The 56,036-nt window shown below is 68.7% G+C and carries 57 protein-coding genes (1 of these 57 only partly in view); 36 read left to right on the forward strand and 21 right to left on the reverse strand.

Translation table 11 applies throughout. From position 1 onward, the window contains the following. Positions 1-639, forward strand: the 3' portion of a protein-coding gene (locus tag ABEU20_RS09580) for an alpha/beta fold hydrolase (RefSeq protein ID WP_420164184.1). It extends 336 nt beyond the left edge of the window; only the last 639 of its 975 coding nucleotides appear in the window; the start codon falls outside the window, past its left edge; the stop codon is at positions 637-639. A gap of 16 nt (positions 640-655) precedes the next feature. Here the strand turns inward: ABEU20_RS09580 and ABEU20_RS09585 are convergent, their stop codons facing one another. Next, positions 656-1,564: a hypothetical protein gene (locus tag ABEU20_RS09585; protein ID WP_420164185.1), complete on the reverse strand. Its 909-nt coding sequence runs from the start codon at positions 1,562-1,564 to the stop codon at positions 656-658. Between the two features lie 95 nt (positions 1,565-1,659). Here ABEU20_RS09585 and ABEU20_RS09590 point away from each other — a divergent pair, with 95 nt between their 5' ends. Beyond that, on the forward strand, positions 1,660-2,259 hold the full coding sequence (locus ABEU20_RS09590) for a hypothetical protein (RefSeq protein ID WP_420164186.1): 600 nt from the start codon (positions 1,660-1,662) through the stop codon (positions 2,257-2,259). Beyond that, the gene (locus ABEU20_RS09595) at positions 2,252-2,566 is read left to right on the forward strand and encodes a transcriptional regulator (protein WP_420164187.1); all 315 of its coding nucleotides are present in this window, start codon (positions 2,252-2,254) and stop codon (positions 2,564-2,566) included. The genes ABEU20_RS09590 and ABEU20_RS09595 overlap by 8 nt, the downstream gene beginning before the upstream one ends. Before the next feature lie 17 nt (positions 2,567-2,583). On the opposite strand, the gene ABEU20_RS09600 is transcribed toward ABEU20_RS09595, so the two are convergent. Next, positions 2,584-3,162 (reverse strand): hypothetical protein, encoded by a 579-nt coding sequence (locus tag ABEU20_RS09600; protein WP_420164188.1) that lies wholly within the window; start codon positions 3,160-3,162, stop codon positions 2,584-2,586. Positions 3,163-3,239: 77 nt separating this feature from the next. Here ABEU20_RS09600 and ABEU20_RS09605 point away from each other — a divergent pair, with 77 nt between their 5' ends. Next, positions 3,240-4,652, forward strand: a complete 1,413-nt coding sequence (locus ABEU20_RS09605; RefSeq protein WP_420164189.1) for a cellulase family glycosylhydrolase — start codon at positions 3,240-3,242, stop codon at positions 4,650-4,652. Positions 4,653-4,655: 3 nt separating this feature from the next. On the opposite strand, the gene ABEU20_RS09610 is transcribed toward ABEU20_RS09605, so the two are convergent. The 7 genes from ABEU20_RS09610 to ABEU20_RS09640 all read right to left on the reverse strand — a co-directional run bounded on the left by ABEU20_RS09610 (position 4,656) and on the right by ABEU20_RS09640 (position 11,555). Next, complete coding sequence (locus ABEU20_RS09610) at positions 4,656-5,837, reverse strand: CaiB/BaiF CoA transferase family protein (protein WP_420164190.1); 1,182 nt, start codon at positions 5,835-5,837, stop codon at positions 4,656-4,658. After that, entirely contained in the window at positions 5,834-6,286 is a 453-nt protein-coding gene (locus tag ABEU20_RS09615) for a thiamine pyrophosphate-dependent enzyme (protein ID WP_420164191.1), read from the reverse strand. Before ABEU20_RS09615 ends, ABEU20_RS09610 begins: the two co-directional genes overlap by 4 nt. Positions 6,287-6,428: 142 nt before the next feature. Continuing rightward, the gene (locus ABEU20_RS09620; RefSeq protein WP_420164192.1) at positions 6,429-7,910 is read right to left on the reverse strand and encodes an FAD-dependent oxidoreductase; all 1,482 of its coding nucleotides are present in this window, start codon (positions 7,908-7,910) and stop codon (positions 6,429-6,431) included. A gap of 86 nt (positions 7,911-7,996) precedes the next feature. Further along, the gene (locus tag ABEU20_RS09625; protein WP_420164193.1) at positions 7,997-8,413 is read right to left on the reverse strand and encodes a carboxymuconolactone decarboxylase family protein; all 417 of its coding nucleotides are present in this window, start codon (positions 8,411-8,413) and stop codon (positions 7,997-7,999) included. Next, positions 8,410-9,264, reverse strand: a complete 855-nt coding sequence (locus ABEU20_RS09630; protein WP_420164564.1) for an NAD(P)-dependent oxidoreductase — start codon at positions 9,262-9,264, stop codon at positions 8,410-8,412. Before ABEU20_RS09630 ends, ABEU20_RS09625 begins: the two co-directional genes overlap by 4 nt. Before the next feature lie 41 nt (positions 9,265-9,305). Continuing rightward, the gene (locus tag ABEU20_RS09635; protein WP_420164194.1) at positions 9,306-10,055 is read right to left on the reverse strand and encodes an SDR family oxidoreductase; all 750 of its coding nucleotides are present in this window, start codon (positions 10,053-10,055) and stop codon (positions 9,306-9,308) included. Positions 10,056-10,082: 27 nt separating this feature from the next. After that, positions 10,083-11,555 (reverse strand): aldehyde dehydrogenase, encoded by a 1,473-nt coding sequence (locus ABEU20_RS09640; protein WP_420164195.1) that lies wholly within the window; start codon positions 11,553-11,555, stop codon positions 10,083-10,085. A 120-nt stretch (positions 11,556-11,675) separates the two neighbouring features. Here ABEU20_RS09640 and ABEU20_RS09645 point away from each other — a divergent pair, with 120 nt between their 5' ends. From ABEU20_RS09645 to ABEU20_RS09700, 12 genes are all read left to right on the forward strand, one after another. Further along, entirely contained in the window at positions 11,676-12,533 is an 858-nt protein-coding gene (locus ABEU20_RS09645; protein ID WP_420164196.1) for a mycofactocin-coupled SDR family oxidoreductase, read from the forward strand. Between the two features lie 50 nt (positions 12,534-12,583). After that, complete coding sequence (locus tag ABEU20_RS09650) at positions 12,584-13,144, forward strand: TetR/AcrR family transcriptional regulator (RefSeq protein ID WP_420164197.1); 561 nt, start codon at positions 12,584-12,586, stop codon at positions 13,142-13,144. A gap of 4 nt (positions 13,145-13,148) precedes the next feature. Beyond that, complete coding sequence (locus tag ABEU20_RS09655) at positions 13,149-14,354, forward strand: cytochrome P450 (protein ID WP_420164198.1); 1,206 nt, start codon at positions 13,149-13,151, stop codon at positions 14,352-14,354. Then, positions 14,354-15,154, forward strand: coding sequence for an SDR family oxidoreductase (locus ABEU20_RS09660; RefSeq protein ID WP_420164199.1), 801 nt, complete (start codon positions 14,354-14,356; stop codon positions 15,152-15,154). The genes ABEU20_RS09655 and ABEU20_RS09660 overlap by 1 nt, the downstream gene beginning before the upstream one ends. Continuing rightward, positions 15,151-16,578 (forward strand): cytochrome P450, encoded by a 1,428-nt coding sequence (locus ABEU20_RS09665; RefSeq protein ID WP_420164200.1) that lies wholly within the window; start codon positions 15,151-15,153, stop codon positions 16,576-16,578. Before ABEU20_RS09660 ends, ABEU20_RS09665 begins: the two co-directional genes overlap by 4 nt. Positions 16,579-16,580: 2 nt before the next feature. Beyond that, positions 16,581-16,775, forward strand: coding sequence for a ferredoxin (locus tag ABEU20_RS09670; RefSeq protein WP_420164201.1), 195 nt, complete (start codon positions 16,581-16,583; stop codon positions 16,773-16,775). 49 nt (positions 16,776-16,824) lie between these two features. Then, the gene (locus tag ABEU20_RS09675) at positions 16,825-17,376 is read left to right on the forward strand and encodes a Cif family virulence factor (RefSeq protein ID WP_420164202.1); all 552 of its coding nucleotides are present in this window, start codon (positions 16,825-16,827) and stop codon (positions 17,374-17,376) included. Continuing rightward, the gene (locus ABEU20_RS09680) at positions 17,370-18,632 is read left to right on the forward strand and encodes a hypothetical protein (protein WP_420164203.1); all 1,263 of its coding nucleotides are present in this window, start codon (positions 17,370-17,372) and stop codon (positions 18,630-18,632) included. The genes ABEU20_RS09675 and ABEU20_RS09680 overlap by 7 nt, the downstream gene beginning before the upstream one ends. Positions 18,633-18,660: 28 nt before the next feature. Beyond that, complete coding sequence (locus ABEU20_RS09685) at positions 18,661-20,286, forward strand: acyl-CoA synthetase (protein WP_420164204.1); 1,626 nt, start codon at positions 18,661-18,663, stop codon at positions 20,284-20,286. 106 nt (positions 20,287-20,392) lie between these two features. Then, positions 20,393-21,052 (forward strand): SDR family NAD(P)-dependent oxidoreductase, encoded by a 660-nt coding sequence (locus ABEU20_RS09690; RefSeq protein ID WP_420164565.1) that lies wholly within the window; start codon positions 20,393-20,395, stop codon positions 21,050-21,052. A gap of 350 nt (positions 21,053-21,402) precedes the next feature. Continuing rightward, the gene (locus ABEU20_RS09695; RefSeq protein ID WP_420164205.1) at positions 21,403-25,248 is read left to right on the forward strand and encodes a beta strand repeat-containing protein; all 3,846 of its coding nucleotides are present in this window, start codon (positions 21,403-21,405) and stop codon (positions 25,246-25,248) included. A gap of 186 nt (positions 25,249-25,434) precedes the next feature. Then, entirely contained in the window at positions 25,435-25,917 is a 483-nt protein-coding gene (locus tag ABEU20_RS09700; protein WP_420164206.1) for a class F sortase, read from the forward strand. On the opposite strand, the gene ABEU20_RS09705 is transcribed toward ABEU20_RS09700, so the two are convergent. Beyond that, the gene (locus ABEU20_RS09705; protein ID WP_420164207.1) at positions 25,918-26,139 is read right to left on the reverse strand and encodes a PLDc N-terminal domain-containing protein; all 222 of its coding nucleotides are present in this window, start codon (positions 26,137-26,139) and stop codon (positions 25,918-25,920) included. It abuts the gene before it with no gap. Between the two features lie 185 nt (positions 26,140-26,324). Between ABEU20_RS09705 and ABEU20_RS09710 the strand changes: the two genes are divergently transcribed. After that, positions 26,325-27,941 carry an amidohydrolase gene (locus ABEU20_RS09710; RefSeq protein WP_420164208.1) on the forward strand — a complete coding sequence of 539 codons (1,617 nt, stop codon included), beginning with the start codon at positions 26,325-26,327 and terminating at the stop codon, positions 27,939-27,941. Between the two features lie 64 nt (positions 27,942-28,005). Here ABEU20_RS09710 and ABEU20_RS09715 read toward each other — a convergent pair whose 3' ends face one another. After that, positions 28,006-29,106 carry a hypothetical protein gene (locus ABEU20_RS09715; protein ID WP_420164209.1) on the reverse strand — a complete coding sequence of 367 codons (1,101 nt, stop codon included), beginning with the start codon at positions 29,104-29,106 and terminating at the stop codon, positions 28,006-28,008. A 142-nt stretch (positions 29,107-29,248) separates the two neighbouring features. On the opposite strand from ABEU20_RS09715, the gene ABEU20_RS09720 reads away from it, so the two are divergent. The 5 genes from ABEU20_RS09720 to ABEU20_RS09740 all read left to right on the forward strand — a co-directional run bounded on the left by ABEU20_RS09720 (position 29,249) and on the right by ABEU20_RS09740 (position 33,819). Next, the gene (locus ABEU20_RS09720; RefSeq protein ID WP_420164210.1) at positions 29,249-29,833 is read left to right on the forward strand and encodes a TetR/AcrR family transcriptional regulator; all 585 of its coding nucleotides are present in this window, start codon (positions 29,249-29,251) and stop codon (positions 29,831-29,833) included. Positions 29,834-29,956: 123 nt separating this feature from the next. Continuing rightward, positions 29,957-31,393: an FAD-dependent oxidoreductase gene (locus ABEU20_RS09725; protein ID WP_420164211.1), complete on the forward strand. Its 1,437-nt coding sequence runs from the start codon at positions 29,957-29,959 to the stop codon at positions 31,391-31,393. 122 nt (positions 31,394-31,515) lie between these two features. Then, the gene (locus ABEU20_RS09730; protein ID WP_420164212.1) at positions 31,516-32,484 is read left to right on the forward strand and encodes a restriction endonuclease; all 969 of its coding nucleotides are present in this window, start codon (positions 31,516-31,518) and stop codon (positions 32,482-32,484) included. A 129-nt stretch (positions 32,485-32,613) separates the two neighbouring features. Then, a complete protein-coding gene (locus ABEU20_RS09735) occupies positions 32,614-33,363 on the forward strand; it encodes a DUF1906 domain-containing protein (protein WP_420164213.1) in 750 nt (249 codons plus the stop codon). A gap of 93 nt (positions 33,364-33,456) precedes the next feature. After that, complete coding sequence (locus tag ABEU20_RS09740; protein ID WP_420164214.1) at positions 33,457-33,819, forward strand: hypothetical protein; 363 nt, start codon at positions 33,457-33,459, stop codon at positions 33,817-33,819. 72 nt (positions 33,820-33,891) lie between these two features. Here ABEU20_RS09740 and ABEU20_RS09745 read toward each other — a convergent pair whose 3' ends face one another. After that, positions 33,892-34,392, reverse strand: coding sequence for a nuclear transport factor 2 family protein (locus tag ABEU20_RS09745; protein WP_420164215.1), 501 nt, complete (start codon positions 34,390-34,392; stop codon positions 33,892-33,894). A gap of 119 nt (positions 34,393-34,511) precedes the next feature. Continuing rightward, positions 34,512-34,754 carry a maltose regulon activator MalT gene (locus ABEU20_RS09750; protein ID WP_420164216.1) on the reverse strand — a complete coding sequence of 81 codons (243 nt, stop codon included), beginning with the start codon at positions 34,752-34,754 and terminating at the stop codon, positions 34,512-34,514. An 89-nt stretch (positions 34,755-34,843) separates the two neighbouring features. Between ABEU20_RS09750 and ABEU20_RS09755 the strand changes: the two genes are divergently transcribed. Beyond that, positions 34,844-35,011 (forward strand): hypothetical protein, encoded by a 168-nt coding sequence (locus tag ABEU20_RS09755; RefSeq protein ID WP_420164217.1) that lies wholly within the window; start codon positions 34,844-34,846, stop codon positions 35,009-35,011. A 71-nt stretch (positions 35,012-35,082) separates the two neighbouring features. Here ABEU20_RS09755 and ABEU20_RS09760 read toward each other — a convergent pair whose 3' ends face one another. After that, entirely contained in the window at positions 35,083-36,495 is a 1,413-nt protein-coding gene (locus tag ABEU20_RS09760) for an MFS transporter (RefSeq protein ID WP_420164566.1), read from the reverse strand. Positions 36,496-36,639: 144 nt separating this feature from the next. Between ABEU20_RS09760 and ABEU20_RS09765 the strand changes: the two genes are divergently transcribed. Further along, the gene (locus tag ABEU20_RS09765; RefSeq protein ID WP_420164218.1) at positions 36,640-37,104 is read left to right on the forward strand and encodes a MarR family winged helix-turn-helix transcriptional regulator; all 465 of its coding nucleotides are present in this window, start codon (positions 36,640-36,642) and stop codon (positions 37,102-37,104) included. On the opposite strand, the gene ABEU20_RS09770 is transcribed toward ABEU20_RS09765, so the two are convergent. Both ABEU20_RS09770 and ABEU20_RS09775 read right to left on the reverse strand, forming a co-directional pair. After that, on the reverse strand, positions 37,101-37,439 hold the full coding sequence (locus ABEU20_RS09770) for a hypothetical protein (protein ID WP_420164219.1): 339 nt from the start codon (positions 37,437-37,439) through the stop codon (positions 37,101-37,103). The genes ABEU20_RS09765 and ABEU20_RS09770 overlap by 4 nt on opposite strands. 83 nt (positions 37,440-37,522) lie before the next feature. Then, on the reverse strand, positions 37,523-38,260 hold the full coding sequence (locus tag ABEU20_RS09775; protein ID WP_420164220.1) for an Rv1157c family protein: 738 nt from the start codon (positions 38,258-38,260) through the stop codon (positions 37,523-37,525). A 401-nt stretch (positions 38,261-38,661) separates the two neighbouring features. On the opposite strand from ABEU20_RS09775, the gene ABEU20_RS09780 reads away from it, so the two are divergent. Beyond that, complete coding sequence (locus ABEU20_RS09780; RefSeq protein ID WP_420164221.1) at positions 38,662-39,930, forward strand: mannosyltransferase; 1,269 nt, start codon at positions 38,662-38,664, stop codon at positions 39,928-39,930. Here the strand turns inward: ABEU20_RS09780 and ABEU20_RS09785 are convergent. Beyond that, complete coding sequence (locus tag ABEU20_RS09785) at positions 39,872-40,162, reverse strand: 4a-hydroxytetrahydrobiopterin dehydratase (RefSeq protein WP_420164222.1); 291 nt, start codon at positions 40,160-40,162, stop codon at positions 39,872-39,874. The genes ABEU20_RS09780 and ABEU20_RS09785 overlap by 59 nt on opposite strands. 33 nt (positions 40,163-40,195) lie before the next feature. Between ABEU20_RS09785 and ABEU20_RS09790 the strand changes: the two genes are divergently transcribed. Then, a complete protein-coding gene (locus ABEU20_RS09790) occupies positions 40,196-40,588 on the forward strand; it encodes a (deoxy)nucleoside triphosphate pyrophosphohydrolase (RefSeq protein ID WP_420164223.1) in 393 nt (130 codons plus the stop codon). Between the two features lie 8 nt (positions 40,589-40,596). Here ABEU20_RS09790 and ABEU20_RS09795 read toward each other — a convergent pair whose 3' ends face one another. Then, on the reverse strand, positions 40,597-40,779 hold the full coding sequence (locus tag ABEU20_RS09795; protein ID WP_005514508.1) for a hypothetical protein: 183 nt from the start codon (positions 40,777-40,779) through the stop codon (positions 40,597-40,599). A 386-nt stretch (positions 40,780-41,165) separates the two neighbouring features. Here ABEU20_RS09795 and typA point away from each other — a divergent pair, with 386 nt between their 5' ends. The 5 genes from typA to ABEU20_RS09820 all read left to right on the forward strand — a co-directional run bounded on the left by typA (position 41,166) and on the right by ABEU20_RS09820 (position 46,574). Further along, positions 41,166-43,061 (forward strand): translational GTPase TypA, encoded by a 1,896-nt coding sequence (gene typA / locus ABEU20_RS09800; RefSeq protein ID WP_420164224.1) that lies wholly within the window; start codon positions 41,166-41,168, stop codon positions 43,059-43,061. Positions 43,062-43,153: 92 nt separating this feature from the next. Further along, entirely contained in the window at positions 43,154-44,980 is a 1,827-nt protein-coding gene (locus tag ABEU20_RS09805; RefSeq protein ID WP_420164225.1) for an ABC transporter family substrate-binding protein, read from the forward strand. Positions 44,981-44,993: 13 nt separating this feature from the next. Continuing rightward, positions 44,994-45,869 (forward strand): N-acetyl-1-D-myo-inositol-2-amino-2-deoxy-alpha-D-glucopyranoside deacetylase, encoded by an 876-nt coding sequence (gene mshB / locus ABEU20_RS09810; protein WP_420164567.1) that lies wholly within the window; start codon positions 44,994-44,996, stop codon positions 45,867-45,869. A gap of 86 nt (positions 45,870-45,955) precedes the next feature. After that, complete coding sequence (locus ABEU20_RS09815; RefSeq protein ID WP_005514503.1) at positions 45,956-46,114, forward strand: hypothetical protein; 159 nt, start codon at positions 45,956-45,958, stop codon at positions 46,112-46,114. Positions 46,115-46,163: 49 nt separating this feature from the next. Beyond that, complete coding sequence (locus ABEU20_RS09820; RefSeq protein ID WP_420164226.1) at positions 46,164-46,574, forward strand: hypothetical protein; 411 nt, start codon at positions 46,164-46,166, stop codon at positions 46,572-46,574. Here ABEU20_RS09820 and ABEU20_RS09825 read toward each other — a convergent pair. Both ABEU20_RS09825 and ABEU20_RS09830 read right to left on the reverse strand, forming a co-directional pair. Next, positions 46,565-48,106 (reverse strand): PH domain-containing protein, encoded by a 1,542-nt coding sequence (locus ABEU20_RS09825; RefSeq protein ID WP_420164227.1) that lies wholly within the window; start codon positions 48,104-48,106, stop codon positions 46,565-46,567. The genes ABEU20_RS09820 and ABEU20_RS09825 overlap by 10 nt on opposite strands. Continuing rightward, positions 48,103-48,582: a PH domain-containing protein gene (locus tag ABEU20_RS09830; protein ID WP_420164568.1), complete on the reverse strand. Its 480-nt coding sequence runs from the start codon at positions 48,580-48,582 to the stop codon at positions 48,103-48,105. The genes ABEU20_RS09825 and ABEU20_RS09830 overlap by 4 nt, the downstream gene beginning before the upstream one ends. Before the next feature lie 133 nt (positions 48,583-48,715). On the opposite strand from ABEU20_RS09830, the gene ABEU20_RS09835 reads away from it, so the two are divergent. The 3 genes from ABEU20_RS09835 (at position 48,716) to ABEU20_RS09845 (ending at position 52,441) form a co-directional block, all read left to right on the forward strand. Continuing rightward, positions 48,716-48,925 (forward strand): hypothetical protein, encoded by a 210-nt coding sequence (locus ABEU20_RS09835; RefSeq protein WP_420164228.1) that lies wholly within the window; start codon positions 48,716-48,718, stop codon positions 48,923-48,925. A 39-nt stretch (positions 48,926-48,964) separates the two neighbouring features. Next, the gene (locus ABEU20_RS09840) at positions 48,965-51,571 is read left to right on the forward strand and encodes a bifunctional FO biosynthesis protein CofGH (protein ID WP_420164229.1); all 2,607 of its coding nucleotides are present in this window, start codon (positions 48,965-48,967) and stop codon (positions 51,569-51,571) included. Positions 51,572-51,634: 63 nt separating this feature from the next. Continuing rightward, positions 51,635-52,441, forward strand: a complete 807-nt coding sequence (locus tag ABEU20_RS09845) for an MBL fold metallo-hydrolase (protein ID WP_420164230.1) — start codon at positions 51,635-51,637, stop codon at positions 52,439-52,441. 22 nt (positions 52,442-52,463) lie between these two features. On the opposite strand, the gene ABEU20_RS09850 is transcribed toward ABEU20_RS09845, so the two are convergent. Next, positions 52,464-54,257 carry a thiamine pyrophosphate-requiring protein gene (locus ABEU20_RS09850; protein WP_420164231.1) on the reverse strand — a complete coding sequence of 598 codons (1,794 nt, stop codon included), beginning with the start codon at positions 54,255-54,257 and terminating at the stop codon, positions 52,464-52,466. Positions 54,258-54,493: 236 nt separating this feature from the next. Between ABEU20_RS09850 and fdxA the strand changes: the two genes are divergently transcribed. Together fdxA and dapC are read left to right on the forward strand one after the other, a co-directional pair. Further along, the gene (fdxA, locus tag ABEU20_RS09855; protein ID WP_225015513.1) at positions 54,494-54,817 is read left to right on the forward strand and encodes a ferredoxin; all 324 of its coding nucleotides are present in this window, start codon (positions 54,494-54,496) and stop codon (positions 54,815-54,817) included. Between the two features lie 15 nt (positions 54,818-54,832). Further along, on the forward strand, positions 54,833-55,933 hold the full coding sequence (dapC, locus tag ABEU20_RS09860) for a succinyldiaminopimelate transaminase (RefSeq protein WP_420164232.1): 1,101 nt from the start codon (positions 54,833-54,835) through the stop codon (positions 55,931-55,933). Positions 55,934-56,036 lie beyond the last annotated feature (103 nt).

Consider the following 56,036-nt stretch of genomic DNA (forward strand, 5'->3'; position numbering starts at 1 on the left):
ATGATGCCCTACCTGCAGCCCGACTCCGTGGCGGGTGTCATCACGCTCAACACGCCGTTCGGGTACTCGCGGGAGAACCCCATCGAGAAGTACGAACAGGCGTACGGTCCGCGGAACTACGTGGCGCACTTCCAGACCCCCGAGTGCGAGGAACTCCTCGACAAGGACGCCGGGCGCACCTTCCGCTTCTTCATGCGACGCGACACCGGATCCGGCACCAACCTGTCCCGCTCGGGGCGGCACGACCCCGAGTCGATGAGCTACATCCACTGGCTCGCCGACGACGAGTCCAGCTGGCCCGGTGAGGTCGTCCTCGACGCCGACGAGATGCGGTACTACGCAGACACCTACGCACGCACCGGCTTCGGCGGCGGACTGAGCTGGTACCACAGCATCGTCCGGAACTGGGAGGTGCACACCGAACTGTTCCCGGACGGCGTCGTGCCCAAGGTGGGGGTTCCCGCACTGCTCGTCGCGGCGCGCCACGACCCCATCTGCCATCCGATGCTCACCGACAACCTGCTGCAGTACTTCGAGACGTTCGAGCGCCGCATGATCGACACCGGGCACTGGACGCAGCTCGAGGACCCGCAGGGCACCAACGAGATTCTCGTCGACTGGCTGACGCGGCACTTCTGACGGCGGCGGCTGCCTCTCACTCGATCTCGGCTGCCGCGCGGGCGGCAGTCGAGATCGGGTGCACCACGGAGACGGGAACCAGGCGGTAGTGCAGGCGAACCGCCGTGGCACCCCACATCTTCAGGACGTGGTCGGTCCGGGCGACGCCCTCGTCGTCGACGTAGAGCCGGAACTCCTCGTGGACCGGTACGCGAGCGGCGTACGTCCGGCCACCGTCGATCACGGTGACGTACGCACCGTCGTCGCCGAAGGACCCCGGCGGCGACGACAGCGTCATCGAACCGTCGGGTCCGTTGGACGGGCGAAGGTACACCTGGACGTTGCCCTGCTCGAGCGGGAAGCTGACGTGGACGCTGGGCTGATCATGTCCCGGGAGTCGTCCGGTGCGGTAGTAGCCGCTGAACATGTAGTCGCCCGTCCGGCGCAGCGTTCGCAGCCACGCCGAGCCGGCGTGAGCGCCGTCCGCTCCGACGATCCGCACGATCTCGCTGTCGACGCCGTGCGCGACGGCCAGTGCATCGACGGGTAGCGCGAGTTGCTGCAGGCGCTTGCCGTACAGCGACTCGATCACAGCTCCCGGCCCGGCGAATCCGCGGGACCACTTGGTCCAGGCGTCCATCCGCCACGACGACGTGTGCTCGTAGAAGCTGCGCAGGGACGGATGCACCGATGTCGGATCGAATCCCGGACCCGCCAGCGCGTCCAGGCTCGGGAGCAGTCCGGACCGAGGGTCGGGATCGCGGTCGAGCCGACCGCCGATGCGTGCAGCCTCGGTGGGAAGCCAACTGTCCGCGACAGTTCCGCGTCCCGAGACGGGCGCGGTCAGCCACGCGTGCTCGCGGTCGAGGTCGATCCGCCTGCCGACCGTCCGCCACCACAGGCGCGTTCCACGGTCGAGCATCGGCCAGCTACTGGTTCTCCCCATGGATGCGACATTTCCATATCGCGGTGCGACCAGGCGTGGCGGCACCGACCGACCTCGTCATTGACAACAGTTACTCTGCGTTACAGAGTGAGTGTATGACCGCCCACAGTGAGGAACGCTGCGCGATCCCGTCGATTGCGAGGGCAGAGGATGCGGCCCGGACCGGCCGGCTGCGCCGTCGGGTCGCATCGACGGATCTGCTGTTCTTCGGTGGTGCCGCCGCCCTGATCGGATTGGGCTGGATGCTCGGTGGATCGGACTCGGCCATCGGTCTCACCGGGCTCCTGGTTCCGGCTTCGTTCACCGCGCTGGCAGTAGTAATGACCCTGCGCAGCAACCGGATCGGGGTCAGGAGGCGCCAGGTCGGATACGTCCCGCTCGCAGTGGCGTCGATCGTGACGATCCCATGGGTCTTCCTGGCGTCGTATGTTGTCGGCGCACTCACCGTGCTCGCCGCGGGGTTCGTGGTGTTGGGGTGGCGTGAGCGGTGCCGACCTCTGTGGGTGACAGCCGCTCTCGGGTCGCTGCTCGGGCTGGCCACCGCCGCGGAGCCGATCCGTTCGAGGCTGTGGTCCGACGCGGCCACGGGGGCCGTGACCACGGGCGTCGTGACTGCTTCGTTCGGGGTCGTCGTGATCGCGCTGGCAGTCCTCTCCTACCTCGCCGAGTCGGAAGAGCTGGCGGAGATTGGATAGCGTTCAGCGTCGAGTACTGGGGCTGGACGACACCGTTCACCAGAAGACCAGGCTCGCGGTCCTGGCGATGCTGAGCGAATCGGACGAGGTCAGTTTCGTGTTCCTGCGCGACGGGCTGGGCCTCACCGACGGAAATCTCGGGCGGCACCTCGATATCTTGCTCGGCGCGCAATGTATCGACGTGCGGCGGGAATACACGGGGCGACGGACCCGCTCGTGGATCCGGATCACGGAACTCGGCTCCCGCATGCTGCGTGACGAGGCGGAGGTGCTTCGCGCGCTGCTCCACGCCCTGGACCGGCGGTGACCTTGCGCCGCCCCGGCTCAGCGAGAACCGGCCTTGGCGCGTGGCCGGGCGGGTTCGGCCTCGGGAGCCGGTTCGGCGGGCGGTCGGAGTCGGTGGTCGAGTAGCTGGACCAGTCCGACGAAGACGCCGAGAACGGTGCCCCACAACGCCGCTACCACGAGGCCGAGAAGCACCGCGAGCGCGTACGTGCCGAGGCCCTGATGGGTCTCGAAGCTCAGGTACACGATGCGGACGAGGTTGCCGGTCGCTACGCCGAGCACGGTGGCGAGCAGGCCGGTGAGGAACGGCCGGCGTCGGCTCCCGGACAGCTGAGTCCACGCCACCGCGATCATCACGACGGCGGCGGCGACGTCGACGAACCAGAACGTCCACGGGGTGTCACCCAACGGGAACAGGCGCACCGGCGGGATGCCGAAAGGTAGCCCGATTGCGCTGGGAATCAACAACTCCGGGTTGAAGGTGAGAACCCGACCCGTGATCGACCACGCGCCGAACAGGATCGACGCCAGGACGAGCGTCGTGCTCGCGGGCCACGGCCCCGCCGCAATTCGCCGGATCAACGGCCTTGCCGAAAACGCCCCGGACTGGACAGACATGGCGCAACATTAGCCCAGGAAGTAGGACGATCGTCCAGGTTTTGCGAACGAAAGTGGATGGTGGAGCGGTGGGGCGTGTGAGGGTGCTGGCCTTGGCGGCCGTCGGGGCGCTGGTCCTCGCCGGGGGGATCGGTGCCGCGCTGCGGGCAGACCCGGCACCGTCGACCGCGTACCTCACCGACGACGCCGGACGCGCGCTGATCCTCAACGGCTTCAACACCGCGTCGAGCGCCAAGAGCACGCCGGACGGCATGCCGACGTTCACCGAGGCGGACCTCGACCGCGAGCACGCCGACATGGGCACCAACTTCGTGCGGTTCCTCATCTCGTGGAGGTCGGTGGAACCCGAACCGGGTGTCTACAGCCAGGAGTATCTGGACCGCGTCGCCGAGCGTGTCGGCTGGTACGCCGACCGCGGCTACAGCGTCATGCTCGACATGCACCAGGACCTGTATTCGAGCGCCATCACCCCGAGCGGGCAGAACGGCAACGGCGCGCCGGCGTGGGCGACGTACCTCGACGATCTTCCCGTGGGCGACAACGACATGTGGGAGATGTACTACCTCGAGCCCGGCGTGATCCGCGCGTTCGACAACTTCTGGAACACCACCGGCAAACACCCCGAACTCACCGACCACTACGCGAACGCGTGGCGCGCGGTCGCCGAGCGGTTCGCCGGCAACCCCGCGGTGGTCGCGTACGACCTGATGAACGAACCCTACGGCGGCACCCTGCAGGGGCCGGTGTTCGAGGCCGGACCGCTGACCGCGCTGTACCAGAAGACGTCCGACGCGATCCGCGAAGTCGACAGGGATACGTGGGTGTGCGTCGCCCCGCAGGCGATGGGCACCAATTGGGGCACGCCCAGCGGGCTGCGCCCGATCGACGACGCCCGGGACGGCGAACAGCGCGTCGCGTACTGCCCGCACATCTACCCGCTGCCGATGGATCTCGGCGGCGGGTACACCGGCAATTCGCGGACCCAGGTCGATGCGACGATCGACGCGTGGCGCGGCAACGTCCTGCGCACCGCGAAGGACCTCGGGACCGCGCCGATCATCCTGGGGGAGTTCGGACTCGATACCACGCTGCACGGTGCCCTGGACTACGTGGACCGAATCTACGACACCGCCCGCGACATGGGTGCGGGGGTCTCCTACTGGGCGCGCGACCCCGGCCCGTGGGGACCGTACGAGGAGGACGGCACCGAACGGAATCTGGTTGCGGCGCTGGACGAGCCGTATCCACGCGCGATCGCCGGCCAACCCACCCGATGGTCGGCCGATGCCGACCGGCTCGAGTTCGCCTACTTACCGAACCTGTCGATCACGGCGCCCACCGAGGTGTACCTGCCGGCCCGGACGTTCCCGAACGGCGCCGACGTCGACGGCGCGCACGTGGCGAACTGGAATCCGGACGCCCGGATCCTCACGCTACGGGCGCCGGCCACCCGGCAGGAGGTCACGGTCTCGGTGACTCCTCGCGGGTGACCGTCAGTCGGGCCGGGGCGCGAACTCGCGGCGCAGCATGTCGCCGCAGTCGTCGAGCTCGGGGGAGGGGATCGTCGCACCGAGCGAATCCCACGTCCCGAACTTCAGTGGCGTGCCCGGGGCGTCGAAGCCGCCGACGTTCTTGATCATTCCGCGCACCGCGATCTGATCGAGTTTGCGGGTGTCGTCGACGTTGAGGACGATGCCGACCGGCACCCCGGCGTCGATCAGGCGGCCACGCCAGGCCTCGGCGGTGTCGGTGCGCAGCACGTCCTCCATCGCGGTCTCGAGCTCGTCGTGGTTCGCGCAGCGGTCGACGTTGGTGGCGAATCGTGCGTCCTCCGGCAGATGGGTCAGTCCCAAAGCGCCGCACATGAGCGCGAAGAACTGGTCGTTGCCGACGGCGATCGCGATCGGACGGTCACTGCACTCGAACGTGTCGATCGGGTACATGAAGGGATGCCGGTTGCCGAGCCGGGTGGGCCGCACGCGGGGACCGAGCGCGTCCATGAGTCCGTGCTCCATCAACGCGAACGTGCTGTCGAGCATCGCGATGTCGACGGTGGTGCCGCGGCCGGTCCGATCGCGGGCGACCAGGGCGGTGAGGATCCCGCAGTACCCCATGATGCCGGCGGTGATGTCCGAGATCGACGTTCCCACGCGGGTCGCGGGACCGTCGGGCCACCCGGTGGCGTCCATGATTCCCGACAGTGCCTGGATCACGGTGTCGTAGGCCGATTCCTGATGCATCGGCCCGTACTGGCCGAAGCCGGAGATCGAACAGACGATCAGTCGGGGATGTTCGGCCACGAGGTCGTCCGGGGCAAGGCCGAGATGCGCCATCACACCCGGGCGGAAGTTCTCCACCACCACGTCGGCGTGCTTGATCATCGAGCGCACCAGCGCCATGTCGTCGGCGTCCTTCAGATTCAGCGCGATGCTCTCCTTGCCGATGTTGGCCAACCGGTAGTACTCGGAACTGCCGTCGTCCGCGAACGGCCCCATCTGTCGGGCGTCGTCCCCGATCCCGGGTCGCTCGATCTTGATGACCCGGGCTCCCGCGTCGGCGAGCATCCGCGTGCACGTCGGCCCGGCGAGCACGTGGGTGAAGTCGACGACCGTGATGCCCTCGAGCGCCTGCGGTTTGGTGGGGTCGAGATGTCCGCCGGGGTCGTGCTCGGTCATGTTTCCTCCTCGTGCGACGGGCGGCGGAGCTTCTGCAGGTGGCCGCTCTCCGTTCCGACGGCCGGGTCGATCACGCAGTCGACGAGCGCGGGCTCCCCCGACGCCAGCGCCGAGCGCACCGCCGCGGCCACCTGCTCGGACGTCTCCGCGTGGTAGCCGACGCCCCCGAACGCCTCGATCAGCGTGTCGTACCGGCTCGAGTGCAGCAGCACGGTCGGCGCCGGATCGGCCGAGTGCGGGTTGATCTCGTCGCCCCGGTACACGCCGCCGTTGTCGAAAACGAGCACGACGACGGGCAAGCGGTACCGGCAGATCGTCTCGATCTCCATGCCGCTGAACCCGAACGCGCTGTCACCCTCGATCGCGATGATGTTGCGTGCGTTGTCGAGAGTGCTTTCGAACGCGTCGACGACGAGATCGTTCCCGTCGGCAGTCTCGACGTCGGTCATGTGCGCATCCCCGGACGGCTGGACTCCGCCCCGCGTGCGGGGCGACGGTCCCCTCCGAGTATCCACCTTCGGACGGCCGAGGTCAGCACGTGGGGACATGCCGGACCGATTGATCCGGCATGTCCGCAGTGTCAGTTCGCGCTCAGCCCTTCGCGGCGCTGATGCCGGCGCGACGACCGAAGAAGCTGCCGTCACCGAGCGAGGTGCCCGAGGCATAACCCCACGCGCACACGCCCGCGGTGCAGCGGCCGGCGGCGAACAGTCCGGGGATCGGATCGCCCGACACGTGCAGCACCTCGGAGGCGGTGTTGGTGCGCAGGCCGCCGAGCGTGAAACCGGCGGTGAAGTTGCGCAGATCCAGTGCCGCGATCGGCGACCCGATCGGCTTGACCCATTCCGGCTTCTTGCCGAGGACCGGATCCTGCCCGTTCGCGGCGTGCTTGTTGTAGACCTCGACGGTGGCCTGCAGGGTGCCCTCGGGCAGCCCCATCTCGGACTCGAGTTCCTCGACGGTCTCCGCGACCCACTTCGGCTGGAAGCGGAAGAACGGCGTCGAACTCGGCGTCGTCTTCGCCTCCTCGTATGCGTCCTCGTCGATGATCAGGTAGGACTGATTGTCGTTGTGCAGCAACGTGAGCTGGCCGATTCGCCCCGGATAGGTGTCCTCGTTGACGTAGCGCTGACCGCGCCCGTTGACGAGGATGCCGCGGACCATCATCTGTGGATCGCCGAAGAACGCGACCTCGGTGGCGTCCATGTGCGCGAGGTCGGCGCCGAGGGCCTGCGCCATCCGGATCGACCGGCCGTCGTGCTCCTCGATCGCGGCGCCCGGACGTCCGATCAGTCGCGGCGCGAACGCCTCGACCATGTCCTTGTTGTACGCGAAGCTGCCGGTGGCCAGCACGACGCCCTTGCGGGCGCGGACCACGACGTCCTTGCCGTACTGCTTGGCCTGCACGCCGACGACGCGGCCGGTGGCATCGGTGACCAGGGTTTGCACCCGCATGTCGTATTGGGCCTGCACCCCGAGTTTCTCGGCCGTCTCGACCAACGGCTTCATGAGCATGTAGCCGCCGCCCTTCTCGCCCACCTTCTTGTCGGCCATCTGCGGGACGTGGCCGCGCGGGGCGGGGGTCGCGATCGTGTTGAACGGCGCCGCGTTCTCGCCGCCCGAGTACATCAGGCCGTCGTCGAACGGCGTTTCCCAGCCGGGCTGGCCGTAGAAGGTCTCCTTGAACGGGACGCCGCAGTCGACCAGCCAGTTGTAGTGGTCGACGCTGCCTTCGCAGTAGTCGGTGATCTTCGCTTCGTCGGCGCCGGGCCCGAGCGCCGCCATCATGAACGTCTTCATGTTCTCGGGCGTGTCCTCGAACCCCAGTGCCTTCTGCAGTGGCGTGCCGCCGCCCATGTAGATGAACCCGCCCGCCAGCGAGGCCGCGCCGCCCCAGCCGCCGGCCCGCTCGAGCACGAGGACCTCGGCGCCGGCGCGGGCCGCCTCGACCGCGGCGCTCACACCGGCGATGCCGTAGCCCGCGATCACGACATCGGCCTCGTAGTCCCAGGCGTCGATGCTTTCGGCGGACAAGGGACGGACCGGGGTGGCCCCGGACACCGGCTGCGACATGTGGGTGGATCCTTTCGACTGGGTAGAACGTGTTCTATAAATCAGTATCCGCGTATCGGGCGGCCGACGTACCCGAATCGGGCGGACTACTCGGATCGCTGCTTCTCCGCCGCCCGGGCGGCCTTGCGGCGGTCGGCCTTCACTGAGATCAGCGCGTTGTTCAGTCCGGTGCCCAGCGGCCAGCCGACGTAGTGACAGAGGAAGATCGCGGCCTCCTCGATCTGTTGTTCGGTCAGTTCCTCGTTGCCGAGGGCGGCGTTGATCTGGATCTTGGCGACGTCCGTCTGGCCCTGGGCGGCGATCGCGCCGAGCAGCAGCAGGCGCCGGTCGCGCAGGCTCAGCCCCGGGCGGGTCCAGATGTCGGCGAACAGGTGGTCGGCGGTGACGGCGAAGAAGTCGCCGGGCACGTCCGACGGCATCTCCCAGCCGTACACCTGGTTCATCATCGCGACTCCGCGCTCACGGCGCTCCGACGTGGTGGCGTCGCCGTTGTGGTCGGTCATGCGTTCTCCTTCTGGTGGGCGGCCCGGTCGGCGACGGGTCCGGTGCCGACGCCGAGTCCGGTGCCGAGGCCGGCGAGGGCCCGGGTGCCGAGGGGCAGGTCGACGTCGAACCGTTCGCCGAGGTCGAGGGCCAGCGCGAGGTCCTTCTCCCCGAGGTTGCGGACGTGGGACAGGATCGAGAACCACGGGTCGTCGTCCGCGACCGGAGCGGTCGTGTCGCGCAGCATGATCGCCCCCGCGCCACCGGTGATCGCGTCGGTGTGCCGGACGACCTTGCCCAGCTTGCGGATGTCGATGCCGGCAGCCTCGGCGAGTCGCTGCGCCTCGCACGCCGCGGTGAAGGAGACGAAGTGAAGCAGGTTGCGCGCCAGCTTCATCCGTGTCCCGGCACCGACCGGCCCGGCGTGAATCACCAGTTCGGCAAAGTACCCGAACGGTTCGCGCACGGCCTCGAACGCCTCGTCGCTCCCGCCGACCATCACCGCGAGCCGCCCCTGCTGAGCTCCAGGCGCACCGCCGCTGACGGGCGCGTCGATCAGATCGACCCCCTTGGCGCGGCAGGTCGTGGCCAGTTCGGTCGCCGTCGCGTCACCGATCGTCGAGTGCACCGCGATCACCGTGCCCGGCCGGGCCGTGGACAGGATCCCGTCCGGCCCGGTGACGACGTCGCGGACCTGGGCGTCGTCGAGGACGGTCACCGAGATCACCGACGCGTGGTCCGCCACCGCGGCCGGTGTCGCGACGGCCTCGGCTCCCGCCGTCGTGAACGGTTCGACGGCCTCGGGCCGGGCGTCGCACACGATCAACCTGCCCGGGCGTTCGAGCAGTCTGGTGGCCATCGGGGCTCCCATGTTCCCCAGGCCGATGTAGCCGACCGCGCGGGTGGGTTCGCTCACGACCGGATCACCTGCCCGCCGTCCACGTTGAAGATCTGGCCGGTGATCCAGCTCGCCTCGTTCGACAGCAGGAACAGGCACATGCCCACGAGGTCGTCGGGAGTGCCCATGCGCTGCAGAGGAATCCGCTTGACCATGTCCGCGACGATGTTGCCGGGAGTCACGGTGCGGGTGGCCTCGGTGTCGATCGGGCCCGGGGCGATCGCGTTGATCCGGATGTTCGACCAGCCGAGCTCGAAGGCGAGCTGCTGGGTGAGGCCGTTGATGCCGACCTTCGCCAGCCCGTAGAAGTTGGAGTACACCCACGCGGCGGTGGACGACTGGTTGACGATCGACCCGCCGCTCGCACGCATGTGCGGCACGACGGCCCGGCACACGTTGAGCGCGCCGTCCATGTTCACGCTCATGAACTTCTTGTAGTAGTCCCACGGCACCGTGAGCAGCGAGTCGAGCTTCATCCCGCCGTAGATCGCCGCGTTGTTCACGAGGTGGTCGATGCGGCCGAACCTCTCGATCGTGAACGACGCCAAGTCCAGCGCCGAATCCGGTTCGGCCACATCCACTTCCTTGAACACCGCAGACCCGCCGTCGGAGGTGATCTGCTTGGCGACGGTCTCGCCGAGTTCACGGTTGAGGTCGGCGACGACCACGTCGGCGCCCTCGGCGGCCAGTGCCCGGGCATACCCCTCGCCGATGCCCTGGGCGGCGCCGGTGACGATGGCGGTGCGTCCGTCGAAACGTCCCATCTGTATGTCTCCTGTCGTCGAATTCGGCTAGTCGGTCGCGGGTTCCGCGACGAGCTTGGTCTCCAGGTACTCCTCGAAGCCGGCCACACCCATCTCGCGGCCGATCCCGGACTGCTTGTAGCCGCCGAACGGGGCGTCTGCGGCGTACCAGACGCCGCCGTTGACGGCGAGTGTCCCGGTCCGGACCCCCTCGACGACGTGCCGGACACGGTCGGGGTCGGTGCCCCACACGGAGCCGGACAGGCCGTACGGGGAGTCGTTCGCGAGGCGGATCGCGTCGTCGTCGCCGTCGTGGGGGAGGATCACCAGGACCGGCCCGAAGATCTCCTCCTGGGCCACCCGGGAGCTGTTGTCCAGACCGGAGATCAGTGTGGGCTCGACGAAGAATCCGTGTTCGTGCTCGGCGGGCCGGCCGCCGCCCACGACGATGGTCCCGCCCTCCTCCACGGCGAGCTTCAGGTAGCTCTCGACGCGCGCACGCTGACGGGCGGAGATCAACGGGCCGCAGACGGTTCCGCGGGCATCGGGGTTGCCGGGCCGGATCCCCGCCATCGTGCGGGCGGTGGCGGCGACGGCCTCGTCGTAGCGTTCGCGCGGCACCAGCAGGCGGGTGGTGATCGCGCACCCCTGGCCTGCGTGGGTGCACACCGTGAACGCGGCGATCGCGCAGCCGGCGGCGAGGTCGGCGTCGTCGAGGACGATGAACGCCGACTTGCCGCCCAACTCGAGGAAGACCTTCTTGAGCGACTGCGCGGCCGCGGCCATGACGGCCTTACCGGTCGCGGTCGAGCCGGTGAACGAGATCAGGTCCACGCGCGGATCCTCGGCCAGCTGGGCGCCGAGTCGGTGGTCGGTCGAGGTGACGATGTTGATCACGCCGGCCGGGATGTCGGTCTCCTCGGCGATGACCTTGCCTACGAGGGCGGCGCACCACGGGGTGTCCGGCGCCGGCTTGAGGACGACGGTGTTGCCGGCCGCGAGCGCGGGCCCGATCTTGGCGAAGTTGATCTGGTGCGGAAAGTTCCACGGCGTGACGGCTCCGACGACGCCGACAGCCTCCTTGAGGACTCGTCGGCGCGTCCTGATGCCCATCGGCGCCGCCACGCCCAGATCGGATTCCCACGCGTACGACTCGGCCAGGTCGGCGAAGTACCCGAGATCCGCGATAGGGCCCTCGAGTTGTGGTCCGGCCGTCAGCATCCGGGGTGCGCCCACCTCGGCGATCGTGATCTCGCGTAGTTCCTCGATGTGCGACTGCAGGGCGTCGCGCAGCTGGCGCAGGCACCGGGCTCGGAAACTGTGATCGCGGGACCAGGAGGTGTCGTCGAAGGCCCGCCGCGCCGCCGCGATCGCCGCGTCCATGTCGGCGGCCGTGCCCTCCGCCGCGTGGCCCACGACCTCCTCGGTGGCGGGATCGATCACCGCGAACACACCGCCCGACCCGGGAACCAGTTTGCCGTCGACGAGGAGTGCGGAGCTGTCGGTCGGTCGAAGCGTCATTGCGCAAAACCTTTCTGACTGGACAGGTGTCTGGACTATAGTACGAACAAATGTCGCCAGCAATGCCGTTCCGATGGAATGACATTCGGAATCCATTGCCGTACGTGCAAGGGAGCAGTCGTGAAGAGAGTTGCCGACAAGGTTGTCCTGGTGACCGGCGCCGCCCGGGGGCAGGGGCGTAGCCATGCAATCCGATTGGCGGAGGAGGGCGCCGACGTCATCGCGTTCGATGTCTGTGCGGACATCGGCACCAACGAGTACGCCCTCGCCACCGAGGCGGATCTGGACGAGACCGCGCGGATGGTCGAGAAGGCCGGCCGCCGGGTCGTCACCGCCAAGGTCGACGTCCGCGACCGGGCCTCGCTCGAGGCGCACCTCGCCGACGCGGTCGCGCGGTTGGGGCGCCTCGACGTCGTGGTGGCCAACGCGGGCATCTGTCCGCTCGGCAAGCATCTGCCGGCGCAGGCGTTCGTCGACGCGTTCGACGTCGACTTCGTCGGCGTCGTCAACACCGTGCACGCCGCCCTGCCGTACCTGGGGGAGGGGGCCTCGGTGATCGCGATCGGGTCGGTCGCGGGCCTCGTGCCGCAGACCGGCTTCAACGGGCAGCAGGCGCTCCAGGGGCCGGGTGGTGACGGCTACGGCCTGGCCAAGAAGATGATCCAGGCCTACACGAATTCGCTGGCTCTCACGCTCGGGCCCGGTTCGATCCGGGTCAATGCGATTCATCCGACCAACTGCAACACCGACATGCTGCAGAGTCCACCGATGTACAAGACCTTCCGGCCGGACCTCGAGAACCCCACCGCGGAGGATGCCGCGCTGACGTTCCCGTTCATGCAGTCGATGCCGATTCCGTGGGTCGAACCGGAGGACGTCTCGCATGCCGTCGTATACCTGGCCTCGGACGAGTCTCGTTACGTCACAGGGCAGCAGCTGCGAATCGACGCCGGTGCCGGCATGAAGATCGGCCTGTGACCACTCCCGATGGACAGGAATCTGTAGTAGTGTCCGGACATGTGTCTAGTATGAGTTTCGAGTCCACGCGCCGGCGTCTGACGCCGAAGCAGGCCGATACTGTCGACCGACTGTGCGAGTCCGCGGTGCAGGTCCTGCGGGAGGACGACTTCGCCGGCCTCACCGTCCGCGCGGTCGCCTCGCGCGCTGGCGTCGGGCCGGCCACTGCCTACACCTACTTCTCGTCCAAGGAGCACCTCGTCGCGGAGGTGTTCTGGCGCAGACTCTCGCAGTCGCCGCGGCCCGAGTCCGACGGGCTGGACCGGACCGGCCGCGTCGTCGCGGTGCTGCGCGGTATCGCTCTCCTGCTCGCCGACGAGCCGGGATTGTCGAGCGCCGTCACCAACGCGCTCCTCGGAAGCGATCCCGACGTCGAGCACCTGCGGGTGCGGATCGGCATCGAGATCCGCGGTCGCATCGAGGAGGCGCTGGGGAAGCCCGCCGATCCCGAACTTCTCGAGACCCTCGACCTCCTGTACGCCGGAGCGCTGCTCCGGGCCGGCATCGGCTACGGCTCCTACGAAGACCTCGCCGGTCAGTTGGAGCGTTCCGCCACAATGATTCTGGAGTGAACACATGACCGAAGCGCTGGTCGACCCGGTGGTCTTCAATCCCTACGACTACGACTTCCACGACGACCCGTACCCGATCTACGCGCGGCTACGCGACGAGTCCCCGATCTACCACAATCCGGAGATCGGTTTCTGGGCACTGTCTCGCCATTCCGATGTCCTGCGGGCGTTTCGCGACAGCACCCGGCTGTCGAGTGCCAACGGGGTCTCCCTCGACCCCGCCGCGTACGGGCCGCACGCGCACCTGGTGATGTCGTTCCTCGCGATGGACGACCCGCGGCACGCGCGCCTGCGCCAGTTGGTTTCCCGCGGATTCACTCCGCGCCGCGTAGCCGAGCTCGACGGGCGGATCCTCGAACTCACCCGGCAGTACCTCGAACCGGCTTTGGAGGCCGGCGAATTCGACTGGATCGCCGAGGTCGCGGGCAAGCTCCCGATGGACGTCATCTCCGAACTGATGGGCGTGCCGGAGACCGACCGCGCGGAACTTCGGCGGCTCGCGGACCTGGTGGTGCACCGGGAGGACGGCGTCCTCGACGTGCCGCCGGCGTCGGTGGAGGCGTCGCTGACCCTGATGACCTACTACAAGGAGATGATCGAGCACCGTCGTCGCTCGCGCACCGAGGATCTGACGTCGGCGCTGCTCGACGCCGAGATCGACGGCGACAAGCTGTCGGACCAGGAGGTTCTCGGGTTTCTGTTCCTGATGGTGGTCGCCGGCAACGAGACGACGACCAAGCTGCTCGGCAACGCGGCGTACTGGGGCGCGCACCATCCCGATGAGGTCGCGCAGGTACTCGACGATCCGGAGCGGGTGACGGACTGGGTCGAGGAGACGCTGCGATTCGACACCTCCAGCCAGATCGTCGCCCGCACCACCGCCGTGGATCTCGAGTATTACGGGCAGACTGTTCCGGCGGGGGAGAAGATGCTGCTGCTGATCGGGTCCGCGAACCGCGACGAGGACGTGTTCGAGAACGGCGACCGCTACCGGATCGGCCGGGACTCGACCAACAAACTCGTCAGTTTCGGTGGCGGTGTGCACTTCTGCCTCGGCGCACACCTCGCACGGCTCGAGGCGAACATCGCCCTGGCCGAATTCGCCAAGCGGGTGAAGCATTTCGAGGTCGACGAGTCCGGAATCGAACGTGTCCATTCCACGAACGTGCGGGGCTTCGCGGCCCTGCCGATGAAGGTGCAGGTGCGCTGATGCCCCGTTTCGAACCCAACCCCACCCGCAGGCCGACGTTGGTCAGCGGCGCGTCGTCCGGAATCGGCGAGGCCGTCGCGTACGCGCTCGCCGACCTGGGGCACCCGGTCGCGCTCGGTGCCCGCCGGGTCGCGGAGACCGAGGCGATCGCGGACAAGATCCGCAGCAACGGGGGAGAGGCGTTCGCCCACTTCCTCGACGTCACCGACGACGCCTCGGTGGACGCGTTCGTCACGGCCGCCGAGGAGGCCCTGGGCCCGGCCGAGATCGTCGTCTCCGGTGCGGGCGACCTCGAGTTCGGTGCTGCCGACCAGATGGATCCGGCCAGCTTCGCGAAGCAGATCGACGTGCACCTCGTCGGCGCTCAGCGGCTCGCGCACCGGGTGCTGCCCGGGATGCGTGAACGCCGACGCGGCGACTTCGTGCTCATCGGGTCGGACTGCGCCGACCGTCAGCGCCCGATGATGGGCGCCTACGATGCCGCCAAGGCCGGCCTCGAGGCGATGGGTCGGCAGATGCGAATGGAGCTCGAAGGCACCGGCATTCGCGCCTCGATCGTCCGTCCGGGGCCGACCTTCACCGGGATGGGCATGAACTCCACCCCCGAGATCCTCGCTCCGGTCGCCGAGCTGTGGGGCAAGTGGGGATTCGCGCGCCACGGTTACATGCTGCGCGCGTCGGACATGGCGAACGCCGTCTCCGCGGTGGTGGGCGCCCCCCGCGGCGTCCACCTCGTGCTCATCGAGGTTCAGCCCGAGGCGCCACTCGCGCCCCTTCCGAGTTCCGAGGAGACGAAATGACCCTGCCCGATCCGCCCCGCGTCTCCGGCGGCGTCCACGAACACGGTCACCTCGAGGAACTGCGCACCGACCCGATCGCCTTGATGCGCCGGGTGCGTGAGGAGTGCGGCGACGTAGGGGTCTTCCGGCTGGTCGATCGCGACGTCGTCCTGCTCACCGGGGCCGAGGCCAACGAGTTCTTCTTCCGCTCCTCCGACGAGGACCTGGATCAGCAGGCCGCCTATCCGTTCATGAAGCCGATCTTCGGCGAGGGTGTGGTGTTCGACGCGAGCCCCGAACGACGCTCCGAGATGCTGCACAACTCCGCGCTGCGCGGCGAACAGATGCGCGGGCATGCCACGACCATCGGCATCGAGGTCGAGGACATGGTGTCCCGCTGGGGCGACGAGGGTGAGATCGACCTGCTCGAGTTCTTCGCCGAACTGACCATCTACACATCCTCGGCGTGCCTGATCGGCAAGAAGTTCCGGGACGAACTCGACGACCGGTTCGCCAGGCTCTACCACGAACTCGAGCAGGGCACCGACGCGATCGCGTTCGTCGACCCGTACGCCCCGATCGAGAGTTTCCGTCGCCGCGACGCCGCCCGCGTCGCGCTCGTCGAGTTGGTCCAGGGAATCATGAACGGCCGGATCGCGAACCCTCCTCGCGGCAAGGAGGACCGGGACATGCTCGATGTCCTGGTCTCGATCAAGGACGACGAGGGCAACCTGCGGTTCAGTGCCGACGAGATCACCGGCATCTTCATCTCGATGATGTTCGCCGGTCACCACACCACTTCGGGTACCGCGGCCTGGTCGCTGATCGAGCTGCTGCGACACCCGGAGACGATGCGGCAGGTCACCACCGAGCTCGACGAGTTGTACGCCGACGGTGCGGACATCAGTTTCCATGCGCTGCGACAGATCCCGGTCCTCGAGGCCGTGATCAAGGAGACCCTGCGGCTGCACCCGCCACTGATCATCCTTCTCCGCGTCGCGCGCGGCGACTTCGAGGTGGGCGGCTTCTCGATCCACGAGGGCAACCTGGTGGCGGCCACACCGGCGATCTCCAACCGGATCCCGGAGGACTTTCCCGACCCCGATTCGTTCGATCCGGGTCGGTACATCGACCCCAACCAGGAGGACACCGCGAATCGCTGGACGTGGATCCCGTTCGGCGCCGGCCGGCACCGCTGCGTCGGAGCGGCGTTCGCGCAGATGCAGCTCAAGGCGATCTTCTCGATCTTGCTGCGCGACTACGAATTCGAGATGGCGCAACCGGCCGACTCGTACCGCAACGACCACAGCAAGATGGTGGTGCAGCTGCAGCAACCGTGCCGGGTCCGCTACCGCCGGCGCACCGTGCGGGCGGCATCCGTCGGGGCGGCCGCAGCAACAGGGGCGCCGACGGAGTGCCCGGTCGCCCACACGAGCGAGGCCTGATCATGCGTGTCGAAGCCGACCTCGACCTCTGCCAGGGGCATGCCGCGTGCGAGATGGAGGCGCCCGACGTGTTCGAGGTACCCAAGCGGGGCAAGGTCACCGTCCGCGACGCGAACCCGGTGGAGGCGTTGCGGGCCGACGTCGAGAACGCCGTCCGGTACTGCCCGACCCAGGCTCTACGAATCGCCGAGGACTGACGAGATTTCGCGTTCGTACCACACCAGGACTATCGAAGGAGACGACAGCATGACCGGATTCGACCGCGGTGAACTGGACGAGATGGTCCAGCGCTGGGTGGACGCCAACAAGAAGGCCGAGGCGGCAGGCGACTGGAAGCCGTTGGCGGACTTCTACACCGAGGACGCCACCTACGGCTGGAACTACGGCCCCAAGCAGGACTTCATGGCGGTCGGGCGGGACGAGATCCGCGACGTCGCGCTCGGACTGGAGATGCAAGGGCTCGAGGGTTGGGAGTATCCGTACCAGGAGTTCGTGATCGACGAGCGCAGCGGCAACGTGATCGGTCTGTGGAAGCAGATCTCTGACGCCGCGCGCCCCGACGGCACCAACTACTCGGTGTACGGCATCGGGGGCAGCTGGTTCCGGTACGCCGGGAACTTCGAGTGGTCCTGGCAGCGGGACTTCTTCGATTTCGGCAACGTCTCGGCACTGTTCATGGAGATGATCCGGAACAACGCGCTCTCCACCGGCATGCAGGCCCGCATCCAGCGCTCGATCTCGGGCGAGAAGCTGCCGGGCTGGTACCCGGCCGGACAGGCTCCGGTCCCGCTGTGGTGAGCACCGAGACGCACCCGTCGCGCTCGTTCGCGGCGCTGTCGCGAGCCGACCTCGCGACACTGGTCCCGGAGCTGCTGCTGTGCGGCCAGCTCATCGACCGGTCCGGAATGGCCCACCTCATCGTCGAGTTCGGGCGGGAGGGCATGGCGCAGGTCGCGATCGAGGAATGGCAGGCGTCGAGCCCCTGGTACACCCGTCGCATGCAGCGCGCGCTGCGCTACGAAGGCGACGACGTCGTCACCATCTTCAAGGGTCTGCAACTGGACATCGGGGCACCGCCGCAGTTCATGGACTTCCGCTTCCGGGTCGACGATCCGCACCACGGCGAGTTCTGGCTCGACCACTGCGGTGCACTGATGGATGTCGAACCGCTCGGCGACGAGTACGTGACCGCGATGTGTCACGACATCGAGGACCCCACGTTCGACGCCACCGCGTTGGCCACCAATTCGTATGCGCAGGTCCGGCCGCTCCACCGTCCGCCGCGCCGGCCGGCGGACCGGCACCCGCACTGCGCGTGGACGGTGATCATCGACGACGCCCACGTCCCGCCGACGATGCAGCCGCACACCGAGCAGATCGGCCGAACCGCCGCCTACACCGTGGAACTCAGCCCGATCGACACCGGCGGCGACGGCAACCACGACTACGCGGGACCGCTGTTGTCGGACCTGCGGTTCCGGGACTTCTCCCAGTCGGCGCTCGTCCGCATCGCCGAGGAGGTGTGTCTGCAGCAGCACCTGCTGGCCCTCGGCTTCCTGATCGCCGTCCGCAAGCGGGTGGACGAGGACAAGGCGCGCGAAATCACCCGCAAGCAGCTCACCGGCATCGCCGGCGTCACCGCGCAGCGGATCCGTGACGCACTCGGCCTGCCGAGCGACCTGGAGGGGCTCACGGCCGTGCTGTCGCTGCACCCGTTGCTGAACCCGAAACAGTACGTGGACAGTGATCTCCGTTTCGACGGCGAGCAGCTGTCGTTCGTCATCCGGCGGGGCGGGCTCGTCGATATCGACGGCGGATGGCCCACGCTGGTCGACGCCGGACACCTCGAGGCGCTGCAGGCCCTGGTGCGCGGTGTCAATCCACGTTTCACGGTGCGGGTCGCGGGTGACGATGACGCAGGACTGCACGTCGTCGTCGACGTCACCGACGAGCCCGCGCCGGAATGCGTCGAGGTCGCGATCACCAAGGTCAGCACCGGAGCCGCATTCTCCTTCGAAGACCGTGGAATTCCGCTGCCGCTCTATGTGATCTGATCGCCCGACCCAGACAGGGGACAACCGCATGGCCTATACGTTCGCTGACCTGTTCGAGCATTCGGTGGACGCGATGTCCGATCGTGTCGCCATGATCGTCACCGGTGAGCAGGTCACCTATCGTGAACTCGACGAACGAGCCAACCGTCTCGCACACCACCTCGAGGACACCGGTTTCGGTGCGGGAGCCCACATCGGTGTCCACATGCACAACTCGATCGAGACGATGGTCGTGATCCTCGCCGCGTTCAAGCTCCGCGCGATCCCGGTGACCGTGAACTACCGCTACACCTCCGACGAGCTGCGCTATCTCTACGACAACGCGGATCTCGAAGGACTCGTGTTCCATCAGGGTTTCGCCGACCGGGTCGCCGAGGTCCTGCCCGACGTCCCGCGCATCCGGCACCTCCTCTCGGTTCCGGACGCGCTGGCCGACGGTGACGAGGGCGAGGTGCCCGGAGCCGTGGCGTACCGGGACGCGCTGGCCGGGGGCAGCGCGGAGCGTGGGTTCGAGAAGCGCAGCCCCGACGATCACTACATCTTCTACACCGGTGGCACCACCGGTCGCCCGAAGGGCGTGGTGTGGCGGCACGAGGACATCTGGCGGGTGCTGGGCGGCGGGCTGGACTTCTACACCGGCGAGCCGATCGCCGACGAGTTCCAGCAGTCCCGGGGCGGGGTGGCCGCCGGCGAGGCGATGCGCTGGGTGATGCTGCCGCCGCTGATCCACACGTCGGCGATGATGCCGACGTTCACCGCGTTCTTCACCGGCAACACCGTCATCATGGAGCCGAGGTTCGACGCCGCCCGGGTGTGGGAGGTCGTCGCGGAGCACCGGCCGCAGGTCATGGTCATCACCGGCGACGCGATGGGTCGGCCACTCGTCGAGGCCTACCGCGAGCAGAACCGGGACACGTCGAGCCTGGCCGTGCTCGCGTCCGGCGCGGCGCTGTTCTCCGCCGCGGTCAAGGACGCCTTCTTCGACGTCATGCCGAATCTGATGATCTCCGATTCCGTCGGCTCGTCCGAAACCGGTTTCGGTGGAATCGGATTCGCCACCAAGGGGTTCGAGCAGCACGGCGGTCCGAAGGTCGGGCCGAACAAGTACTCGGTCGTCGTCGACGACGAGAACCGCATTCTCGCGCCGGGCTCCGGGGCCGAGGGGTGGCTGGCGAAGCTCGGCAACGTCCCCGTCGGGTACTACAACGATCCCGTCAGATCCGCCGAGATCTTCCGTGAGGTCGACGGTCGACGCGCGGTCGTCACCGGCGACCGCGCGCGGATCGAGAACGACGGCTCGATCACCCTGCTGGGGCGCGGGAACATGGTCGTCAACACCGGCGGTGAGAAGGTCTTCGCCGAGGAGGTCGAGGCGGTCGTCAAGGCGCACCCCGACATCTACGACGCGATCGTCATCGGGATACCCGACGACCGGTGGGGCAACCGGGTTGCCACCGTCGTCCGGGTGCGCGACGGCGTCGAACCGGACTTCGAGTCGGTCGAGAAGCACGCCCGCAGCCAGCTCGCCGGCTACAAGATCCCGCGGACCTACTGGATGGCCGACGAGGTGGTACGCACCCCGAGCGGCAAGCCCGACTACGGGTGGGCCAAAGCGCACGCGGCCGCGCACAGCCACGCCTACCGGCTCGACTAGGCCCGGACGTCGCGGAGCGGAGGGATGGATTGCGCGCGAGCACGTTCGGCGACGGCGCGGTGATCGTCACCGGTTCGAGCCGGGGAATCGGCCGGGCGGTCGCGCGATCGGCGTACCGGGATCGGCGGCCGACGCCGACGTGGCCCAGGGCCTGCTGTCGGCGGGGCTGGCCGAGTTCAGCGACGTCACAGCGCTGATCTGTTGTGCCGGTGTGGCGGAGCCGCCCGGGTCCTCGATTCTCGACATCGCGTTCGACGACTGGGCCGATCTGATCGACGCCCACCTGACGAGCACGTTCCGGGCGTGCCGGGTTGCCGCTCCGCATTTCGTCGCCCGTGGTGGTGGGGCGATCGTCACCACCAGTTCGTACGCCTACCTCGGTTGCTACGGCGGGTCCGGCCCCGACTATCGAGCACAGATCGAGATGCTCCATCGTCGCGGACTGCTCAGTGATGCCATGTACCACGGCTCCCTGCCCCGGCCGAATACGTCGCACGCCTGTACGCCTACCTCGTCTCCGAACTGTCGAAGGACATCACCGGACGAGTATTCGCGGGCTCGGGTTGCCTCCTCGGCGAGTTCGAGAATTCCCACCCGCGGGTGCTGGCGTGGCGAGATCACGGGTCCGCGGAGCCTTGGGAAATTGACGAGATCGCGGATTTCGTGCGCGGGGGATAGCCGGTCGTGTGCGCGGGTGATCGCGTTGTCGGGCTCCGGCGTTACAGGAAAAATGCTGGTCTTCCAGCGGTTCTGTCTCGCAGGGTGAATATCGGGGTGAATCCTCCAGCGGTACGCCGCTGTTCCCGAGGAAAACCTGCAGTTGGGCCGCGGGTACTGCCCGATTTGATTAGTGATGCGAATGGAATTCTGGCGCTGGCCTCGAATGGAACAGTTTTCGAGATAGGTTCGAGATGCTATCTTGACCACGCCTGTATGCATGTGGCTGGGGGTTTGCTATCCGTTCAGATGGGGGTCTGACGGATTTTTCGGGGGGCGTTCTTCGCCGGTTTTCTGTCTTCATGCGGCTGGGTGTTTGTTGTGCGTCGCTGGCATGCCGATCGAGGAGGATGAGGAACGATGTCTACCCACAGGGCCCGGAACTTGAGAACACTGCGGATGAAGAGCCGAATCATGGTCGCGGCCACCGCGGTCGGGGCTTTGACGATTGCCAGCCCGGCGGTCGGCCAGGCCCAGCCCGCACCCCAGAACGGGCTCGGCAGCACCGCGAACGGCGGTGCGAACGGGGGGCTCTCGGGTCTGGGCAGCAGCATCGGCGGCAACGGTGACGCCGGCGTCGGAAGCACGGCAGGACCGGGCGGCGCCAACGGCGGCATCGACGCCGGCAGCGCAGGCAACCTCGACTTGGCGAACCTCGCGCAGGTGGCGCTGGGTAGCCTCGCGAACCTGGGTACCGGCAGCCTCGGCGGTGGCGGCGTGGACGTCGGCAGTGTGGCGGATGTCGTGCCCGATCTCGGTGTGGGAAGCCTGGGGAACGCAGGCGGCGGCAGCGTGGGCGACACCGGTAGCGATTCCGGATCCGGCAGCAGCGAAGGGGATTTCGGGCTGGGCAGCGTCGAACTCGGCCTCGGAGCGATCGGCGACCTGGCCGCCGGCAGTGCCGGCCAGGTCGGAAGCGGGAGCGGCGAGACCGGGAGCGATGCGTCCGGGAGCAGCGACACGGGCAGTCTGACCGACCTCACCTCGGGCAGCGGCAGCATCGACCTGGCGGCCCTGGCGCAGCTGGCAGTGGGCAGCGCGGGCGAAGGTGGAATCGACCTCGGGAGCCTGGCAGACCTGGCCCTCGGCAGCTTGGGGCTCCCTGCGGGCAGCGCCGATCTCGGGGCCGGCAGTCTGGGCGATCTCGGTACCGGAATCGATCTGGGTAGCGCGGGCAGTTCGGACCTGACGGCCGGAAGCGCCGACCCCACTCTCGATCTCGGCAGCTTGGCCGAGTTGGCTTCGGGAAGCCTGGACATCCCCGCGGGCGGCGGTGATCTGGATCTGGGCAGCCTGGGCGAGACTGCGCTGGGTAGTTTGGCGCTTCCGTTCGGCAGTTTGGCTCTGCCTGTGGTCGGTAGCGCTGCTGCGCTCGGTTCGACGGGGGATGCGGGCAGCGCCGGCGGCACGGAGGCGGGAAGTTCGGGCCTCGACCTCGGTAGCCTCGCGGACCTCGGTTCGGGCAGCGACTCGGGCAGCGATTCCGGCAGCGGCGAGACCGGTAGCGGTGACACCGGTAGTGGTGAGTTGAGCGCTGGCAGTGGCGATCTGGATCTGGGTAGTCTCGCGGATCTGACGCTGGGCAGCTTGGGTCTTCCGACCGGCAGCCTCGCTGATCTCGGTTCGGGCAGTGACTCGGGTAGTGATTCCGGCAGCGGCGAGACCGGTAGTGGTGAGTTGACCGCTGGCAGTGGTGATCTGGATTTGGGTAGCCTGGCCGAGGTGGCGCTGGGTAGTTTGGCGCTTCCGTTCGGCAGTTTGGCTCTGCCTGTGGTCGGTAGCGCTGCTGCGCTCGGTTCGACGGGTGATGCGGGTAGCGCGGGCGGGACGGAGGCGGGTAGCTCGGGCCTGGATCTCGGTAGCCTGGCGGACCTCGGTTCGGGTAGTGACTCGGGGAGTGATTCGGGCAGCGGCGAGACCGGTAGTGGTGAGTTGACCGCTGGTAGTGGCGATCTGGATTTGGGTAGTCTCGGGGATCTGACGCTGGGCAGCTTGGGTCTTCCGACCGGCAGCCTCGCTGATCTCGGTTCGGGGAGTGACTCGGGCAGTGATTCCGGCAGCGGCGAGACCGGTAGTGGTGAGTTGACCGCTGGCAGTGGTGATCTGGATCTGGGTAGCCTGGCCGAGGTGGTGCTGGGTAGTTTGGCGCTTCCGTTCGGTAGCTTGGCTCTGCCTGTGGTCGGTAGCGCTGCTGCGCTCGGTTCGACGGGGGATGCGGGTAGCGCGGGCGGCACGGAGGCGGGTAGCTCGGGCCTGGACCTCGGTAGTCTGGCGGACCTCGGTTCCGGTAGTGACTCGGGCAGCGATTCCGGCAGCGGCGAGACCGGTAGCGGTGACACCGGTAGTGGTGAGTTGAGCTCCGGCAGTGGCGATCTGGATTTGGGTAGTCTCGCGGATCTGACGCTGGGCAGCTTGGGTCTTCCGACCGGTAGCCTCGCTGATCTCGGTTCGGGTAGTGACTCGGGGAGTGATTCCGGCAGCGTCGAGACCGGCAGCGGTGAGCTGACTGCTGGCAGTGGTGATCTGGATTTGGGTAGCCTGGGCGAGACTGTGCTGGGTAGTTTGGCGCTTCCGTTCGGCAGTTTGGCTCTGCCGGTGGTCGGTAGCGCGGCTGCGCTCGGTTCGACGGGTGATGCGGGCAGCGCCGGCGGCACGGAGGCGGGTAGCTCGGGCCTGGACCTCGGTAGTCTGGCGGACCTCGGTTCGGGGAGTGACTCGGGCAGCGATTCCGGCAGCGGCGAGACCGGTAGCGGTGACACCGGTAGTGGTGAGTTGAGCTCCGGCAGTGGCGATCTGGATTTGGGTAGTCTCGCGGATCTGACGCTGGGCAGCTTGGGTCTTCCGACCGGTAGCCTCGCTGATCTCGGTTCGGGGAGTGACTCGGGCAGTGATTCCGGTAGCGACGCCGGCAGCGGTGAGTTGAGCGCGGGCAGTGGTGATCTGGATCTGGGTAGCCTGGGCGAGGTGGTGCTGGGTAGTTTGGCGCTTCCGTTCGGCAGTTTGGCTCTGCCTGTGGTCGGTAGCGCTGCTGCGCTCGGTTCGACGGGGGATGCGGGTAGCGCGGGCGGCACGGAGGCGGGTAGCTCGGGCCTGGATCTCGGTAGTCTGGCGGACCTCGGTTCCGGTAGTGACTCGGGGAGTGATTCGGGCAGCGCTGACACCGGTAGTGGTGAGTTGAGCTCCGGCAGTGGCGATCTGGATTTGGGTAGTCTCGCGGATCTTGCGCTGGGGAGTCTGGGCTCGGGGAGTGATTCCGGTAGTGACACCGGCAGCGGTGAGCTGAGCGCGGGCAGTGGTGATCTGGATTTGGGCAGCCTGGGCGAGGTGGTGCTGGGTAGTTTGGCGCTTCCGTTCGGTAGTTTGGCTCTGCCTGTGGTCGGTAGCGCTGCTGCGCTCGGTTCGACGGGTGATGCGGGTAGCGCGGGCGGGACGGAGGCGGGTAGCTCGGGCCTGGACCTCGGTAGCCTCGCGGACCTCGGTTCCGGTAGTGACTCGGGGAGCGATTCGGGCAGCGTCGAGACCGGTAGTGGTGAGTTGACTGCTGGCAGTGGCGATCTGGAGCTGGGTAGCCTGACGGATCTTGCGCTGGGCAGCCTCGGTCTGGGCAGCCTCGGCGAAACCGAGGCGGGAAGCTCAGAGAACGGCAGCGCCGGAGGTGACCTCGGTAGCCTGGCGCTTCCCGTCCTCGGAAGTGCGGCGCTGGGTCTCGGCAGCATTGCGGTCAACGGCAGCGGTGACGCCGGATCGAACGGTGCCGGTGACGCCGGCAGCACCGGTGGCGGAGAGGCCGGTAGCTCCGACCTCGGCAGCGCAGCGCTGGGAAGCGCGGTAGTCGGCGGGCTCACCGTCGGTAGCGCCGTTGCAGCCGGGGCTCCGCTCGGCAGCGCCGCACTCGGCGGCGCACTCGCCGGAGGAGCCGCACTCGGCAGCACCCTCGCCGCGAACGGGAACGTCGGCAGCGGCGCGGGCGCCGAAGCCGAGGGCAATGGCGGGATCGACATCGCCCAGCCGATCGCCGTTCAAGCCGCAGGTGGTGCCGACGCTGCTGTGCAGAACATCAGCGCTCCCGCTGCGGCACAGGCAGGCGCCCAGATCTCTGCGGTGCCGGTCGGCGGCGTCGAGGCCGGTGACAAGGGCGACCCGAGCGACACTGCCGGGCGTGGACTGCTTCTCGGCACCGCGCTGCTCCTCGCTGCCACCGCCGGAACGGCGGCGGCCACCGGACGGCACCGCCGCAAGCAGTAGGCGTTGGGTCCCCAGGTGAGCAACAACCCGACAGGCCGGTACCGGAGAACATCCGGCACCGGCCTGTCGGCCGTCCTCGTTAGCCTTCTCGCGTGCGGCAGCCTCCTGACCGGATGTACCGCGACGGAAGCCGGTGACCGGTCTCGGTCCACGTCGGTACCCACGTCGCAGGTCGTCGCCGATCCGGTGGCCACCACGCTTCGTCCCGACCGTCTCGTCGTCCCGGCCATCGGGGTCGACACCGACCTGGTCGACCTCGGGCTGGAACCGAACGGCGCACTGCAGGTACCGCCGGGGGCATTCCCGGCCGGATGGTATTCCGGCTCACCGGTTCCCGGGGAACTCGGGCCCGCAATCCTCGCCGGCCACGTCGACTGGGACGGTGCACCCGGGGTGTTCCTACGCCTGCACGAACTGGCGCCGGGTGACCGCATCGACACCGTCCGGTCCGACGGTGTCACGGCCGTGTTCCGTGTGACGCGGGTCGATCGCTACGCGAAGGCGGAGTTCCCGACGGCCGCGGTGTACGGCAACATCGACCACCCCGGAATCCGATTGATCACGTGCGGCGGCGAATTCGACACCGCAGCACGCAGTTACCGTGACAACACCGTCGTCTTCGCGGACCTCGTCGAGGAGCGCGCGCCGTCGACGACAGGCCCCCAGTGATCACGCCGACGTGCGACGTCCCCACCGGAAGTACGACAGCGGACCGACGAAATTGACGGCGATGAGTGCGGCCCACCTACGCTTGCTGCCGTTGATCTGGTCGCGCGGCCGACGCGCGAGATCCGCCCACGCGCTCGCGGCCAGACTCAACTGGACCGAGCCCGCAGCAATGATCAGCGCGCGCTTTACCGGGCTCAGTTCGGCCCACTTGCGCTTCGCCATGTGCTCGTCCCTTCCGTGTCCACCGGGCGGCGTCCGCACTGCTCGGACGCCCTGTGTCCTTCCTACCTCACGGGGACACGACGAGGCCGGTGCGCACGCGTACGACGCGCGAAGAGAACGCCCGGTCGGTACCCTGTCGGGCGAGAACCGGCCGCCGAAAGCCGGGAACGGATCGGAGAGTGGCGATGGCTGACCTGGTGTTGTTCGGTGACGTGTTGACGATGGACGACACGAATCCGCGGGCGACCGCCATCGCCGTGGAGGGCGGGCGCATCGTCGTCGTCGGATCCGATGCCGACGTCGCCGACCTCATCGGCCCCGAGACGGCCGTGCACGACGTCGGAAACGCCTGCATCATGCCGGGATTCATCGAGGCGCACGGCCATCCGCTGAACGAGGCAGTCCTGCTGGGCGAGCCCGTCGTCGACATCCGGCCCGTCACCATCCCCGACGCCGACGGCGTGCTCGCCGCGATCGCGGAGGCCGTCGCCGAAGCCGGCCCCGAGGGTGCGGTCCTCAACGGGTGGGATCCGCTGCTGCAGAAGGGGCTCGACGAGCCGACTCTGCAGTGGATGAACGGGCAGTCGCCGCACAAGCCGTTGATCATCCTGCACAACTCGGGGCACGCCGCCTACTTCAACTCGACGGCCGCTGCCGCCGCGGGAGTCACCGACGACACCCCCGATCCGGAGGGCGCCCGCTTCGGGCGCGACAGTCGGACCGGTGACCTCACCGGGGTCGCGTACGAGTCGGCGGCCGTCATCGCGATCGCCGGACCGGTGCTGGCGTCGGCCGCCGGACGTTTTCCCGAATTGATCGCGGCCGAGTCCGCGCGCCTCAACGCTGCCGGCGTCACCACCGTGAGCGAGATGGCGTTCGATCCCGCGATGCGGGAGCCGCTCGCCGCGGCCGCCGAGGCCGGGGCGCTCACCACGCGCCTGCGGCTGTACGAGATGTCGGGCCCCGCCCGCGGATCCGACCTCGAACCGGGCGCGGGCGACGATCTGGTGCGCCAGGTCGGGATCAAGATCTGGTCGGACGGTTCGCCGTGGATCGGCAACATCGCGCTCAGCTTCACCTACCTCGACACCCCTGCGACGCGCGCGCTCGGGATGGCGTGCAGCCACGGCGGAGCCAACTACACGGGCGAGCAGATCCTCGACATCAGCACCCCGTACTTCGAACAGGGCTGGCAGATCGCGTGCCACGCGCACGGTGACGAGGCGATCACGATGGTCCTCGACGCGTGGGAGCAGATGCTCGCGGCGAGTCCGCGCAAGGACCACCGGCTGCGCCTCGAACACGTCGGCGCGATGCGCCCGGACCAGTTCCGGCGTGCCGCCGACCTCGGGGTGACCTGCAGCCTGTTCGTCGATCACCTCTACTACTGGGGCGACGTCCTGGTCGACGACCTGTTCGGTGCCGAGCACGGCGGGCACTGGGCCGCGGCGGGGTCGGCCCTCGCCGCCGGTCACCGCATCTCGTTCCACAACGACGGCCCGGTCACCCCGACCGATCCACTGCGCAACATCGCGGATGCGGTCAATCGGCGCTCCCGCGGCGGACGGGTGCTCGCGCCCGACGAGCGCATCCCGGTGGGGGCGGCGGTGCGCGCGCAGACCGTCGACGCGGCGTGGCAGCTGTTCAGTGACGACTCCATCGGTGCGCTGAAGCCGGGGATGCACGCCGATCTGGTCGTGCTGTCGGAGAATCCGCTCGCGGTCGATCCCGAGCGGCTCGCGGACATCGAGGTGCAGGCCACGGTGTTCGCGGGGACGACGGTGCACGGCAGCCTCAGCTGATCGAAACGAGAGCGCCGCCCAAAAGTGTCGGGCGGCGCTCTCGTTTCGAGCAGTGCGAGTGAGGTCAGCTCGCCAGGTGCTGCGGTGCCTCGGGCTTGGGCTTGCGAAGCTGGGTGAGGCCCAGCAGCGCCGCGGCGACGACGAACCAGCCGGTGATCACGAGCAGGCCGTGGCCCACGCCGGTGCCGCCGAAGTAGACGATCGAGCGGGCCGCATCCACCGCACCGGCGCCGATCCAGAAGTGGCTCAGCGCCGACCAGAATCCGGGCAGGAAGTCGGCGGGGAAAGCACCGCCCGCACTCGGGAAGTTCACGAAGATCATCAGGACCATCACGACCATGATCGCGGCCTTGCCGAACACCCGGTTGACGAGGATGCTCACCAACCCCACGGCGATCGTGTAGGCCACGACCACCGCGAGCAGCGCGAGGCTCGCCGCGAACGACGCGCCGTAGAAGCCGACGAAGATGGCCGAGACCAGGTACGCCGCGAGCACGCCGACGACCGACATCACCCCCAGCACGCCGAGCTGCTGGCGCAGACGCATTCGCGGTGCCACCTGGGAGAGCACGGTGATCGTGAGATAACCGACGATCGTGCTGACCATGACCAGATAGAACAGTCCGGTGCCCGTCGGGTCGTCCGCGGCGAGCGGCGCGTGATCCACGACGTTCAAGTCCACGCCCTGGGCGGCGGCGAGCGGCTGGGCCAGTCCCTCGGCCGCCTGCACGCGCATCGTGCCCTCGGCGGACGCGACGTGCAGATTCATCGTCGGCCCCAGTTCGATGACGCCGGCGATCTCGCGGTTCTGCAGGCGATCGATTGCCCCCGCGGCGTCCGTGGCGGTCTCGAGCGCGAACTTGTCGCCGACGGTCGGAGCGAGCCGGTCGACCAGCGCGGTGGTGGCGGCCTCGGGTCCGACGACGACGACCTCCACATCGCGCGGCGCCGGGTTGTGGAACGCACTGACGTAGCAGAGCGCGAACATCACTGCGAAGAACAGCGGAAACACCATCGACTCCACCACGGTGCGCCACGGGGTCCGACCGGCGGCGGAGCCGTCGGGCGTTCCGTGATCGAGGTGGAGCGCGGGAGCGATCGCTTCGGTATCGGCCTCGATGGCCTGGCTCCACTCCTGGTGGCGCTGATCGTGAGTGTTTGGCATCCGCATCGGCCTTCCTGGAACGACAAAACGTCAACAGTGTTGACGGCCGGTAAGTCAACAGTGTTGACACGGAGTTGTCAACACTGTTGACATAGGGTGTGCGGCAAGGTTGGACTCGGACACTCCGAACGAAGGACGATCGATGACCGTCGAGACACCCGAACCCCACGCTCGTGCGAGCAGTGCGCACAACCGGGAGGCGGTTCAGGCTGCCGCCGCGGAGTTGTTCGCGGAGCAGGGATTCGCCGCCACCGGAGTGCGCGACATCGCGCGGCATGCCGGTGTCGATCCGGCGCTCGTGATCCGCTACTTCGGATCGAAGGAGAAACTCTTCGTCCGGACGATGACGATGTCCGACGCCTTCGTCGAGGTCGTCGAGGGCCCGTTGGACGGGCTGGGCAGGGCGCTGGTGGATTTCGTCGTCCGCCGCACGCGCCGCCGGCAGGCCGACAAGCCGACAGCCGTCTATGCGGCCCTGGTGCGCGCGTCCGACCGCCCCGTCGTGCGCGAGCACCTGCAGGAGGCGATCGATCAGATGATCATCGCCCCGCTCGCTCCGAGGCTGGCGGGCGAGGATGCGGAATTGCGTGCGCACCTGCTCGCCGCGCAGTTGTCGGGGCTGATGGCCGCGCTGTACGTCATGGAGAGTCCGTGGCTCCGGTCCGCGCCGATCGACGACATCGTCGACCGCTACGGCGCAGCCCTGCAGGTCCTCGTCGAAGGCTGACCGGAGCGGCCCTCCCGTTGGGCGGGACCCGGGGCGCGCCCGGCCCACGTACCGGTGAGGATGTCGTGGATCACATCGAATGGCGAATGGCGATCCGGGTCACATCGATCGAGAGGGGCAGACGTGGGTGTTGCGGGCTTCGACGAGGAATACGACATCGTGGTGGTGGGATCGGGAGCGGCCGGTTCCGCGGCCGCGCTCGCGGCTCACCAGGCCGGTGCCGGGGTGCTGGTGGTCGAGAAGTGCGACGAGGCGACGGCGGGCGGGAACACGCGCGTCTCGGGCAGCGGCTGGTGGGTCAACCGTGACCCGGAGCGGGCTCGCATCTTCCTTCGCTCACTGAACGGCCCGTTCCCCGTCGCCGAGGATGTCGTGGACGCGTGGGCGACCGAGACGGCCGAGATCTCGTCGTGGCTCGAGAAGCTCGGGGCGGACGTCGCCATGAGCGGCGAATACCATACGGAGCCCGAATATCTCGAGCTCGACGGCAGCGACTGCTATGCCGGCATGGACACCCTCGGCGGCCGCATGGGCAACGGGCTGCTCCACGAGTTCCTGCGCGGTGCCCTCGCCGAGCGCGGCATCGAGACCCGGTTCGGTACACCCGCCGTCGAGTTGATCGTCGACGAGGGCACCGTCGTCGGCGTCGTGGTCGACGGTCCTGGCGGACGACGCCGGATCGGCGCGCGGGGCGGCGTCGTGCTGGCCACCGGCGGATTCGCGGCCGACCCGACGATGGTGCGCGACTACCTGCGCGTCGAGGATCACGTGCTGTGGGGGTCGCCGGCCTCGACCGGCGACGGTCACCGCATGGCGCAGGCCGTCGGCGCCGACCTGTGGCACATGGACAACATGATGACCATCACCGGCGTGCGCGGTGACGACGAGTTCGGGCACTACCTGGCTCTGTGGAACGCGAACAACTACCTCTGGGTGTCGGGCGACGGGCGCCGGTTCACCGACGAGGCCGCCGAACCCAAGCACGGTCACACCGCTCGCGGCGGTGCGTACGAACTGTTCCCGCTGCGCCCCTTCCACCTGATCTTCGATGAGCAGATGCGCACGGCGGGTCCGCTGAGCCCGACCCCCGACGTCCTCCCGGTGGGCTGGAACCTGCTGATGAACGGGAGTCGCTGGAGCGTCGACAACAGCGCGGAGATCGAGAAGGGCTGGATTCGCCGCGCCGACTCGATCGCCGAGCTCGCCGTCCTCGTCGGGGTCGACGCGGCGACGCTCGAGCGCACCGTCGAGCAGTACAACGCGGCCTGCGCGGCGGGCCGGGACGACCACTTCGGGCGCGACCCGGAGACTCTGGGTGCGGTGGTGCAGGCCCCGTTCTACGTGCTCGACGTGACGCCGTTGCTGGGCTGGAGCAACGGTGGCCCGCGCCGCGACGGACGGGCGCGTGTCCTCGACACCAGGGGTGAGGCCATCGACGGTCTGTACGCCGCCGGTGAGGTGAGCTCGACCTACAGCTGGCGCAAGGACGGCGGATTCCACATCGGCGACGCACTCGCGTTCGGCCGGGTGGCCGGCCGGGAGGCCGCTGCCCGCGTCTGACCGGGCACCGGTGGTTCCGCCGCTCCGGCGGAACCACCGGATTCGGGGGAGGATGCGATACCCGATAACATCCAGGTCGGCTGGCCGATCTCGTGTCGAGCGGCCACCGACGGACGGCGCGGATGGGAGCGGGTGTGCAGGAACAGGAGCCACGGCGTGACGGCGTCGCCGGTCAGCAGGAGCTGATCGCTCAACTGCCGCCCTACACCGAACTGCTGTGGCCCACGCTCCAGGCGCTCATCGCGTTGGGCGGATCGGCGTCGAACAACGAACTCGACGGTGCCGTGGTGGAGCGCGAGGGCTGGTCCCCGGAATTGCAGGGCATCCTGCACGGCGAAGGGCCCGGCACCGAAGTGGAGTACCGGTTGGCTTGGGCGCGAACCTATCTCAAAGGTATGGGGTTGCTCGCCAACAGTCGGCGTGCGGTGTGGAGCGTCACCAAGCAGGGGCGTGCGGTCACCGAACCCGAGTTGCGGCCGCTGCTGCTGGCGTTCACTGCCGACAAGCGCCGCCAGCGGCTCAGTCGTAAGGCCAATACGCCTGACGCGCAAGTGCTTCCGCTCGCCGACGCCGAGACCGACGCCGCGCCGGATCAGGTCTACAGCGAGGCCGACGCGGCCGCCTGGAAGTCGACGGTGCTCGAAGCGGTGCTCGCAATGTCGTCCACCGCGTTCGAGCGTCTGACGCAGCGACTGCTCCGCGAAGCGGGGTTCTCCACGGCGACCATCACCGGACGGACCGCCGACGGCGGGATCGACGGCATCGGCATGTGCCAGATCTCGCTGCTGAGCTTCCCGGTGGCGTTCCAGTGCAAGCGCGTCAGCGGCAGCGTCGGTGCCGGGGCCGTCCGGGACCTGCGCGGCGCGATGGCGGGTCGGGGCGAGAAGGGCCTACTGATCACGACGGCCACCTTCACGAGCGAGGCCCGCGCCGAATCGCGGCGCGACGGTGCACCGCCCGTGGATCTCATCGACGGGGATCGACTCTGTGAGCTGCTCAAGGAGCACGGACTGGGCGTACAGACCCGGACCCGCGTCGTCGAGGACGTCGCAGTCAACACCGGATTCTTCGCGGGTCTCGAGTCGAGCTGAGTGATACCGAAGTCACCGATGTGACTGACGGAACCAGAGTGACTGTGGTGGAATAGCCCTCGAATCGACAAGTGCGGGCGGTCGATCCGTCGCCGCACCCACATCCGGCGATGCCGGACTTCTCCGGTGATGCGAGGTTGTGCTGTGCAGGTTTCCAGGCGCGAACTGTTCAAGTATGCGGCGGCAGGCACCGCGGCGGCGGGGCTCGCGGCACTCGCGGGGCCCTCGGTTGCCAACGCCGGGCCCGCCACCTTGATCGACTACTCGGCCGGTGTCCCGTCCCCGCTGGGCATCCGCGCGGCCGGTCACGTCGGGGCGATCCGCTACGTGTCCGACCGCCGACCGGGCGCCGAATGGATGCTCGGCAAGCCCATGCAGTTCGGTGAGGCCGCGGCCATGGCGGCCTTCGGCCTGCAGATCGTCTCCTGCTACCAGTTCGGCAAGGGGCAGACGTCGGACTGGCGCGGCGGATACGACGCCGGCATCCACCATGCTCGGCGCGGACTCGAACTGCACCGGGCCGCCGGTGGCCCCGAGAACTGCCCGATCTACGCCTCCATCGACGACAACCCGTCGCCGTGGGAATTCGACAACCTCATCGCGCCCTACCTGCGTGGCTGGGAGGACGTCCTCGGCCGCCGCAACGTCGGTGTCTACGCGAACACGCCGACCATCGATCGCTGCCTGCGGGCCGGGGTGGGCGGATTGTTCTGGCAGCACAACTGGGGATCGCCGGCCGGTTACGTGCATCCGTCCGCGCACCTGCACCAGTTCGAGATCGACAAGCGTCAGATCGAGGGCATCGGCATCGACCTCAACTCGATCCTCAAGCCGCAGTACGGTCAGTGGTCGGCGCAGAAGCCGTTCTTCCTGTCGTAGTCGTCAGGCGTCGGTCGCAGACGGAATCCATCCAACGATGGATTTGTGTGCGGAATTGTGAGACCGCCGGATACGTAAAGCTAAGGTAATGGCATGTCTGTCGTCTACAACATCCTCGTCGCCGTGCACCTGCTGGGCATGGCCGCGATCGTCGGTGGTTACCTCTCGGTCCTGAAGGCCCCCCGGATCAGCGAGGTGATGGTCTGGGGCGCTCGGATCCAGCTGCTGTCGGGCCTCGTCATCGTCGGTCTCGGCGAGGCTGTCGACTCGCTCGGCAAGGACTACGACCACGCCAAGATCGGCGTCAAGCTGCTCATCACGCTGATCATCGTCGCGGTCGCCGAGATCGGCCGGGCCCGCCAGAAGCGCGGCGAGGGCAACCCGAACTTCGCGCACATCGTCGGTATCCTGGCGATCGTCAATGCACTGATCGCGGTGCTCTGGACGAGTTACTGACCGTTGCTTCCGCACGCGCGAACGGGCGCCCTCCGCATGGGGGGCGCCCGTTCGCCGTGTGGGGGCGGGTGATCAGCCCGGAAGCTTGGCCATCTTCTCGAGCCACACACGCGCGTCGTCGGGCAGGTTGCCCGCTGCATCGGCGTGCTTGCACCACTTTTTCGCCATCGCGAAGAAGTTCATCGGGTTGTAGGCGTCCTCCTCGTGCGACCAGAGGTTGTCGCCCGCGTAGTGGAGGATGGTGATGTTCGCGGCGCCGTGCTCGGTGCCGTCACCCGGGTCCTCCATCGGGTTCTGCACCTCGCAGACCACCCAGCCGCGGTCCTCGTCGATCACGTACCACGAGACGGGGAACTCGGGCATGCGGTTGCCGGGGAACGCCGTCATGGTGCGAGTGACCCACCGGCGGATCTCCTCGCGCCCGGCGAAGCGGCCGAACGCATGCTCGTCGTACGTCGCGTCCTCGGTGAACTGGTCGGCGAAGAGATTCCAGTCGCCGGTCTGCGTCGCCTGCACGACGGTCTTCTGGTAGTTCTCGAAGGCTCCTTCGAGTTCTTCCCGGGTCCAACCCATGACAGCGCTCCTCGCGGTCGATTGCGGTCGCCCGCGTCACCGGCGGACTCGACTGCAACCTAACGCACCACTGGAACGTGTTTCAGTTATTTGTCGGAATCGGCGGGGTCGGGTGGGGGTCAGGTGCCGTGCAGTTCGGTCCACCTGCCGAAGGGCGGGGGACCCTCGCCGAGCACCTTCAGGGCATGCTCGGGTGTGCCGGTCGCGGCGTCGGCGTGCTTGACGTGCATCCACTGGTAGCCGTTCAGCACATGTTCCTCGGCGGTGGACGCGTTGACGACCACGTGATCCCCGTTGGCGCGTTGTTCGAGCGACCAGTCGCTGTTCGGACCGGCGACGACCCACCACTTCTCTCTACTCATGGTCGTGACTCCCGTCTGGAGTGGCTTCACGATGCGTCCTCAACGCTACCGCGATGCCCGGGTGAAACAAGTTGGACGGGTGTTCCGATATGCCCAGTGCCGGTCCGGGTGTCGGACCGTTCGGCTACCGTTACCAGTCCGAAAACACCTACGACTCGGAGGCTCTCGTGGATTTCCTCATCAACCTGTTCTACGCACTCGCGGCCAACCTGTACCTGGGCTCCTCGGACGGGTCCTCCTCCGGCGGCGGCCAGTAAGCAGGCGTCACGAGAACCGCGAAGGCCCGCACCGGATCGCCGGTGCGGGCCTTCTGCGTTCTCCACACCGGTCAGGCGTGGGGCGCCGCGGTGGCCGGCGGGCGGCTCCTCGGAATCAGGAACGCGAACGCCAACGACACGACTGCTGCGACGATCGCGATCACGAACGTCGCACGGAAGGCGTCGAACGAGGGGATCGTGGCGGTGCCGAGGGTGACGGTCATGCTCGCGAGCACGACGCTGATGACGGCGGCCGCGCTGGACGTTCCGATCGACCGCATGAGCGAGTTCAGGCCGTTCGCGGCGGCCGTCTCCGAGATCGGAACGGAGCCGATGATCAGCGCCGGCATCGACGAGTACGAGAGCCCGACGCCGGCACCGATGATCATGCCGCCGACGACGATCATCCAGACCGAGGACGACAGGAAGTACACGAACGTGTAGCCCAGGCCCACCACGACGGAGCCCACCATGAGGGTGATCCGAGGCCCGCGCCAGGCCGAGAGCTTCGCGGACACGGGCGAGAGGGCCATCATCACCAGGCCGCCGGGGGCGAGCGCGAGGCCTGCCGTGACCATCGACAGGCCGAGTCCGTAGCCGGTCGCCTCGGGCGCCATGAGCAGCTGGGGGAGCGTCAGCGAATTGCCGTACATCGCGAAGCCGATGGCGATCGACGCGAGGTTCGTGAACAGCACGTGCGGGCGCGCGGACACCCGCAGATCCACCAGCGGCCGCGCCGTCCGCAGCTGCAGGAAGCCCCAGGCCAGGAACAACACGAGGGATCCCGCGAGCAGGCCGAGAGTGAGCGGGTCGCTCCAGCCCCACGTGCCGCCCTTGGTGATGGGGAGCAGGAACAGGATCAGTGCCGCGCTGAGTCCGATCGCGCCGACGAAGTCGAATCGACCCGGGTTCCGGACGGAGGATTCCGGGATGACGGCGGCGGCGAGTGCCGCACAGACGAGGCCGAGTACGGCCGACATCCAGAACAGCACGTGCCAGTCGGCCACCTGCGCGACCGCTGCCGCGATCGGTAGCCCGATCGCCCCGCCGACGCCGAGGGTGGCGCTGACGATGGCCATCGCACCGGCCACCTTCCGGGGCGGCAGTTCGTCACGCAGGATGCTGATGCCGAGTGGGATCACGCCGACCGAGGCGCCCTGCAGGGAGCGGCCGACGATGAGCGGGATCAGGGAGTCGGCGAAGGCGCACACCACGGATCCGGCGACGACCAGGCCCAGGCTGATGATGAGGATCTTCTTCTTGCCGAACATGTCGCCGAGTCGGCCGCTGATCGGCGTGACCACGGCGGCGGCGAGGAGCGTGGCGGTGACGGCCCACGACGCGTCAGCCGGCGAAGCCGAGATCAGGTGTGGCAGTTGGGGAATGATCGGGACGACGAGCGTTTGCATCAGAGAGACGACGATGCCGCAGAAGCCGAGAACCGCGACGATGGCGTTGCCGGATACGGATGGGGTCGTCTTCACCGTCGAGGACGCGACGGGTGTGGACAAGGAAACTCCTCGAAAAAACTGCAGAAAAAGAAAATTGGAAGAATGTGTACCGTACACATCGTTCGCGGCACCGCACAACGCGGACAATGCGGGCAATCGAGGTGGAAGGGGTCGGGCTTGTCCGACGAAGACCGGACCGTAGCGGGCGTCGAGTACGAGTTGATGCTCCTGTCGCGTTACCACGCCCTGTCGTGGCAACGCGGACAGCAGACCCTCGACCGCTCGGCCTACCTGATCCTCGCGCGCCTGGAACTCGATCGCCTGATGAGCCTCAGGGAGCTGGCCGAGGCCTTCGTGCTCGACATCTCCACGGTCAACCGACAAGTGGGGGCACTCGAACGGCACGGCCTGGTCGAACGCATCGCCGATCCGGACGGCGGGGTGGCGCGCAAGATTCGCGCCACGGAGACCGGCCTGGCGCGGATGCGCGCCGATCGTGATCTCAACCGCGACGGTGCCGGACGGGTGCTCGAGGGTTGGGCCGCGGACGAGATGGTGCTGCTCCACGAATTGTTGGTGCGGTTCAACCGGGATGTCGAGGCACTCGAGGGTCGAGCCTGGCCGCGGCCGGAGGCCGATTAGGACTGGACGTGCAACGTCGTCGACTCGGCGAGGTCCGGCTCGTCCGGCACGACGACGAGCGTCGGACGCTGCTCCGGCGACTGCCCCACGGCGCGCCAGGACAGCAGCGACCAGCGGGACAACCCCGACAGTGCGGAACCGACGCTCCCGAACGACAACGAGGACAGCGCCGAACCGGCGGAGCCGACGGATCCGATCGAGAGGATCGAGCCGGCGGATCCGATCGACAGGATCGAGCCCACGCTGCCGATCGACAGGATCGAACCCTCCGATCGGATCGACAGGATGGACCGCCGGGAGTGGCGTGAGCGAATCGACTTCGTCGTGTCGGCCATTCCTCGGTCTACCACGCGAACCGGGGGCGTGAACAGGAAAAGGCCCCACCGAGCGGTGGGGCCTTTTCCTGTGGAGCGGGTGACTACGCGACCGTGAACATTCCGACCGTCGGCAGGAAGTTGCACGTGATCGGTGCGGATCCTTCGGGCTCGGTGGTGAGATCGCCGGAGATGACGGCCAGCACGCGACCCGGACCGGTGTTCGCGATCGCCGACAGTGTCGCCGGTCCGTCCGGGTTGATGCGCGCCTCGGTGGTGAGGGGCTGGGTCTCGCGGCGGCCGTTGTCGACGTTGATCCACGACACCGTCATGCCCTGGTTCGCGGACGCCTTCTCGGTGCCGAGCGCGGTGAAGACGAAGCCTGCCTGGCCGGCGCCGGGGCCCGGAGGCGGCAGGTGCGCGGGGCCGGGGACGGCGAGCGCCGTGCCGACCGAGTCGCCCGACGGGGCGATGCAACCCCGGCCGACGGTCGGGTACAGGAACTGTGCGATGACCGGGCCGTCCTGGGGAATCTCCGGTCCGCCGCCACCACTGCCGTCCAGGAACGTGATGACGCGCTCGAGCGTCGACTTCAGCTCCGGGGGCAGGTTCGCGCCCTCGAGCAGGATGCGGGCCTGGGCGAGCAGGTCGGCCTTGGCGTCGACGTCCTGCATGTCCGCGGGGGCCGCGGCGGCACCCAGGATGGCGGGAGCGAGCGACGTCAGCGCATCGATGGGGACGCCCTCGGGGAGGCCGGGAGGCGTCGGCTGTGCGGCCGCGGTGGCCGGCACGGCGAGCGCAGCGGCGGCCACGACTGCGCAGGCAGTGATTGCTCGTCGCATTCCTCGGTTACGAATCACGGTTTCCCCATCCTTGTCGTTCAGACGCATGCTCTGCAGCGTCAGGTCTGCCGCGCGGGCACCCACGGCCTCGTGGTCGCGGGTAGTACGTCGCGGGTCACTCTATGGATCGACCCCCCGATGTGTACAGACTGTTCTGCACGTCGCATTCGTGATCCACAACCCAGCGGAGTCTATTCAACCTGTGACGTAACTGCCATCGCCTGGTGACAATATCTGTGACGAATGCGGAAAATGTGAACCTTGATGCAACTGTTACGGATGAGCAAGGTATTTTCGGCGCATCGGGATGGCGCGTTAGGCTGACGCCACACCTGGTCTTTTCCGCTCCCGCGCCACACTGGGTGCGTCCTGCCAGCACACGAACACGGAGAGCGCCGCCAGTGTCCCAGCTTTCACGTGCCGACCGGCAGCCGCGCGCGGCTGCCGCCGAGCGCGGACTTCTCCGGTGGGCGCCGCTCCTCCTCGCGCTGTCGGTGATCCTCCGACTGGCGTGGACGTACCTGACTCCCAACGGCGCGAACTTCGTCGATCTCCACGTCTACGTCGACGGCTCGGCGGCGCTGCTACGCGGCGACCTGTACGCCTTCACGTACTCCGAGGAGACTCCCGACTTCCCGCTGCCGTTCACGTACCCGCCCTTCGCGGCCCTCGTGTTCCTGCCGCTGCACTACCTGCCGTTCGGCCTGGTCGGTCTGCTCTGGCAGCTCGCCACGGTCGCGGCGCTGTTCTGGGTGATCCGCATCAGCCTCGAACTCCTGCTCGGCGAGGCCGCTCGCGAGCGGCACTGGCAGTACGTGGCAGCGGTATGGACCGCGGTGGGCGTGTGGACCGAACCGGTCCGGACGACGCTGGACTACGGGCAGGTCAACGTGTTCCTGGTGCTCGGTGCCATGATCGCCGTCCGCAGTGCCCGCTGGTGGCTGTCCGGTGGCATCGTCGGCATCCTCGCGGGCATCAAGCTGACCCCGGCCGTCACCGGTCTGTACTTCGTGGCGCAGCGGCGCTGGCGCGCCGCGATCTTCTCCGCAGTCGCGTTCTTCGGCACGGTCGCCGTGAGCTACCTCGTGATCGGCGCGCAGGCCCGCGACTACTTCACGTCGAAGTTCGGGGACGCCGACCGGATCGGACCCGTCGGCTCGGCCTGGAACCAGTCGCTGCGCGGCGCCCTGAGCCGCCTCGCCGGCCACGACGTCGAATCCGGTGCGGTGTGGATCGCGGCCGTCGTCGTCTCCGCCGCCCTCGCCTTCTTCGCGTGGCGCGCCCTCGCGCGCGACGACCGGCTGGGCACACTCGTGATCGTCCAGTTGTTCGGCCTGCTGGTGTCCCCGATCTCCTGGGTCCACCACTGGGTGTGGGTGCTACCGATGCTGATCTGGCTGGTGCACGGCCCCTACGGGCGACTGCTCGGCTCCCGGGTCCTCGCGGCCGGATGGCTCCTGGTCACAGTGGTCGGCGTGCCGTGGGTGCTCAAACAGATCGAGGACGAGCCGATCTCCCGTCCGGGTGCACTCGCGTGGGCCGGGACCGTCAACGTCGTCGGTGCGTTGGTCGTGTTCGCCTGGGTGGCCTACGCGGGCCGGCGGCACCGCGCTACGCCGCCGCCGCCAGATCGTCGATCCGCCGAGCCAGCTCCAGATCCGATCCGGTGATCCCGCCGGCGGAGTGCGTCGAGAGCGAATACGTGACCTTGCGCCACCGGATGTCCATGTCCGGGTGGTGGTTCATCGACTCCGCGGCCTCCGCGACCCGGCCGACCAGCGCGATCGCGGCGGGAAAGCTCGCCGACTCGATGGTTCGGGTGAGCGTGGCGCCGTCTCGGTGCCAGTGCGGCAGCTTCGTGAGTGCGGTATCGATCTCGGTGTCGGACAGCAACTCGGCCATACCCCATGATGGTGCGATGTCGAGGGGACCGCAATGACCGGCGAACGCGAGGTCGTCGCGGCCGCACTGATCCGGGACGGACGCCTGCTGCTCGCGCAGCGCACCCGGCCGCCCGAGTTGGCGGGTCTGTGGGAGCTGCCCGGCGGCAAGGTCGAGCCCGGGGAGACACCGGCCGCCGCGGTACGCCGCGAGCTACGCGAGGAACTGGGCGTCGAGGTGACGGCGGGGGAGCGGATCGGCGCCGACGTCCCGCTGCACGACGGGTTGGTGCTGCGCGCCTACCGTGCCGAGCTGGTCGACGGCACGCCGCAGGCGCTCGAACACGCCGCGCTGCGCTGGGTCGACGCGCGGGAACTCGGCGAGATCGCGCTGGTAGACAACGACCGTGGCTGGGTGCCGGAACTCGTGGCGTTGCTCGGCGCGTGAGCCGCCGCTCACGCGGCGCGGGCCTTCTTGAGCCCCTTCTTCAGTTCCTTCTTGGTCGCGCCCTCGTTCTCGAGCTTCTTCATCCGCATGATCACCACCGGGCACTTGAGGCAGCGCGTCTTCTTCCGGCAGCACTTCTTCTTGGGCTTGAGGCCAGAGACCTTGCTGGCCTTCACCTTTCCCTTGCCCATGGGCGTGCCCGGCCTTCCTCCCGAGTGCGGTGCCCGAATCGCACCGACACGGAGTAAACGTACCCTTATCCGGGCTCGTGGCAACGGTGACTCCCACTCGGGCGTCGCCGACCCCCGTTCTCCCGATTCGAGTGGCGCATATCACTATCGCCTGGTCAGGGCTATCGAACGCGGGACGCGATGCGAAGAGCGGCGCCGCGGGCGGGTAGGGTATTCGCTGGCCGCAGTCCCCCCGTCGATGCACACGTCGTGACTCTCGTGCGACGTCCGGTGCAGTTCGATGTTCGGGGATCGCGAATGGGAATCACGCATGCGCGTAGCGGCAGCCAGAAGCCGTACGACAGCAACTTCGTGTGGCCCCGTCAGCAGCCAGGAGAACGCCCCGCGTGAGCACCACCAATTTCCGTAACGTCGCCATCGTCGCGCACGTCGACCATGGCAAGACCACCCTCGTCGACGCCATGCTGCGCCAGTCCGGCGCCTTCGCCGAGCGCGCCGAGCTGGTCGACCGCGTCATGGACTCCGGTGACCTCGAACGCGAGAAGGGCATCACCATCCTCGCGAAGAACACCGCCGTCCATCGCCACAACGCCGATGGCACCGTCACCGTCATCAACGTCATCGACACCCCCGGCCACGCCGACTTCGGTGGCGAGGTCGAGCGCGGTCTGTCGATGGTCGACGGCGTCGTCCTGCTCGTCGACGCGTCCGAGGGACCGCTGCCGCAGACCCGTTTCGTGCTGCGCAAGGCGCTCGCCGCGTCGCTGCCGGTCATCATCGTCGTGAACAAGACGGACCGCCCCGACGCCCGCATCGACGAGGTCGTCACCGAGGCGCAGGACCTGCTCCTCGACCTGGCGTCCGACCTCGACGACGAGGCGGCCTCGGCCGCCGAGGCGCTGCTGGACCTGCCGGTCCTGTACGCGTCGGGTCGTGAGGGCAAGGCGTCGATGAACCGTCCCGAGGACGGCCATGCGCCCGACACCGAGAACCTCGACGTCCTGTTCGACGTCCTCATGGAGCACGTGCCGGCCCCCAAGGGCGATTCCGCCTCGCCGCTGCAGGCCCACGTCACCAACCTCGACGCCTCCGACTTCCTCGGTCGCCTCGCGCTGGTCCGTATCCACAACGGCGAGCTGCGCAAGGGTCAGAACGTCGCGTGGATGCACGCCGACGGCGTCAAGAACGTCAAGATCACCGAGCTGCTGAAGACGGTCGGCGTCAACCGTGAGCCCGGTGAGGTCGCCGTCGCCGGTGACATCGTCGCCGTCGCCGGTATCCCGGAGATCATGATCGGCGACACCCTCGCCGACGTCGAGAACCCGGTCGCCCTCCCGACGATCACCGTCGACGAGCCCGCGATCTCCGTGGTCATCGGCACCAACACGTCGCCGCTCGTGGGCCGCGTCAAGGGCCACAAGCTGACCGCCCGCATGGTCAAGACCCGCCTGGACTCCGAGCTGATCGGCAACGTGTCGCTGCGCGTGCTCGACATCGGTCGCCCCGACGCGTGGGAGGTGCAGGGCCGCGGCGAGCTGGCGCTGGCCATCCTCGTCGAGCAGATGCGTCGCGAGGGCTTCGAGCTCACGGTCGGCAAGCCGCAGGTGGTCACCAAGCATGTCGACGGCAAGCTGCACGAGCCTTTCGAGGAGCTGACGATCGACACCCCCGAGGAGCACCTCGGCGCGATCACCCAGCTGCTGGCCAACCGCAAGGGCAAGATGGTCCAGATGACGAACCACGGCACCGGCTGGGTTCGCATGGAATTCATCGTCCCGTCGCGCGGCCTGATCGGTTTCCGCACCGACTTCCTCACCGAGACCCGCGGCACCGGCATCGCCAACGCCGTCTCGCACGGATACGCCCCGTGGGCCGGCGAGATCCGCGCCCGCCACACCGGCTCGCTGGTCTCCGACCGCACCGGATCGGTGACTCCGTTCGCGATGATCCAGCTCTCCGACCGCGGCACGTTCTTCGTGGACCCGGGCTCGGATACCTACGAGGGCATGGTCGTGGGCATCAACCCGCGTGCCGAGGACCTCGACATCAACGTGACCAAGGAGAAGAAGCTCACCAACATGCGTTCGGCCACCGCCGACGCGACGGAGACCCTCGCGAAGCCGATCGAGCTGACGCTCGAGGCTGCGATGGAGTTCTGCGCCGCCGACGAGTGCGTGGAGGTCACTCCCGAGGTGGTCCGCGTGCGCAAGCTGCACCTGTCGCAGACCGATCGCGCTCGCGAGCGTTCGCGCGCCAAGTCGCGTGACAAGGCCGCGCTGTAAGTGTGTGACGCGTTCCGTGCGCGTTGTGCGAGGCTGAACCCTCGCGCAACGCGCACGGGCGGGGGTGCCGCTCGCGGAGGGGAGGGCCGGTAGTGGCGCACGTACGGCACGGATCGTTCCGTGCATTCGGGCCGAGGACGCTGGGACGGCGGGCGCTGGGCGCCGTCGCGGCGGTGTCGATGCTGGCACTCGCGGCGTGCACCGCCAATCCGCCGCCGCCGGTCGAGAGCACCGACAGCCCCAAGCCGACGACCGCGGTCCCGACCAAGAACACCGTCGCCGTCGCGATCGACGACGTCGGCATCGGCTTCAACCCGCATCTCCTCGCGGACCAGTCGCCGGTCAACTCCGCGGTGAGTGCGCTGGTGTTGCCCAGTCCCTTCCGTCCGGCTGCCGATCCGGCACGCCCCGGCGTGACGCTGTGGGTCCCGGACCCGTCCGTGCTGGTGTCGGCGACGGCCGTGCCCCCGGAGGCGCCGACGACGATCACGTACCAGTTGCGGAACGAGGCGCAGTGGTCGGACGGCGCTCCGATCGCGGCCGAGGACTTCCGCTACCTGTGGCAGCAGATGATCACGCAGCCGGGCGTCGTCGATCCCGCCGGCTACGGCCTCGTCGAGGACGTCGAATCATCCGGGGGCGGCAAGACCGTCACCGTCACCCTCACCGCCCCGTATCCCGCGTGGCGCGAACTCTTCACCGACCTGCTTCCGTCGCATCTGGTCAAGGACACCCCGGGCGGCTTCGCCCGCGGACTCGGGGACAGCATCCCCGTCTCGGGGGCGCAGTTCCACATCAAGTCGGTCGATCGCGGCCGCGACGAGATCGTGCTCGAGCGCAACGACCGGTTCTGGGGCACCCCCGCGAAGGCGGATCAGATCCTGATGCGCCGCGGCGGTTCGCCGGCGCAGCTGGCGGACTCGATCCGTTCCGGTGACGCCCAGGTGGCCCGGGTGCACGGCGGCGCCGCCACCCTCGGACAGCTGTCGGTCATTCCTAGTGTGCGCACCGGCACCGAACTGCAGCCCCGGGTGCTGTCGGTGACGCTCAACGGCCGGGTTGCCGCGCTGGCCGAGCCCACGGTCCGCAAGGGGCTCTTCGGACTTCTCGACCCGAATCTGCTGGCGACGGTGGGTGCGGGCAGCGAATCGTCCGCCACCCCGGCGCGGGCACAGGTACTGGCGCCGTCCGATCCCGGCTACGCGCCGACCGCCCCTCCGGCACCGACACGGGAGCAGGCCTTCGGTGTGCTCGCGGGTGCCGGATTCCAGGTGGTGCCGACCCTCGCCGAAGGCGACGATCCGGAGAACGTGACCTTCGGGCGCCTGGTGCGCGACAGCGAGCAGTTGACCCTCGTGCTCGGAGCCCCCGAGAACGACGACATCGCGATCGCCGTCGCCAACACCGTCGCCGACCAGTGGCGGGGTGCGGGCATTGCGGCGTCGGTGCGGGTGCTCAAGGCCGAGGATCTGTACGGCGAGGCGCTCACGTCCGGAACGGTCGACGCCGTCGTCGGCTGGGAACGCGCGGGATCGGACCCGGCGACGTCGCTGGCGTCCCGATTCGGGTGCCTGCCGCTGGACACGTCGGAATCGTCGCGGGAGACCACGTCCCCGGAACCCACGCCGACATCCGCCCCGACGTCGGCACCGTCGGTGCGGTCGCCCAGCAACCTGTCGGGTCTGTGTGATCCCAGTCTGCAGCCCGCGATCGACGCCGCCCTGCGCGGCCTGGACGATCCCGTGCGCGTCATCGCCGAGGCCGAGCCGAAGCTGTGGGAGCTGGCCGCGGTTCTGCCGGTGCTCCAGGACAACGCGATCGTGGTCGCCGGTCCGGGGGTGGAGGGCGTGTCGCTGACCGGTCCGATCCCGGTCGGCATCTTCGGCGATGCCGGAGTGTGGACCCGCACGACGAAGTGAGTGAGTGAGTGAGATGAACGCCCGACCCATCCTGTTCGTGCACGCCCATCCCGACGACGAGACGCTCACGACGGGCGGGACCATCGCCCGGTGCGCGGCCGAGGGCGCCGAGGTGACGGTGCTGACGTGCACGCTCGGCGAGGAGGGCGAGGTCATCGGGGACCAGTGGGCCGGGCTGGTCGCGGACGCCGCCGATCAGCTGGGCGGTTACCGGATCCTGGAGCTGACCGCGGCGCTGCGGGCCTTGGGTGCGTCGGGGCCGCGATTCCTCGGCGGCGCCGGCCGCTGGCGGGATTCGGGCATGGCGGGCACCCCGTCGGCGCGCAACCCGCGAGCGTTCGTCAACGCCGACCCGGACGAGGCCGTGGGTGCGATCGTCGCGGTGATCCGGGAACTGCGCCCGCACGTGGTGGTCACCTACGACCCGATCGGCGGCTACGGACATCCCGATCACGTTCAGGCACACCGGTTCACGACGGCCGCCGTCGAGGCGGCCGGCACCGATGCGTTCCCGGAGTCCGGGCAGCCGTGGGACGTCGCGAAGTTCTACTGGACCGTCACCGAGCAGTCCGCGCTCGAGGCGGGGGTCGCGGCGATCGCCGACGTGCCGACCGGATGGCGGATGCCGGACGCCGGTGAGCTCCCGACCGTCCCGGACGCGACGGTCACCGCCGCAGTGGACGTCGCGTCCGTGCTGGCGGCGAAGCGGGCCGCCATGCGCGCGCACGCCACGCAGGTGACGGTCGCGCCGTCGGGGGCCGAGTTCGCGCTGTCGAACGACGTCGTCCAACCGATCCTCACCGTCGAGCACTACGCGCTGGTCCGAGGGGCGGCGGGTTCGGCCGGAACGGACGGACGGGAGAAGGATCTGTTCGGCGGGATCTCCTGACCGACCGCCGTATGATGTGATCCACGCCACGTTCGTGGGGGTCCGTGCGTCGGCACCAGCCCCTGTCGAACGGGAGGTCGCTGCGGATGTACAACTGGGAACTCCAGAATGCGATCACGGCGTTCGTGGACAGTCTGCGGCCGATGGCGCCGTACTTCCACGACCTGTACATCGGATCGCTCCACGCGTTCGCCCACCAGATGAGCGACCTGCTCACGGCGATGGGGTACCCGCCGGTCCCGTGACGGGACCCCGATGTCGCCGCTCCGGCGTCGATGACGGACCCTTGAAACCATGACCGCCCCGAGCATCGCCGTCGAACCGCCCGCGTCGCCTGCCGAGGCACGCACGACCCTCGCCCTGCTCACGTTCGACGGTTTCCTCTGCGCCGTGCTGTCGGTGCTGTTCCTGCCGGCCTACATCGGGACGACGCCGTTCCCCATCACCGTGCTGATCTCGGCGGTGGTGAACCTGCTGCTGGTGCTGGGCGCCCGGAAGTTCACCGACCGTGCCCTGGTGGCCGCGCTGCCGCTGTTCGGGTGGCTGTTCGGCTTCGGGCTGTGCGCGATCGGTGGGCCGGGCGGGGACGTGCTGGTGTTCGAGGACTGGCGCACCCTGCTGCTGTTCGTCGCGGCGCTGCTTCCCGCGGGCCTGTACCTGTTCCAGGTCCGGCTCTCGACGATGGTGGCGGCCGCTCAGCGCTGAGCGCGCAGCCAGATCCCGCCCGCGCCGGGCGTCACGGCGTCGACGAGGGCCCAGGCCTGCTCGGCGGGGAGGTCGTGCACGACGTACCGTCCGGTGCCGGCGGGTGTGGCGGCGATGACGGTCGCGACCCCGGCGCGCCGCTGGAAGAACGTCTGCCGCACGGTCCAGCCGATGATGCCGTCGGCCTCGAGGCTGTCGCGCCGGCGGTCGAGTGAGCCGCTGCGGGTGATCAGCCAGCCGGGCAGGACGGCATGCCCGAGTCCGCGGTAGCGGTCCCAGGCGAGTCCGGCGCAGGCCACGGTGAGCACCACGATGCCGGCCCACACCGGCCAGGGGACATCCCGCCCGGCCACGGTGAGGACGGCAGCGACCACGGCCGCGACGACGGCCGGCCACAGTGCGCGGGTGTAGCGCCGCCGCCGCGCGGCGGGGCCGTGAAGGGCCAGCGGCGTCTCGGCCTGGCGGTCGTCGCCGAGCACGGTCGCCATGACGCGTACCGCCTCCGCGCGTGGACTCTGCGGCAGCAGCAGCGACGACTCCCGATGCTCGGCGGACACCCCGGTCATGATCGCGTCCAGCGAGGCTCCGCCCGCCGACCGCAGCAGCAGTGGCTCCTTCAGCGTGGTGCCGCGCAGGCGCTGCCGGTCGAGCGTGGTCTGGCGCGTCCGCAGCAGGCCGTGACTGACGTGGAGGGTGCGGCCGGTGTCGGCGACGGTCATCCGGCCGTAGACGACGAGATAGCGGACGCACGCGAGGACGCTGGCCGCGACGAACAACCCGACCAGGGCAAGCAGTCCGAGCACCGCAAGGACGAGCCCGCCCGCCTCCTGGGCGGAATCGAAGCCCTCCTCGAATGCCGGCGATCTCGCGATGCTGTCCACGAGGCCGTACTGGAAGACGACGCCGACCAGGGCGCCGATCGCGACGAGCCCGGTGACCGAGAACGGCGCGTACCGCACCCAGGTCGGCGACCAGTGGCCGATCTCGACGCCGGCCGGGTCGGGGGCAGCCGGAGCACCGGCGTCGTCGGCGCCGTCGAGGTGCTGTCCGTGACCCGACAGGAGCGCCGCGCGCAGGCCCGGAACGAGCGAGGCATCGAGCGCGTCGAGTTCGAACTTCTCCTCGTCGCGCCCGCTCTGGCGTCCGGTGCCGATCCGCAGCACCGCGAGCCCGAGCAGTCGATGAAGTACTCGCGCCTCGACGTCGACGGACCGGATTCGATTGCGTGGGACCGACAACACCTTCTTCTCGAACACGCCGCGGCGCAGTTGCACGTGCACGGGGCCGATCCGGTACGTCGTGGTGAACCAGCGCAGCACGCCGTAGGCGACCAGCAGCGCCACCGCGATCAGCCCCCAGTAGTGGTTGCCGCTCGAGCTGCCCACGATCCACGACACCGCGATCACCGGCAGCAGCTTCACGACCTCGTTCACGGGGTGGACCAGCAGCATCCGCTTGTCCAGACGCAGCCACGGCTGTTCGTCCTCGACGGCCTGAGCGGCCGCTCCGGTCTTCTCGACGGGCACGCTCATGTCGCGTCCCCGGCGTTGCGGGCGGTGATCGCGGTGAGCTGTTCGACGGTGCGGTCGGCGACGTCGAGGTCCAGTGCGGTGATCTTCACGGCACCGGCCGAGGACGCCGTCGTGACGGTGACGGTCGCGAGACCGAACAGGCGGTCGAGGGGCCCGCGTTCGGTGTCGACGGTCTGGATGCGGGTGATGGGGGCGATGCGGCGTTCCTGGTTGAACCAGCCGGTGCGGGTGTAGACCGCGTCGTCGCTGATCTCCCAGCGGTGTACGCGGTAGCGCCACCGCGGCACGATCAGGACGTCGGCGAGCGCGACCGCGACGGTCACGACGAAGACCGTCACGTGCGGCCACGTCGTCCACTGCCCGGTCACGCCCGCCCACACGATCTGAGCCACGAAAACCGGCAGCCAGACCAGGGTCGCGGTGGTGGCCCACAGCGCGGGCGCCCGGGTGCTCGGCCGCCACGCGGGGTCGGCCATGGTCACCGGACGCGCCGGACTGATCGGGTCGGGAGGAACGCTCACGACCTCATCCTGCCCGAGGCGGCGCGCGGCGTCCTATGGTGGAAGTGGCCGCACAGCCGTGCGAGTCTGCCGACGGGAGGTGGTCGCCATGGTTCCGACCGAAGCTGAAGACACCGGGGACGACGTGGGGGCCGCGGACGTGCCCGAGGCCGATCTCGTCGAACAATTGACACCGGCGGACGGCAACGACGACCGTGAGGATTCGACGCCGCCACCGACACCGCTGGAGGTGAATCCGGCGGACGCCGCGGAGCAGCGGCGGAGCGTCCCGGTCGACGAGGATTACCCGCACGGATAGCCGGATCGGTGAGACCCGCGGTGGCAGCGAGACCGGTCGGTGGCGCATGATCGTCGGGTGAGTCACTCGAGCGATGACACCGACCGGTCCACGATCCTGCCGATTCCGCCGGTTCCCTCCGAGGCGCCGTCCGCGAGTGCGATGCGGCGTGTCCTGCGTCGAGCCCGGGACGGGGCGACGCTCAACGTCGATGAGGCCACGACGCTGCTGCACGCGCGCGGCGCCGACCTCGAGGATCTGTGCGCGTCGGCCGCGAAGGTGCGCGACGCCGGACTGGTCGCGGAGGGCCGCCCGAAGACGGTGTCGTACTCGCGCAAGGTGTTCGTTCCGATCACGCGTCTGTGCCGGGACAAGTGCCACTACTGCACGTTCGTCACAGTGCCCGGCAAGCTGCGGGCGGCGGGCCACGGGATGTACCTGGAGCCGGACGAGATCCTCGACATCGCGCGTCAGGGTGCCGAATTAGGTTGCAAGGAGGCACTGTTCACGCTCGGCGACCGGCCGGAGGATCGCTGGCCGGAGGCCAAGCAGTGGCTCGACGAGCGCGGCTACGACTCGACGCTCGACTACGTCCGGGCGATGGCGATCCGGGTGCTCGAGGAGACCGGTCTGCTGCCGCACCTCAATCCGGGCGTCATGAGCTGGGAGGAGATCTCCCGGCTCAAGCCGGTGGCGCCGTCGATGGGCATGATGCTCGAGACGACATCGTCGAGGCTGTTCACCGAGAAGGGGGAGTGCCACTACGGCAGCCCCGACAAGGACCCCGAGGTGCGCCTGCGCACGCTCACCGATGCGGGCCGACTGTCGGTGCCGTTCACCACCGGCATCCTGGTCGGGATCGGCGAGACGGTCGCCGAGCGCGCCGAGTCCGTCATGGCGATCCGTAAGCTGCACAAGGCCTTCGGGCACGTGCAGGAAGTGATCGTGCAGAACTTCCTGGCCAAGCCGGACACCGCGATGCGGGACGCCCCCGACGCCGGCCTCGAGGAGTTCCTCGCGACCATCGCGGTTGCGCGTCTGCTGCTGGGGCCGGGCATGCGGATCCAGTCGCCGCCGAACCTTGTGTCCGAGGCGGAGTGCCGGGCGCTGATCGGCGCGGGCGTCGACGACTGGGGCGGCGTCTCGCCGCTGACGCCCGATCACGTGAATCCGGAACGGCCGTGGCCGAACCTGGACACACTGGCCGAGATCACCGCACAGGCCGGATACACCCTGGTCGAGCGGACGGCCGCGCAGCCGCAGTACGTGCTGGCCGGGCATCCGTGGATCGACCCGCGGATCGGGGCGCACGTGCGGGCCCTGGCCGACCCGGTGACCGGTCTCGCCCGCGAGGGCGTGAAGCCCGCGGGCCTGCCATGGCAGGAACCCGACGAGGAATGGATCTCGTCGGGCCGCGTCGACCTGAACACCGAGATCGACACCGACGGCCGCAACACCGAGACCCGCTCCGACCTCGGTAGCGCGTTCGGTGACTGGGAGACCGTGCGTGAGCAGGTCCTCGAATTGGGCCGCGCCGCACCGACGCGGGTGGACACCGACGTGGTGGCCGCCCTGCGTAGCGCCGAACGGAATCCCGCGACGCTGTCCGACGACGAGTACCTCGCACTCGCCACCGCGGAGGGCGACGGCCTCGAGGCGGTCGTCGCCCTGGCGGACGCGCTGCGCAAGGAAGCCGTCGGTGACGACGTCACGTATGTCGTGAACCGGAACATCAACTTCACCAACATCTGCTACACCGGCTGCCGGTTCTGCGCCTTCGCGCAGCGCAAGGGTGATGCCGACGCGTTCACGCTGTCTGCGGAGGAGGTGGCCGACCGGGCGTGGGAGGCGCACGTCGCGGGGGCCACCGAGGTCTGCATGCAGGGCGGCATCGATCCCGAACTGCCGGTCACCGGATACGCGGACCTGGTGCGGGCGGTCAAGCGCCGGGTGCCGTCGATGCACGTGCACGCCTTCAGTCCGATGGAGATCGTCAACGGCGCCTCCCGGGGCGGCCAGAGCATCCGCGACTGGCTCACCGAGTTGCGCGAGGCCGGCCTCGACACCATCCCGGGCACGGCCGCCGAGATCCTCGACGACGAGGTCCGCTGGGTGCTCACCAAGGGCAAGCTGCCGGCGTCGGCGTGGGTCGACGTCGTCACCACCGCCCACGAGGTGGGGCTGCGGTCGAGTTCGACGATGATGTACGGCCACGTCGACAGCCCCAAGCACTGGGTGGGTCATCTGAACGTGATCCGTGGAATCCAGGACCGGACCGGTGGTTTCACCGAGTTCGTGCTGCTGCCGTTCGTGCACCAGAGTGCGCCGCTGTACCTGGCGGGCGCGTCCCGTCCGGGGCCGACGCAGCGCGACAACCGGGCGGCGCACGCGCTGGCGCGGATCATGCTGCACGGCAGGATCGACAACATCCAGACCAGCTGGGTCAAGCTGGGTGTCGCGGGCACGCAGGCGATGCTCCAGGGCGGTGCCAACGATCTCGGTGGCACGCTGATGGAGGAGACCATCTCGCGGATGGCCGGGTCTCAGCACGGGTCCGAGAAGACCGTGGAGGAGTTGCGGGCGATCGCCGAGGGAATCGGCCGTCCGACGCACGAACGACTGACGAACTACAGCCGTCGGGAGGGCGCACCGATTCCGGTGCTGTGAGTTCGCCGTTTCGGAAGGTCCGTGTCGGGGCACCCGAGGTCGACAGGCCGAGGGGAGCGCGAGATGGACCTGACACTGACGTTCGTCGGCAACGCGACTGTGCTGCTGCGATACGGCGACCTGACGGTGCTGACCGATCCGAACTTCCTGCACCGCGGTCAGCACGCCTATCTCGGCTACGGTCTGGTCTCGGCACGCCGCCACGATCCCGCGATCGACGTCCGGGATCTGCCACCGCTCGACGCGATCCTGCTCTCCCATCTGCACGGTGACCACTGGGACCGGGTCGCGCAGCGACACCTCGACCGGGATCTGCCGGTGCTGACCACGCCGCACGCTTCGAAGAAGCTGCACCGCAAGGGGTTCTCGCGGACGATCGGACTGCGCACGTGGCAGCGGCACACGCTCACGACGAGCGGCGCTCAGGTGGTGGTGACGTCGATGCCGGGGGAACACGCTCCCGTCGTCGCACGTCGGCTGCTGCCGCCGGTGATGGGCAGCGTCCTCGAGTTCGGTCCCGTCGGAGGCCCCGTGGAGCGCCGGCTGTACATCTCGGGGGACACGCTGTTCGTCGATGCCCTGAAGGAGATTCCGCGCCGGCACCCCGATCTCGATGCCGGCGTCGTGCACCTGGGAGGTACGCGGTTGCCGGCCGGTGCGCGGCTGCCCTTCGGGTTGACGGTCACCATGGACGGTCGCCAGGGGGCCGATCTGGTGCAACTGCTGGCGTTGCCGAAAGTGGTTCCCGTGCACTTCGACGACTACACGGTCTTCGCCTCACCGCTCTCGGACTTCCGTGACGAAGCGATCCGGCGTGGCTTCGGCGATCGGGTGGTCCACGTCGACCGGGGCGAGACGGTCACGCTGTAGCGTCACAGCCGGCCGACGCGGGTCAACCTTCCCGGTGCGGCAGGAACTCCTGCGCCTTCGCCTTGATTCCGGTCTTGATGAATCCCCACGCGTTCTCGTCCCCACCGAGAACCGCCGATGTCGCGTCCTTGAACTGCTCCCACGTCGCGTGCGGGGGGATCGGTGGCATGTCGGGGTCGGTGTGGACGTCCAGCACGGTGGGTCGGTCGGCAGCCAGAGCCCGTTCCCAGGCGCCGCTGATCGAGTCGGGGTCGTCGACGGTGATGCCCTGCAGGCCCAGCCCGGCGGCGAACGCCGCGTAGTCGACGTCGGGCAGGGTCTGCGACTCGGTGAACTTCGGTGCGCCGGCCATCGCTCGCATCTCCCAGGTCACCTGGTTCAGGTCGTTGTTGTGGAGCACCGCAACGATCAGCCGTGGATCGGTCCACTCGTGCCAGTACCGCTTGACCGTCACGAGTTCGGCCATCCCGTTCATCTGCATCGCGCCGTCACCGGCGAAGACGATCGCCGGTCGGTCGGGGTGCGCGAACTTCGCACCGATGCCGTAGGGGACGCCGGGTCCCATGGTGGCGAGGGTTCCGGACAGCGAGCCGCGCATCCGGCCCCGGAACCGCAGTTGGCGGGCGTACCAGTTCGCGGACGACCCCGAGTCGGCGGTGACGATCGCATCGTCCGGCAGCAGCGTCGAGAGCTCGGAGAACAGTCGCAGCGGGTTGACCGGATCGGCCGACACGTGTGCCTGCATGTCCATCGTCTCCCACCAGCGGGCGACGTCGGACTCGATCTTCTCGCGCCACGACCGATCCTGTTTCCGCTCGAGGTGCGGAATCAGCGCGCGCAACGCGGCGCGGGCGTCGGCGACCAGGTTGATCTCGTTGGGGTACCGCATGCCGACGAACCGCGCGTCGATGTCGATCTGCACCCCGCGCGCCTGCCCGTACTCGGGCATGAACTGGCTGTACGGGAAGCTCGAACCCACGGTCAGCAGGGTGTCGCACTCGCGCATCATCTCGTAGCTCGGGCGGGTACCGAGCAGACCGATGGACCCGGTGACCCAGGGCAACTCGTCCGACAGCACGTCCTTGCCCAGCAGAGCCTTCGCGGCGCCCGCACCGAGCAGATCGGCCACCTCGGCGAGCTCCGCGTGGGCCCCGCGCGCCCCGGTACCGACCAGCATCGCGACCTTGGAGCCGGCGTTGAGGACGTCGGCGGCCCGACGGATCGCGTCGTCGTCCGGCGCGATCCGCGGGAGATCGAACCCGAGACTGGACGGCACCATCTTGAACTCGTGGGTGGGCGGGGAGTACGGCAGCTCCTGCACGTCACCGGGGATGATCACGGCCGTCGGCGCGCGTTGTGAGAGCGCGGTGCGGATCGCTCGGTCGAGGACGTTCGGCAGTTGTTCCGGCACGGTCACGGTCTGCACGTAGTCGGCCGCGACGTCCTTGAAGAGGTTGGCGAGGTCCACCTCCTGCTGGTACGAGCCTCCCATCGCGCTCCGATTCGTCTGTCCCACGATCGCCACCACCGGCACGTGGTCGAGTTTCGCGTCGTAGAGGCCGTTGAGAAGGTGGATCGCGCCCGGCCCCGAGGTGGCCATGCACACGCCGACCCGACCCGAGAACTTCGCGTAGCCGACCGCCTGGAACGCGCACATCTCCTCGTGCCTGGCCTGGATGAACTTCGGCTGGTTGTCGGCGCGTCCCCACGCGGCCAGGATCCCGTTGATGCCGTCGCCTGCGTACGCGAAGACGTGCTCGACGTCCCACGCCCGCAGACGCTCCAACAGGTAGTCCGCGACGTTCCGGTCGGCCATCGTGCCTCCTGCACAGATCGATCGGGAGCAGATGCCTCCGACTACCCGCACCCTCACGGCGGCAAACGACCCGGCGGTACCGTGTGGTGCGGCCCGGGGCTTCAAAGGTCACCCTTACCTGACCGGAGGATCCCGTGCGCTTCATACTGGACTTCCGGATGTTCGTCGGGCGAGAGCCCGACGGCCGGCTCGCCGAGGCGCCCAGCGCCCGTGTCAGAAAGGCAGGGAGAGCAGCAGTGACCTACACGATTGCCGAACCGTGCGTCGATGTGATGGACAAGGCATGTATCGAGGAGTGCCCGGTCGACTGCATCTACGAGGGTGGTCGCATGCTGTACATCCATCCGGACGAGTGCGTGGACTGCGGTGCGTGTGAGCCGGTCTGCCCCGTCGAGGCCATCTTCTACGAGGACGACGTCCCGGATCAGTGGACCGGTTACGTCGCAGCCAACGTCGACTTCTTCGACGATCTCGGTTCGCCCGGCGGTGCGGCGAAGCTCGGCAAGGTCGACTTCGACCCGCCGTTCATCAAGGCGCTGCCTCCCATGGGCGAAGAGTAGGTAGGGGTTCCGGCGTTGCCTCGCACACCCGTGGCCCAGTCCCTTCCCGATTTTCCGTGGGACTCCCTCGCGTCCGCGAAGGAGAAGGCCCAGTCTCATCCCGACGGGATCGTGAACCTGTCCGTCGGCACCCCGGTCGACCCGGTCGCGCCGGGCGTCAGGGACGCGCTGGCGTCGGCGTCGGCGGAGCCCGGCTACCCGACGACGCACGGGACCGACGCGCTGCGTGAGGCGACGTCGGCGTCGCTGGCCCGCCGCTACGGCATGACCGGGATCGATCCCGCGGCGATCCTGCCGGTGATCGGCACCAAGGAGGTCATCGCGTGGCTGCCGAGCCTGCTCGGCCTCGGCGCCGCCGACCTGGTGGTGATTCCGGAGGTCGCCTACCCGACGTACGAGGTGGGTGCGCTGCTCGCCGGTGCCCGGGTGCTCCGCGCCGACGGAACCGCGCAGCTGGGTCCGGAGAAGCCGGCGCTGATGTTCGTGAACTCGCCGTCCAACCCGACCGGCAAGGTGCTCGGCGTCGAGCACCTGCGCAAGGTGGTCGAGTTCGCCCGCGAGCGTGGTGCCATCGTCGCGTCCGACGAGTGCTACCTGGGCCTGACGTGGGAGGGGGAGGCCGTCTCGATCCTCGACCCGCGCGTGTGCGGCGGCGACCACACCGGTCTCCTCGCGATCCATTCGCTGTCGAAGACGTCGAACCTGGCCAGCTACCGGGCCGGCTTCCTCGCGGGCGATCCGGCGCTGATCGCCGAACTGCTCGAGGTACGCAAGCACGCGGGCATGATGATGCCGACGCCGATCCAGGCCGCGATGGCGGCAGCGCTCACCGACGACGAGCAGGAGAAGGAGCAGCGCGAGCGGTACCGCCGTCGCCGTGACATCCTGCTGGCCGCGGTGCGCGGTGCGGGCTTCACCGTCGACGACTCGGAGGCCGGGCTGTACCTGTGGGCCACCCGCGGCGAGGACTGCCGCACCACGGTCGACTGGTTCGCCGAACGCGGCATCCTGGTCGCCCCGGGCGACTTCTACGGTCCGCGCGGTGCCGAGCACGTCCGGATCGCCCTGACCGCGACGGACGAGCGGATCGAGGCCGCGGTAGCGCGCCTGTCCTGATCACGGAGCCCGGGTTCTCGCGTTTCGCGCACTTGTCGCGGACGCGGGACCCGGGTTCTCGCGTTTCGCGCACTTGTTGCGGGGCGCGGGAGGTGGTGTCGGG

It is taken from the genome of Rhodococcus parequi (genome assembly GCF_046042785.1).
Classification (GTDB): Bacteria; Actinomycetota; Actinomycetes; order Mycobacteriales; family Mycobacteriaceae; genus Prescottella; species Prescottella parequi.

Bases quoted from the DNA above. Each gene is read 5' to 3' on its own strand.
- ABEU20_RS09615 (WP_420164191.1), bottom strand. From the start codon at position 6,286: ATGACCGACGTCGAGACTGCCGACGGGAACGATCTCGTCGTCGACGCG.
- ABEU20_RS09660 (WP_420164199.1), top strand. From the start codon at position 14,354: ATGCCCCGTTTCGAACCCAACCCCACCCGCAGGCCGACGTTGGTCAGC.
- ABEU20_RS09735 (WP_420164213.1), top strand. From the start codon at position 32,614: ATGCGAGGTTGTGCTGTGCAGGTTTCCAGGCGCGAACTGTTCAAGTAT.
- ABEU20_RS09695 (WP_420164205.1), top strand. From the start codon at position 21,403: ATGAAGAGCCGAATCATGGTCGCGGCCACCGCGGTCGGGGCTTTGACG.
- ABEU20_RS09710 (WP_420164208.1), top strand. From the start codon at position 26,325: ATGGCTGACCTGGTGTTGTTCGGTGACGTGTTGACGATGGACGACACG.
- ABEU20_RS09835 (WP_420164228.1), top strand. From the start codon at position 48,716: ATGGTTCCGACCGAAGCTGAAGACACCGGGGACGACGTGGGGGCCGCG.
- ABEU20_RS09585 (WP_420164185.1), bottom strand. From the start codon at position 1,564: ATGGGGAGAACCAGTAGCTGGCCGATGCTCGACCGTGGAACGCGCCTG.
- ABEU20_RS09635 (WP_420164194.1), bottom strand. From the start codon at position 10,055: ATGGGACGTTTCGACGGACGCACCGCCATCGTCACCGGCGCCGCCCAG.
- ABEU20_RS09770 (WP_420164219.1), bottom strand. From the start codon at position 37,439: ATGGCCGACACGACGAAGTCGATTCGCTCACGCCACTCCCGGCGGTCC.
- ABEU20_RS09815 (WP_005514503.1), top strand. From the start codon at position 45,956: ATGTACAACTGGGAACTCCAGAATGCGATCACGGCGTTCGTGGACAGT.
- ABEU20_RS09830 (WP_420164568.1), bottom strand. From the start codon at position 48,582: ATGGCCGACCCCGCGTGGCGGCCGAGCACCCGGGCGCCCGCGCTGTGG.
- ABEU20_RS09715 (WP_420164209.1), bottom strand. From the start codon at position 29,106: ATGCCAAACACTCACGATCAGCGCCACCAGGAGTGGAGCCAGGCCATC.
- ABEU20_RS09610 (WP_420164190.1), bottom strand. From the start codon at position 5,837: ATGACCGAGCACGACCCCGGCGGACATCTCGACCCCACCAAACCGCAG.
- ABEU20_RS09630 (WP_420164564.1), bottom strand. From the start codon at position 9,264: ATGGGAGCCCCGATGGCCACCAGACTGCTCGAACGCCCGGGCAGGTTG.
- ABEU20_RS09785 (WP_420164222.1), bottom strand. From the start codon at position 40,162: ATGGCCGAGTTGCTGTCCGACACCGAGATCGATACCGCACTCACGAAG.
- ABEU20_RS09625 (WP_420164193.1), bottom strand. From the start codon at position 8,413: ATGACCGACCACAACGGCGACGCCACCACGTCGGAGCGCCGTGAGCGC.
- ABEU20_RS09670 (WP_420164201.1), top strand. From the start codon at position 16,581: ATGCGTGTCGAAGCCGACCTCGACCTCTGCCAGGGGCATGCCGCGTGC.
- ABEU20_RS09850 (WP_420164231.1), bottom strand. From the start codon at position 54,257: ATGGCCGACCGGAACGTCGCGGACTACCTGTTGGAGCGTCTGCGGGCG.
- ABEU20_RS09730 (WP_420164212.1), top strand. From the start codon at position 31,516: ATGGGAGCGGGTGTGCAGGAACAGGAGCCACGGCGTGACGGCGTCGCC.
- ABEU20_RS09640 (WP_420164195.1), bottom strand. From the start codon at position 11,555: ATGACGCTTCGACCGACCGACAGCTCCGCACTCCTCGTCGACGGCAAA.
- ABEU20_RS09820 (WP_420164226.1), top strand. From the start codon at position 46,164: ATGACCGCCCCGAGCATCGCCGTCGAACCGCCCGCGTCGCCTGCCGAG.
- ABEU20_RS09775 (WP_420164220.1), bottom strand. From the start codon at position 38,260: ATGCGACGAGCAATCACTGCCTGCGCAGTCGTGGCCGCCGCTGCGCTC.
- ABEU20_RS09790 (WP_420164223.1), top strand. From the start codon at position 40,196: ATGACCGGCGAACGCGAGGTCGTCGCGGCCGCACTGATCCGGGACGGA.
- ABEU20_RS09720 (WP_420164210.1), top strand. From the start codon at position 29,249: ATGACCGTCGAGACACCCGAACCCCACGCTCGTGCGAGCAGTGCGCAC.
- ABEU20_RS09825 (WP_420164227.1), bottom strand. From the start codon at position 48,106: ATGAGCGTGCCCGTCGAGAAGACCGGAGCGGCCGCTCAGGCCGTCGAG.
- ABEU20_RS09795 (WP_005514508.1), bottom strand. From the start codon at position 40,779: ATGGGCAAGGGAAAGGTGAAGGCCAGCAAGGTCTCTGGCCTCAAGCCC.
- ABEU20_RS09590 (WP_420164186.1), top strand. From the start codon at position 1,660: ATGACCGCCCACAGTGAGGAACGCTGCGCGATCCCGTCGATTGCGAGG.
- ABEU20_RS09755 (WP_420164217.1), top strand. From the start codon at position 34,844: ATGCCCAGTGCCGGTCCGGGTGTCGGACCGTTCGGCTACCGTTACCAG.
- mshB (WP_420164567.1), top strand. From the start codon at position 44,994: ATGAACGCCCGACCCATCCTGTTCGTGCACGCCCATCCCGACGACGAG.
- ABEU20_RS09620 (WP_420164192.1), bottom strand. From the start codon at position 7,910: ATGTCGCAGCCGGTGTCCGGGGCCACCCCGGTCCGTCCCTTGTCCGCC.
- ABEU20_RS09665 (WP_420164200.1), top strand. From the start codon at position 15,151: ATGACCCTGCCCGATCCGCCCCGCGTCTCCGGCGGCGTCCACGAACAC.
- ABEU20_RS09685 (WP_420164204.1), top strand. From the start codon at position 18,661: ATGGCCTATACGTTCGCTGACCTGTTCGAGCATTCGGTGGACGCGATG.
- ABEU20_RS09675 (WP_420164202.1), top strand. From the start codon at position 16,825: ATGACCGGATTCGACCGCGGTGAACTGGACGAGATGGTCCAGCGCTGG.
- ABEU20_RS09845 (WP_420164230.1), top strand. From the start codon at position 51,635: ATGGACCTGACACTGACGTTCGTCGGCAACGCGACTGTGCTGCTGCGA.
- ABEU20_RS09650 (WP_420164197.1), top strand. From the start codon at position 12,584: ATGAGTTTCGAGTCCACGCGCCGGCGTCTGACGCCGAAGCAGGCCGAT.
- ABEU20_RS09745 (WP_420164215.1), bottom strand. From the start codon at position 34,392: ATGGGTTGGACCCGGGAAGAACTCGAAGGAGCCTTCGAGAACTACCAG.
- ABEU20_RS09600 (WP_420164188.1), bottom strand. From the start codon at position 3,162: ATGTCTGTCCAGTCCGGGGCGTTTTCGGCAAGGCCGTTGATCCGGCGA.
- ABEU20_RS09705 (WP_420164207.1), bottom strand. From the start codon at position 26,139: ATGGCGAAGCGCAAGTGGGCCGAACTGAGCCCGGTAAAGCGCGCGCTG.
- ABEU20_RS09740 (WP_420164214.1), top strand. From the start codon at position 33,457: ATGTCTGTCGTCTACAACATCCTCGTCGCCGTGCACCTGCTGGGCATG.
- ABEU20_RS09750 (WP_420164216.1), bottom strand. From the start codon at position 34,754: ATGAGTAGAGAGAAGTGGTGGGTCGTCGCCGGTCCGAACAGCGACTGG.
- ABEU20_RS09655 (WP_420164198.1), top strand. From the start codon at position 13,149: ATGACCGAAGCGCTGGTCGACCCGGTGGTCTTCAATCCCTACGACTAC.